This is a genomic window from Allobosea massiliensis (genome assembly GCF_042655245.1).
Classification (GTDB): domain Bacteria; phylum Pseudomonadota; class Alphaproteobacteria; order Rhizobiales; family Beijerinckiaceae; genus Allobosea; species Allobosea massiliensis.
The window spans coordinates 1-57,671 of the sequence record NZ_JBHSLU010000040.1; the positions used below are offsets into that span (position 1 = coordinate 1).

The 57,671-nt window shown below is 68.7% G+C and carries 44 protein-coding genes and 1 tRNA gene (1 of these 45 running past the window's edge); 16 read left to right on the plus strand and 29 right to left on the minus strand.

Annotated elements, in window-relative coordinates:
* The 5 genes from ACFPN9_RS13735 to pncB form a co-directional block, all read right to left on the minus strand.
* A partial coding sequence (locus ACFPN9_RS13735) for a GTP-binding protein (protein WP_156375624.1) occupies window positions 1-100 on the minus strand: 100 nt, incomplete at its 3' end.
* Window positions 101-224: 124 nt separating this feature from the next.
* Entirely contained in the window at window positions 225-1,970 is a 1,746-nt protein-coding gene (locus tag ACFPN9_RS13740) for a TRAP transporter large permease (RefSeq protein ID WP_066716946.1), read from the minus strand.
* Window positions 1,967-2,635: a TRAP transporter small permease subunit gene (locus ACFPN9_RS13745; protein WP_066716943.1), complete on the minus strand. Its 669-nt coding sequence runs from the start codon at window positions 2,633-2,635 to the stop codon at window positions 1,967-1,969. The genes ACFPN9_RS13740 and ACFPN9_RS13745 overlap by 4 nt, the downstream gene beginning before the upstream one ends.
* A 71-nt stretch (window positions 2,636-2,706) precedes the next feature.
* On the minus strand, window positions 2,707-3,843 hold the full coding sequence (locus tag ACFPN9_RS13750) for a TRAP transporter substrate-binding protein (protein WP_066716940.1): 1,137 nt from the start codon (window positions 3,841-3,843) through the stop codon (window positions 2,707-2,709).
* A 189-nt stretch (window positions 3,844-4,032) separates the two neighbouring features.
* A complete protein-coding gene (gene pncB, locus ACFPN9_RS13755; protein ID WP_066716938.1) occupies window positions 4,033-5,310 on the minus strand; it encodes a nicotinate phosphoribosyltransferase in 1,278 nt (425 codons plus the stop codon).
* 198 nt (window positions 5,311-5,508) lie between these two features.
* Between pncB and ACFPN9_RS13760 the strand changes: the two genes are divergently transcribed.
* Together ACFPN9_RS13760 and glpD are read left to right on the plus strand one after the other, a co-directional pair.
* Entirely contained in the window at window positions 5,509-6,855 is a 1,347-nt protein-coding gene (locus ACFPN9_RS13760; protein WP_156446410.1) for a nucleotide sugar dehydrogenase, read from the plus strand.
* A 7-nt stretch (window positions 6,856-6,862) separates the two neighbouring features.
* Window positions 6,863-8,386, plus strand: coding sequence for a glycerol-3-phosphate dehydrogenase (gene glpD, locus ACFPN9_RS13765; protein WP_245282285.1), 1,524 nt, complete (start codon window positions 6,863-6,865; stop codon window positions 8,384-8,386).
* A gap of 146 nt (window positions 8,387-8,532) precedes the next feature.
* On the opposite strand, the gene ACFPN9_RS13770 is transcribed toward glpD, so the two are convergent.
* The 10 genes from ACFPN9_RS13770 to ACFPN9_RS13815 form a co-directional block, all read right to left on the minus strand.
* Complete coding sequence (locus tag ACFPN9_RS13770; RefSeq protein ID WP_066716935.1) at window positions 8,533-9,849, minus strand: M23 family metallopeptidase; 1,317 nt, start codon at window positions 9,847-9,849, stop codon at window positions 8,533-8,535.
* 16 nt (window positions 9,850-9,865) lie between these two features.
* Window positions 9,866-12,604: a type VI secretion system ATPase TssH gene (gene tssH / locus ACFPN9_RS13775; protein WP_066716932.1), complete on the minus strand. Its 2,739-nt coding sequence runs from the start codon at window positions 12,602-12,604 to the stop codon at window positions 9,866-9,868.
* Window positions 12,605-12,621: 17 nt separating this feature from the next.
* The gene (gene tssG, locus ACFPN9_RS13780) at window positions 12,622-13,692 is read right to left on the minus strand and encodes a type VI secretion system baseplate subunit TssG (protein ID WP_066716930.1); all 1,071 of its coding nucleotides are present in this window, start codon (window positions 13,690-13,692) and stop codon (window positions 12,622-12,624) included.
* On the minus strand, window positions 13,689-15,650 hold the full coding sequence (tssF, locus tag ACFPN9_RS13785; protein ID WP_066716927.1) for a type VI secretion system baseplate subunit TssF: 1,962 nt from the start codon (window positions 15,648-15,650) through the stop codon (window positions 13,689-13,691). The genes tssG and tssF overlap by 4 nt, the downstream gene beginning before the upstream one ends.
* Window positions 15,651-15,653: 3 nt before the next feature.
* A complete protein-coding gene (locus tag ACFPN9_RS13790) occupies window positions 15,654-16,190 on the minus strand; it encodes a GPW/gp25 family protein (protein ID WP_348626265.1) in 537 nt (178 codons plus the stop codon).
* Window positions 16,191-16,338: 148 nt separating this feature from the next.
* Window positions 16,339-16,821 carry an Hcp family type VI secretion system effector gene (locus tag ACFPN9_RS13795; protein WP_066716919.1) on the minus strand — a complete coding sequence of 161 codons (483 nt, stop codon included), beginning with the start codon at window positions 16,819-16,821 and terminating at the stop codon, window positions 16,339-16,341.
* A gap of 154 nt (window positions 16,822-16,975) precedes the next feature.
* A complete protein-coding gene (gene tssC, locus ACFPN9_RS13800) occupies window positions 16,976-18,478 on the minus strand; it encodes a type VI secretion system contractile sheath large subunit (RefSeq protein WP_066716916.1) in 1,503 nt (500 codons plus the stop codon).
* 11 nt (window positions 18,479-18,489) lie between these two features.
* The gene (gene tssB / locus ACFPN9_RS13805; protein WP_066716913.1) at window positions 18,490-19,023 is read right to left on the minus strand and encodes a type VI secretion system contractile sheath small subunit; all 534 of its coding nucleotides are present in this window, start codon (window positions 19,021-19,023) and stop codon (window positions 18,490-18,492) included.
* 122 nt (window positions 19,024-19,145) lie between these two features.
* Window positions 19,146-20,576 (minus strand): type VI secretion system protein TssA, encoded by a 1,431-nt coding sequence (locus tag ACFPN9_RS13810; protein WP_066716909.1) that lies wholly within the window; start codon window positions 20,574-20,576, stop codon window positions 19,146-19,148.
* Window positions 20,577-20,661: 85 nt separating this feature from the next.
* Window positions 20,662-21,216 carry an OmpA family protein gene (locus tag ACFPN9_RS13815; protein ID WP_066716907.1) on the minus strand — a complete coding sequence of 185 codons (555 nt, stop codon included), beginning with the start codon at window positions 21,214-21,216 and terminating at the stop codon, window positions 20,662-20,664.
* A gap of 116 nt (window positions 21,217-21,332) precedes the next feature.
* Here ACFPN9_RS13815 and ACFPN9_RS13820 point away from each other — a divergent pair, with 116 nt between their 5' ends.
* Genes ACFPN9_RS13820 through tagH form a run of 3 tightly spaced genes read left to right on the plus strand, consistent with a single transcriptional unit; the run spans window position 21,333 to window position 25,155 of the window.
* Window positions 21,333-23,186 carry a type VI secretion system Vgr family protein gene (locus tag ACFPN9_RS13820; protein WP_082735384.1) on the plus strand — a complete coding sequence of 618 codons (1,854 nt, stop codon included), beginning with the start codon at window positions 21,333-21,335 and terminating at the stop codon, window positions 23,184-23,186.
* 6 nt (window positions 23,187-23,192) lie between these two features.
* A complete protein-coding gene (locus ACFPN9_RS13825) occupies window positions 23,193-23,744 on the plus strand; it encodes a DUF6931 family protein (protein WP_066716902.1) in 552 nt (183 codons plus the stop codon).
* A 46-nt stretch (window positions 23,745-23,790) separates the two neighbouring features.
* Entirely contained in the window at window positions 23,791-25,155 is a 1,365-nt protein-coding gene (gene tagH / locus ACFPN9_RS13830) for a type VI secretion system-associated FHA domain protein TagH (RefSeq protein ID WP_082737586.1), read from the plus strand.
* A gap of 196 nt (window positions 25,156-25,351) precedes the next feature.
* Here tagH and ACFPN9_RS13835 read toward each other — a convergent pair whose 3' ends face one another.
* Both ACFPN9_RS13835 and ACFPN9_RS13840 read right to left on the minus strand, forming a co-directional pair.
* Window positions 25,352-25,711, minus strand: a complete 360-nt coding sequence (locus ACFPN9_RS13835; protein ID WP_066716900.1) for a RidA family protein — start codon at window positions 25,709-25,711, stop codon at window positions 25,352-25,354.
* 74 nt (window positions 25,712-25,785) lie between these two features.
* A complete protein-coding gene (locus tag ACFPN9_RS13840) occupies window positions 25,786-26,286 on the minus strand; it encodes a PAAR domain-containing protein (RefSeq protein ID WP_066716898.1) in 501 nt (166 codons plus the stop codon).
* Window positions 26,287-26,478: 192 nt separating this feature from the next.
* On the opposite strand from ACFPN9_RS13840, the gene tssK reads away from it, so the two are divergent.
* From tssK to ACFPN9_RS13870, 6 genes are read left to right on the plus strand one after another with little or no spacing between them, the layout of a single operon-like run.
* The gene (gene tssK, locus ACFPN9_RS13845; protein ID WP_066716895.1) at window positions 26,479-27,816 is read left to right on the plus strand and encodes a type VI secretion system baseplate subunit TssK; all 1,338 of its coding nucleotides are present in this window, start codon (window positions 26,479-26,481) and stop codon (window positions 27,814-27,816) included.
* On the plus strand, window positions 27,813-29,234 hold the full coding sequence (gene tssL, locus ACFPN9_RS13850) for a type VI secretion system protein TssL, long form (protein ID WP_066716892.1): 1,422 nt from the start codon (window positions 27,813-27,815) through the stop codon (window positions 29,232-29,234). The genes tssK and tssL overlap by 4 nt, the downstream gene beginning before the upstream one ends.
* A 13-nt stretch (window positions 29,235-29,247) precedes the next feature.
* The gene (gene tssM / locus ACFPN9_RS13855; RefSeq protein ID WP_066716889.1) at window positions 29,248-32,862 is read left to right on the plus strand and encodes a type VI secretion system membrane subunit TssM; all 3,615 of its coding nucleotides are present in this window, start codon (window positions 29,248-29,250) and stop codon (window positions 32,860-32,862) included.
* Between the two features lie 4 nt (window positions 32,863-32,866).
* Window positions 32,867-33,574, plus strand: coding sequence for a type VI secretion system-associated protein TagF (gene tagF / locus ACFPN9_RS13860; protein WP_066716886.1), 708 nt, complete (start codon window positions 32,867-32,869; stop codon window positions 33,572-33,574).
* A complete protein-coding gene (locus ACFPN9_RS13865; protein WP_066716883.1) occupies window positions 33,571-34,383 on the plus strand; it encodes a PP2C family protein-serine/threonine phosphatase in 813 nt (270 codons plus the stop codon). The genes tagF and ACFPN9_RS13865 overlap by 4 nt, the downstream gene beginning before the upstream one ends.
* Window positions 34,380-36,377, plus strand: a complete 1,998-nt coding sequence (locus ACFPN9_RS13870; RefSeq protein WP_377817188.1) for a serine/threonine-protein kinase — start codon at window positions 34,380-34,382, stop codon at window positions 36,375-36,377. Before ACFPN9_RS13865 ends, ACFPN9_RS13870 begins: the two co-directional genes overlap by 4 nt.
* An 18-nt stretch (window positions 36,378-36,395) precedes the next feature.
* On the opposite strand, the gene ACFPN9_RS13875 is transcribed toward ACFPN9_RS13870, so the two are convergent.
* The 5 genes from ACFPN9_RS13875 to ACFPN9_RS13895 all read right to left on the minus strand — a co-directional run bounded on the left by ACFPN9_RS13875 (window position 36,396) and on the right by ACFPN9_RS13895 (window position 42,794).
* Window positions 36,396-36,677 carry a hypothetical protein gene (locus ACFPN9_RS13875; protein ID WP_066716877.1) on the minus strand — a complete coding sequence of 94 codons (282 nt, stop codon included), beginning with the start codon at window positions 36,675-36,677 and terminating at the stop codon, window positions 36,396-36,398.
* A gap of 46 nt (window positions 36,678-36,723) precedes the next feature.
* Entirely contained in the window at window positions 36,724-38,313 is a 1,590-nt protein-coding gene (locus ACFPN9_RS13880) for a transglycosylase SLT domain-containing protein (protein ID WP_066716872.1), read from the minus strand.
* A 93-nt stretch (window positions 38,314-38,406) separates the two neighbouring features.
* Window positions 38,407-39,957: a class I SAM-dependent methyltransferase gene (locus tag ACFPN9_RS13885; protein ID WP_067253486.1), complete on the minus strand. Its 1,551-nt coding sequence runs from the start codon at window positions 39,955-39,957 to the stop codon at window positions 38,407-38,409.
* A 109-nt stretch (window positions 39,958-40,066) separates the two neighbouring features.
* Entirely contained in the window at window positions 40,067-41,257 is a 1,191-nt protein-coding gene (locus ACFPN9_RS13890) for an OmpA family protein (RefSeq protein ID WP_082735216.1), read from the minus strand.
* A 34-nt stretch (window positions 41,258-41,291) separates the two neighbouring features.
* A complete protein-coding gene (locus tag ACFPN9_RS13895; protein WP_066716866.1) occupies window positions 41,292-42,794 on the minus strand; it encodes a caspase family protein in 1,503 nt (500 codons plus the stop codon).
* 175 nt (window positions 42,795-42,969) lie between these two features.
* On the opposite strand from ACFPN9_RS13895, the gene ACFPN9_RS13900 reads away from it, so the two are divergent.
* From ACFPN9_RS13900 to ACFPN9_RS13910, 3 genes are read left to right on the plus strand one after another with little or no spacing between them, the layout of a single operon-like run.
* Window positions 42,970-44,235 carry a DUF4399 domain-containing protein gene (locus tag ACFPN9_RS13900; protein ID WP_245282286.1) on the plus strand — a complete coding sequence of 422 codons (1,266 nt, stop codon included), beginning with the start codon at window positions 42,970-42,972 and terminating at the stop codon, window positions 44,233-44,235.
* Window positions 44,232-44,669, plus strand: a complete 438-nt coding sequence (locus ACFPN9_RS13905) for a DUF4399 domain-containing protein (protein WP_066716863.1) — start codon at window positions 44,232-44,234, stop codon at window positions 44,667-44,669. Before ACFPN9_RS13900 ends, ACFPN9_RS13905 begins: the two co-directional genes overlap by 4 nt.
* Before the next feature lie 34 nt (window positions 44,670-44,703).
* On the plus strand, window positions 44,704-46,509 hold the full coding sequence (locus tag ACFPN9_RS13910; protein WP_067253488.1) for an SUMF1/EgtB/PvdO family nonheme iron enzyme: 1,806 nt from the start codon (window positions 44,704-44,706) through the stop codon (window positions 46,507-46,509).
* Here the strand turns inward: ACFPN9_RS13910 and ACFPN9_RS13915 are convergent.
* The 5 genes from ACFPN9_RS13915 to ACFPN9_RS13935 form a co-directional block, all read right to left on the minus strand.
* Window positions 46,496-46,903: a hypothetical protein gene (locus tag ACFPN9_RS13915; protein ID WP_067253493.1), complete on the minus strand. Its 408-nt coding sequence runs from the start codon at window positions 46,901-46,903 to the stop codon at window positions 46,496-46,498. The two genes, ACFPN9_RS13910 and ACFPN9_RS13915, sit on opposite strands and share 14 nt — an antisense overlap.
* A gap of 93 nt (window positions 46,904-46,996) precedes the next feature.
* Window positions 46,997-47,070: transfer RNA gene (locus ACFPN9_RS13920), tRNA-Gly, on the minus strand.
* A 34-nt stretch (window positions 47,071-47,104) separates the two neighbouring features.
* Entirely contained in the window at window positions 47,105-49,516 is a 2,412-nt protein-coding gene (locus ACFPN9_RS13925) for a heavy metal translocating P-type ATPase (RefSeq protein WP_377817189.1), read from the minus strand.
* 85 nt (window positions 49,517-49,601) lie between these two features.
* Window positions 49,602-52,115: a heavy metal translocating P-type ATPase gene (locus tag ACFPN9_RS13930; protein WP_066722001.1), complete on the minus strand. Its 2,514-nt coding sequence runs from the start codon at window positions 52,113-52,115 to the stop codon at window positions 49,602-49,604.
* Between the two features lie 85 nt (window positions 52,116-52,200).
* Complete coding sequence (locus ACFPN9_RS13935; RefSeq protein ID WP_066722004.1) at window positions 52,201-53,028, minus strand: phosphogluconate dehydrogenase C-terminal domain-containing protein; 828 nt, start codon at window positions 53,026-53,028, stop codon at window positions 52,201-52,203.
* Between the two features lie 109 nt (window positions 53,029-53,137).
* Between ACFPN9_RS13935 and nanR the strand changes: the two genes are divergently transcribed.
* Window positions 53,138-53,842: a transcriptional regulator NanR gene (nanR, locus tag ACFPN9_RS13940; protein WP_082734981.1), complete on the plus strand. Its 705-nt coding sequence runs from the start codon at window positions 53,138-53,140 to the stop codon at window positions 53,840-53,842.
* A gap of 221 nt (window positions 53,843-54,063) precedes the next feature.
* On the opposite strand, the gene ACFPN9_RS13945 is transcribed toward nanR, so the two are convergent.
* Together ACFPN9_RS13945 and ACFPN9_RS13950 are read right to left on the minus strand one after the other, a co-directional pair.
* Window positions 54,064-55,521, minus strand: coding sequence for an NAD-dependent succinate-semialdehyde dehydrogenase (locus ACFPN9_RS13945; protein ID WP_067996030.1), 1,458 nt, complete (start codon window positions 55,519-55,521; stop codon window positions 54,064-54,066).
* A 90-nt stretch (window positions 55,522-55,611) separates the two neighbouring features.
* The gene (locus ACFPN9_RS13950; protein WP_067996033.1) at window positions 55,612-56,766 is read right to left on the minus strand and encodes an iron-containing alcohol dehydrogenase; all 1,155 of its coding nucleotides are present in this window, start codon (window positions 56,764-56,766) and stop codon (window positions 55,612-55,614) included.
* A gap of 145 nt (window positions 56,767-56,911) precedes the next feature.
* Here ACFPN9_RS13950 and ACFPN9_RS13955 point away from each other — a divergent pair, with 145 nt between their 5' ends.
* Window positions 56,912-57,671, plus strand: the 5' portion of a protein-coding gene (locus tag ACFPN9_RS13955; protein WP_377817190.1) for an AraC family transcriptional regulator. 290 nt of this gene lie beyond the right edge of the window; only the first 760 of its 1,050 coding nucleotides appear in the window; the start codon lies at window positions 56,912-56,914; the stop codon falls past the right edge of the window.

Below are 57,671 nucleotides of genomic sequence, written 5' to 3' on the forward strand. Positions count from 1 at the left end.
TCGTGATCGCAGCCGTCAAAGACGTCTTGCCATGGTCGACGTGACCAATCGTTCCAATGTTGCAGTGCGGCTTCGTGCGAGCGAATTTCTCTTTGGCCATGACACCCTGTTTCCTGACACCGGCCCTGCGAGGCCTTCCGAAAGCGCGGTCGCATTAGGGGGTTTTGGCCGCGATTGCAAGGCGCAGGCACCCCTGCCCGCCCCCTCGCGAGCGGCCCGATGGCTCAGCCGCCATAGAGATACTCGGGCAGCCACAGCGTCAGCCCCGGCCAGAGATACATCAGCACCATGCACAGGATCACGATCAGCATATAGGGCATCATCCCCGCGAAGATCTGGTTGATCGTCACATGCGGCGGAGCGACGCCCTTGAGGTAGAAGGCGGACATCGCGACCGGCGGCGACAGGAACGCAGCCTGCAGGTTCACGAAGACCAGCACCCCCCAGAGGATCGGGTCGATGCCGAAATGCTTCAGCATCGGCAGGAAGATCGGCACGAAGATCACGATGATCTCGGTCCATTCCAGCGGCCAGCCGAGCACGAAGATGATCGCCTGCGACAGGATCATGAACTGCAGCGGCGACAGGTCCAGCGACAGCACCCAGCGCTCGAGCAGGGCCTGCCCGCCGAGCAGCGCGAACACGGCCGAAAAGATCGCCGAGCCGACGAAGAGCCAGCAGACCATCGATGTGGTCTTGGCGGTCAGGAACACCGCCTCCTTGATCTTCTTCCAGTTCAGCGTCCGGGCATGGAAGGCGAGCAGGAAGGCACCCGCTGCACCGACGGCGGCGGATTCGGTCGCCGTCGTGATCCCGAACAGGATCACCGCCAGCACGATCACCGTCAGCAGGCCGAGCGGCAGCACGGCGTCGGTCAGCATGCGGATGACCTCGAGCCGCTCCGCGGTCATGCGGGCGTAGTAGCGCAGCATCAGCGCCGCGCAGCCGAGCGCGATGGCGCCGAACCAGAGATAGAAGGCGGTGGGCGGCCCCTTGCCCTCGCCCGTCTCCTCCTGAACGAGGTCGGGCGTGCCGAGCTGCTCGATCGCCGGCAGCGCCTCGGCCGCGCCGGCCTGCTGGTGGATGACGACATACCACCAGATCAGCGCGAGCGTCCCCGCGACGAGCGTGAGCGGCACCAGCGCATAGGCCCAGGCCTGCAGCAGCGCGCCCCAGGTGAGGGGCTGTCCGTCGCGCTGGATCCCGCGCACCCGCAACGGCGAGAGCAGCGCCAGGCTCAGCGCCGGAAACACCCGGCCGCGATGCGGCTCGGCGAGCGTCCGCGTCCAGTCGGGGACCGGAACCTGCCGCTGCTCCGGCGGCAGCGCCGGCGCCACGCGCGGGTTCAGCAGCGCCCAGCCGACGATGTAGACGAGATAGAGAAAGGCGAGGAAGAAGCCGGGGAACATCGCGGCCGCGTAGAGCTTCACCACCGATTGTCCGGCCACGGCCGCATAGACGATGATCATCACCGAGGGCGGGATCAGGATGCCGAGCGTGCCGCCGGCCGTGATCACGCCCGACGACAGCCGGACATCGTAGCCCGCCTTCAGCATCGGGTTGAGGGCGATGACGCCCATCAGTACCACGACCGCGCCGACCAGCCCGCTGGCGATGCCCCAGAAGGTGCAGACCAGCAGCGTCGCCACCGCCAGCGCCGCCGGCACGTTCCGGAAGGCGAGCTGCACGGCGTAGAACATCTTGTCGACCAGCGCGCCCCGCTCCATCACGTAGCCCATCAGCACGAAGAGCGGGATCGAGATCAGGACGTCGTTGGTCATCGCCCCATAGGTGCGCTGGACCATCAGATCGAAGATGCGGTTCGCGTACCAGGCCTGGGTCGGGTCGTAGAAGGCGATATAGCCGAAGATCATCCCCAGCCCCATCAGCGTGAAGGCGGTGGGAAAGCCAAGGATGATGACGACGACGATGAGCCCGAGCATGCTCAGGCCGAGGGCGGGGTCGCTCATGGATGCCGGTCTCCGCCCAGCCCGCGCTGCCGGGCCGTCTCGTCGATGCTGTGCGTGCGTTCGATCGCGGCCTTCCGCGTCGCCTCGTCGAGATGCTCGCTCGCCGCGAGCTGCTCCTCGACGACGTCGATCTCGGCGACATCCTTGAGCCGCGCCGGCCAGGCGCCGGTCTTGAGGCAGACGACGCAGCGCGCGATCTCCGCCACGCCCTGCAGCAGCACGAGTGCGCCCGCGACCGGGATCACCGTCTTGAAGTGATAGACCGGCGGCCCGTCGGCCGTGACGTTGGAATGCTCGCCGATGCGCCAGGAATCGGCGGCATAGTCGTAGCCCGCATAGACCAGCGCGCAGATGCCGGGCAGGAAGAACAGGAAGTAGAGCGCCAGATCGAGCCCCGCCTGGGTGCGCGGCTTCATCGAGCTGTACAGGAAATCGCCCCGGACATGGCCGTTCTGGGCCAGAGTATAGGCGCCGCAGAGCATGAACAGCGAGCCGTAGAGCATGTTGCTGGCGTCGAAGATCCAGGCGGTCGGCGCGTTCAGGATGTAGCGCTTGAACACCTCGGCGCAGACCAGCAGCATCAGGCCGATGATCAGCCAGGCCGCCAGCTTGCCGAAGAAGGTGCTGACGCGGTCGCAGGCCAGAAGGACTTTCTCGACGCTCATTCAGGCCTCGCATGCGCACGCCATGGCCGGCACCGGAGGTGCGGGCCATGGCCGTTGTCGTGACTAGAGGCTCAGAGCTTGGCGGCGACGCCGTTGGGACCCCAGTAATGGTCGAAGGCCATCCTGCGGCTGACCACCGTGTCCTGCTCCCAGCGCGTCGCGCGCTTGGCGAAGGCGAGTTGCGACTGCAGGATCTCGGCGAAGAGCGGGTTCTCGGCCGCCTTCTTCTTGGCCACCTCGTCATAGAGCTCGAGCTGGCGCTTCAGGATCGCATCCGGCGTCTTGTAGAACCGCACCTTGTCCTTGGTCTGGAGCTCGACATAGTCCTGCGAGTAGCGGTCGATTGCCTTCCAGGACATCTCCGCCGAGCCGGCCTCGACGGCGTTGGCGATGATCGCCTTCATCTTGTCCGGCAGGGCGTCGAACTTCGTCTTGTTGAACATGATCTCGAATTGCTCGGCGTTCTGGTGGTAGCTCTGCAGCATGCAGACCTTCGAAACGTCGGGGAATCCGAGCACCCGGTCGGAACTCGCATTGTTGAACTCGGCCGCGTCGAGCAGGCCGCGATCCATGGCCGAGACGATCTCGCCGCCCGGCAGCGCGTTCACCGCGAGCCCCATCGCCGTGAAGATGTCGATCGAGATGCCGACGGTGCGGTATTTCAGCCCCTTCAGATCCTCGAGCTTCGTCACCGGCTTCTTGAACCAGCCGAGCGGCTGGGTCGGCATCGGGCCATAGGGGAAGGACTGCACATTGGCGCCGATCGAGGCGTAGAGCTTCGCCAGCAGCTCCTTGCCGCCGCCATATTTGTGCCAGGCGAGCAGCATGTTGGCGTCCATGGCATAGGCCGGGCCCGAGCCCCACAGCGCCAGCGCCGTCTGCTTGCCGTAATGATAGACGAGCACGCCATGGCCGCCGTCGAGCGTGCCCTTGGACACCGCCTCCAGCAGCCCGAAGGCCGGCACCACCGCACCGGCCGGCAGCACCTCGATCTTCAGATCGCCGCCGGTCATGTCGTTGACCTTCTTGGCGAAGTCGAGCGCGTATTCGTGGAAGATGTCCTTCGACGGCCATGTGCTCTGCCAGCGCATGGCGATCGGCCCGGCTTGCTGCGCGATCGCGGGCGCAGCGACCGTCGCGGCCGTGGCAACCAGCGAGGTCTTCAGGAATTTTCGACGCGATTCTCCCTTGGTCTTTGCAGACGTCATGTCTCACTCCCCTGTTGAAGCGCCGCTTATTTATTGAGGCGTCTTGACCGCAGGAGAGCAGGAAGACTTGTATGACGCAAGGGCCGCGAAGCCTCTTGCGCTAGTCATCAGACGAACGAACTATAACGCTTTCGCGAGCGGACTGTTCTTGGGCCATACCAGAGCCGGCCGGACAGGTCTGGCGCGATGTCAGCCGCGCCCGAAGACCCGCCGGTAGCGCGCCACCGCCTCCGCCTCGCCCGAGACCTTCTCGGGATTGTCGGAGAGCTTCACAGCAGGGCGCCCGTTCGCCTTGGTGACCTTGCAGACCAGCGACATCGGATCGAGCGCGCGCGAGCCGTCGGGCAGGCAGCCGACGAGATCGTTGGTGAGATCGGTGCCCCAGCCGAAGGCCATGCGGACCTTGCCGTCGAAATGCCGGTAGACCCGCTCGATCGCATCGACGTCGAGCCCATCCGAGAAGACCAGCAGCTTCTCGCGCGGATCGCGCCCGCGCTCGCGCCACCAGGCCATGATCGCCTCGCCCGCCTCGATCGGCGGCGCGGAATCGGGCCGAAAGCCCGTCCAGTCCGCCACCCAGTCCGGCGCATGACGCAGGAAGCCGCTCGTTCCGAAGGCGTCCGGCAGAGCGATCAGCAGATTGCCGCCATAGACCTGGCGCCACTCGTCGAGCACGCGATAAGGCGCGCGCAGCAGCTCGGCGTCGCTGTCGGCCAGCGCCGCCAGCACCATCGGCAGCTCATGGGCATTGGTGCCGATCGCCTCGAGATCGGCATCCATCGCCAGAAGGACGTTCGAGGTGCCGCTGAACTTCGGCCCTAGCCCCTCCTTCAGCGCCTCGACGCACCAGCGCTGCCAGAGATGGCCATGGCGCCGGCGCGTGCCGAAATCGGAGAGTTTGAGGTTCGGCAGCCTCTGCAGCCGCTCGACCTTGTCCCACATCTTCGCCTTGGCGCGGGCATAGAGCACATCGAGCGCGAACCGCTTCTGCCCGACCATGACGCGCCGCGCCCGCAGCTCGTTGATGATGGCGAGAGCCGGCACCTCCCACATCGTCGTATGGGTCCAGGGCCCCTCGAAATGCAGCTCGTATTGCCCGTCGACCCGGCGCAGCTCGTAATCCGGCAGCTGGAAATCGGCGAGCCAGGCCAGGAACTCCGGCGAGAACATCTGGCGCTTGCCGTAGAACGAGTTGCCGGCGAGCCAGATCAGCTCCTTCTTGGTGAAGCGCACCGAGCGGGCATGGTCGAGCTGGGCGCGCAGCTCCGCCTCGTCGACGATGTCCGCGAGGCGGATGTGCTTCGAGCGGTTGATCAGCGAGAAGGTGACCTGCACCTCCGGATGGAAGGCGCGGATCATCTGCAGCATCAGCAGCTTGTAGAAATCCGTGTCGAGCAGGCTGCGGATGATCGGATCGAGCCGCCAGCCATGGTTGTAGGTCCGCGTCGCGATATCGGTGACGGTCATGGCGGTTCGGGATCCGGTGGTTCGCCGCAACGGCTTGCGGGCCTCGGGCGCTTCGCGCGCATCTGACCGCCACGGCGGCGCCGGCGCAAGCCGGGCGCTCCGGTCGCGTTGACAGACCGGGTGATCTCGGCAAGGACCGCGGGCTGGCCGGCACGCCGTTTCGAACGGGCGCCGGCTTTGCGCGAACCGGAGGCGAGAGTGCAGGAATTGGCTGATGTCGCGCAGGATTTCGTCGGGAAGGTCCGTGACCGCTCGGTGGTGATCGGCGTCATCGGGCTCGGCTATGTCGGCATCCCGCTGGCGCTGGCCGCGCTCCGCCAGGGCATTCGCGTCATCGGCTTCGACATCGACCAGGCCCGCGTCGACCAGATCAATGCCGGGCGCGAGACGATCAAGCACATCCCGATGGACCTGATCGTCGCCGGCCTCGCGGAGGGCCGCTTCGAAGCGACGACCGATTTCGACCGGCTCTCCGAGCCCGACGCCCTGCTGATCTGCGTTCCGACCCCGCTCTCGCGCCAGCGCGAGCCCGATCTCTCGTTCGTCGAGCAGACCACGCGGGCGATCGGCCGGCGCCTGCGGCGCGGCCAGCTCATCGTGCTGGAATCGACGACCTATCCGGGCACGACCGACGAGCTGATGCGGCCGATCCTCGAGGAGGCCTCGGGCCTGAGCAGCGGCACGGATGTCTTCCTCGCCTATTCGCCCGAGCGGGAGGACCCCGGCAACGCCCAGTTCGGCACCTCCGACATTCCCAAGGTCGTCGGCGGCGACGGCCCTGCGGCGCTCGCCATGGCGAACGCGCTCTATGGCGCCCTCGTCGTCAGGACCGTGCCGGTCTCCTCGACCGCCACGGCCGAGGCGGTGAAGCTGACCGAGAACATCTTCCGCGCCGTCAACATCGCCCTCGTGAACGAGCTCAAGCAGGTCTATGCGGCCATGGGCATCGACATCTGGGAGGTGATCGACGCCGCCAAGACCAAGCCCTTCGGCTTCATGCCGTTCTATCCGGGCCCGGGCCTCGGCGGGCACTGCATCCCGATCGATCCCTTCTATCTGACCTGGAAGGCGCGCGAATTCGACATCGCCACCCGCTTCATCGAACTCGCCGGGCAGATCAACACCGAGATGCCCTATCGCGTCGTCGATCGGCTGGCCGAACTCGTCGACCGCCAGCTCGGCCGCAGCTTCAGCGGCGCGCGCATCCTCGTTCTCGGCCTCGCCTACAAGAAGAACGTCGAGGACATGCGCGAGAGCCCGGCCCTCAAGCTGATCGAGCTGATCGAGGCCCGGGGCGCAGAGGCCGCCTATCACGACCCCCATATCCCGGCGATCCGCAAGAGCCGCAAGCACGGCGCGCTGGCCGCCCGTCCGAGCACGCCGCTGACGGCAGACGCGATCGCCGGCTTCGACGCGGTGCTGATCGCCACCGACCATGACGATGTCGACTACGCACTGGTCGTGGCCCATGCCAAGCTCGTCGTCGACACGCGCAACGCCTGCGCCCGCCACGGGTTGACGGGTGAGACCATCTTCAAAGCCTGAGACCGGAATGACCGAGACCGGAATGCCCGAGACCGACACCCCCTACGACCTCGCCGTCATCGGCGGCGGCATCAATGGCTGCGGCATCGCCCGCGACGCGGCGGGACGCGGCGCCTCCGTCGTCCTCTTCGAGAAGGACGACCTCGCCAGCGCGACCTCCTCGGCCTCGACCAAGCTGATCCACGGCGGTCTGCGCTATCTCGAGCATTACGAGTTCCGGCTCGTGCGCGAGGCGCTGATGGAGCGCGAGCGGCTCTGGGCGATCGCCCCGCACATCATCTGGCCGCTGCGCTTCGTGCTGCCGCATCACAGGGGCCTGCGCCCGGCTTGGCTGCTGCGGCTCGGTCTGTTCCTCTACGACCATATCGGCGGCCGCAAGAAACTGCCGGCGACGCGCACGCTAGACCTTTCGCAGGATGCTACCGGCCGGCCGCTCAAGGACAACGGCGCCACCGCCTTCGAGTATTCCGATTGCTGGGTCGAGGATTCGCGCCTCGTCGTGCTCAACGCCATGGACGCCGCCGCGAAGGGCGCCACGATCCACACCCGCGCCCGCGTCGTCTCGGCCGATCGCGAGGGCGGCTTGTGGCGCATCACCGCGGAGACGAACGGCACCCGCCACAGCGTGCTGGCGAAGGCGCTGGTCAATGCGGCCGGCCCCTGGGTCGGCGACGTGCTCGGCGGCGTCGTCCGCTCCAACACCAAGGCCGCCGTCCGCATGGTCCAGGGCAGCCATATCGTCGTGCCCCGGCTCTACGATCACGACCGTTGCTACATCTTCCAGAACGCCGACGGGCGGATCATCTTCGCGATCCCCTATGAGCGCGACTTCACGCTGATCGGCACGACCGACCGCGACTATCGCGGCAATCCCTCCGACGCCAAGGCGACGCCCGAGGAGATCGACTATCTCTGCGCCGCCGCGAGCGAGTATTTCCGCGAGCCGGTGACCCCGTCCTCCGTGGTCTGGACCTATTCCGGCGTGCGCCCGCTCTATGACGACGGCGCCAGCAAGGCGCAGGAGGCGACGCGCGACTATGTCCTGACGCTCGACGCGCCGCAGGGCCAGGCGCCGCTGCTCTCCGTCTTCGGCGGCAAGATCACGACCTATCGCCGCCTCGCCGAATCCGCGTTGGAAAAGCTCGGTCCCCACGCCGCCTGGGCCGCACGCCCGGCCTGGACCGTCACCGGCACGCTGCCGGGCGGCGATTTCCCGGTCGAGGGCTTTGAGGCGCAGGTCGACGCGCTCGCTGCCGCCCATCCCTGGCTCGCCCGCGCGACCATTGCGCGGCTGGTGCGGGCCTATGGCACCAAGGCGCGCGAGATCCTGCAGGGCGCTGGCCAGGAGGCCGATCTCGGCCGCCATTTCGGCGCCGATCTCTACGAGCGCGAGGTCCGCTACCTGATGCAGGCGGAATGGGCGAAACAGGCCGCCGACGTGCTCTGGCGCCGCAGCAAGCTGGGCCTGCGCCTCTCGACGGCCGAGCAGGAGGCGCTGGAGGCCTTCATGGCGGAGGCGGCGGCCGCCTGAGCTGTTGCAAGCACAACCAACCCGTCATCCTGGACAAGCGGTGAAGCCGAACAGGCCGGGATCCATCAGAGGACGACGTCCCGCCCGATGATGGATCCCGGTCGACCAGGATGACGGCAGAGGGTCAACGTCAGGCTTTGCAGCACTCACCTCACCCCCGGCGGCAGCGAGGGCTGCGACAGGCGGGTGCCCACTTCGATGAACTTCAGCGGGTTGGTCGCCTCGCCCGCCAGTCGCGTCTCGTAATGCAGATGCGGGCCGGTCGAGCGGCCGGTCGAGCCGAGGCGGCCGATGATCGCGCCGGGCGGAACGATCTGGTCGGGCTTCACGTCGAAGGCGCTGAGATGCGCGTAGCGCGTCGTGAGCCCATTGCCATGGTCGAGCTCGACCAGATTGCCATAGCCGCCCGCGACCTCCGCCCGCAGCACCTTGCCGGCGCCGGTGGCGCGGATCGGCGTGCCGGTCTCGCCGCGGAAATCCATGCCGGAATGCATCGCCGCAGCGCCGGTGAAGGGGTCGGTGCGCATGCCGAAATTGCTGGTCGTGCTGTCGTCGCCGTCCAGCGGGCGGCGCAACGGCACGATCTGCGCCAGCTCCCGCCAGCGTCCGAAATTCGCCTGCGCCTCGCCGAGTTGCAGCACGCGATGCTCGAAGCTGCCCGGGCGCATCGTCACCGAGAGCGGGATCAGCGGCCCGCCCATCGCCTGCCGCGCTGGAGGCAGCCGGACCTTGCCGACATCGAGCCCGAGATCGGCCAGCGCCGCCCTCACCTCCTGCACCCGCCCGGCGAGGCGCAGGCCCAGCGCCGAGACCTGCTGCCCCTGAGCCTGGTCGATGCGGTCGAGCGATTGCTGCAGCAGCGTCACCCGCTCGGAGAGAGGCATCGCCTCCTCGGCCCGCAGCGCCGCCGCCGCCAGCCGCTTCTGTGGCGCCACGACGGTGGGGTTGATGCGCTCGAGGATATTGCCCTGGAACGGGTCGGCGGCGAGCCCGCCGCCCCCGCCCGGTACCTGCGCGCCGCTGTTGGGCAGTACGGGCGCGACCGCCTGGCCGGTCAGCGTGCCCAGCAGGTTCTGTCGCGCCTCGAGCTCGATCTGCCGCGCGATCAGATCGGCGAGCTGATCGTCGCCGCCACCCTCGCGTGGCGCGGCACCGGGCGCGCGCTGCGTCGCGATCGAACTGACGAGGCGACGGGTCAGGACCCGCATGCGCTCGTCATAGCTGGCCTGCAGCACCTGCTGCTCCTGCTGCAGCGCGGCCACCACCGCCTTCTCGCGATAGAGCAGCCAGGTCGCGACGCCCGACCAGGCGGTGCCGGCAAGCGCGATCAACAGCACCATGATGCGGCCGAAGCGCCCGACGCGCGTGGGCCGCCGCCGAAGGCCCGGGCGCGGCGGCTCGACCGACCGCCCGCTGCCGCCCTCCGCGCCCGGTCGGGTCTTCAGTCGCGCTGGCTGCAACATCAGCGGCCCTCTCCGTTCACGACACGGCGTAAGCAAACGCACCGTTTTCGACCGAGACCTTCGCCTCCGTCAGGGGCTTTTTCTCGAGCTGCAGGCCGAGGATCGCGCGCGAGAGCGCCGGCAGCATCGAGTTGGTGACGATGTTGTCGATCATGCGGCCGCCGGAGTCCGGGTCGTTGCACTGCGCGACGATATGGGCGACGACCGCATCGTCATAGACGAAGGCGGCGCCGTGGTTCTCGGCGATGCGCTTGCCGATGCGGCCGAGTTGCAGCCGCACGATCCCGCCCAGCATGTCCGGCGAGAGCGGGTAATAGGGGATCGTCACCAGGCGCCCGATCAGGGCCGGCGGGAACACCTTGAGCAGCGCCGGCCGCAGCGCCACCGCGATCGACTCCGGATCGGCGCGCTGCGCCGGGTCGGAAGCCATCCGCATGATCTCGTCGGTGCCGACATTCGAGGTCAGGATGATCAGCGTGTTCTTGAAGTCGATGCGCCGGCCGGTGCCGTCCTCCATCACGCCCTTGTCGAAGACCTGGAAGAACAGCTCGTGGACATCCGGATGCGCCTTCTCGATCTCGTCGAGCAGGACGACCGAATAGGGCTTGCGCCGCACGGCCTCGGTCAGCCGCCCGCCCTCGCCATAGCCGACATAGCCGGGAGGCGCGCCCTTCAGCGTCGAGACGGTGTGCGCCTCCTGGAACTCGGACATGTTGATGGTGATGACGTTCTGCTCGCCGCCATAGAGCTGCTCGGCCAGCGCCAGCGCCGTCTCGGTCTTGCCGACGCCCGAGGGGCCGCAGAGCATGAAGACGCCGATCGGCTTGTTGGGGTTGTCGAGCTTGGCGCGGTTGGTCTCGATGCGCCGGGCGATCATCGCCAGCCCGTGATCCTGGCCGACAACACGCTTGTTCAGCGTGTCCGCCAGCTTCAGCACCGTCTCGATTTCGTCGGCGACCATGCGGCCGACGGGAATCCCGGTCCAGTCGGAGACGACCGAGGCGACCGACTGTTCGTCGACATGGGCGTAGATCATGCGCTGTGCCGGATCGATTTCGGAGAGCGCGGCGAATTTTGCCGCCAGCGCCTCGCGCGCCGCGGCCGGGTCGGCTGCGCCATCCGGAGCCGGTTCGGCGGCGGGCGGTGCCTCGGCACCGGCTTGCTCGGCCGCGACCTGCTGGGCGACCTCCGCCTTCGGATCGGCGGCCGAGGCCGGCGGCTCTGCGAGCTTCGCCCGCAGCGCCTTGATCTCCTCGACGATGGCGAGTTCGCTCGCCCAGGCGGCCTCCAGCGCGGCGAGCTTCTCCTGCCCTTCGGCGCTCTCGGTCTCGATCTCGGCCAGGCGCTTGGCGGTGTCGCCGCCGAGATCCTGGTCGGCCGTCAGCGCCGCCTTCTCCTGCGCCAGCGCGGCGAGGGCGACGCGGGCATCCTCGATCGCGGCCGGGGTCGCACTCTGGCTGATCGCGACGCGGGCGCAGGCCGTGTCGAGCAGGCTGACCGCCTTGTCGGGCAGCTGGCGGGCCGGGATGTAGCGGTGCGACAGCGTCACTGCCGCGACGATCGCGGCGTCCGAGATGCGCACCTTGTGGTGCTTTTCCATCGGGCCGATCAGCCCGCGCAGCATGGTGCAGCAGCGCGCCACGTCCGGCTCGTCGACATTGACCGGCTGGAAGCGCCGGGTCAGCGCCGGGTCCTTCTCGAAATACTGCCGGTATTCCGACCAGGTCGTCGCCGCGATCGTCCGCAACGTGCCGCGCGCCAAAGCGGGCTTGAGCAGATTGGCGGCGTCGCCCGTGCCGGCCGCCCCGCCGGCGCCGATCAGCGTATGCGCCTCGTCGATGAACAGGATCACCGGCGTCGGCGAGGACTGCACCTCGTCGATCACCGAGCGCAGCCGCTGCTCGAACTCGCCCTTCATCGAGGCGCCGGCCTGCATCAGGCCGATATCGAGCGCGCAGACGCGCACGCCCTTGAGCGGTGGCGGCACGTCGCCGGATGCCACGCGCTGGGCGAAGCCCTCGGCGATCGCGGTCTTGCCGACGCCGGCCTCGCCGGTGAGGATCGGATTGTTCTGGCGCCTGCGCATCAGCACGTCGATGACCTGGCGGATCTCGTCGTCGCGGCCGAGGATCGGGTCCATCGTCCCCGTGCGGGCCTTGGCCGTGAGGTCCTGCGAGAACCGGTCGAGCGCGGTCGTCCCCTTCGCGCCCTCAGCCTGTTCGGCGCCGGGAGTCCCGGCCGCGCGCAAGCCCGAGCCGTCCATCGGCCGCAGGTTCTCCTCCTCCGAGGCCTCCCAGATCTTGGCGTGGCCGGCGGCGAGTTCGTCGACCGGGATCTTGCCGAACTCCTTGGATATGCCCGTCAGGACGCGGCGAAGGTCGTTCGACTTGAGGATGGCGACGAGCACATGGCCGGTGCGGATCTGCGTCTCGCCGAAGAACAGCGTCGCGTAATGCCAGCCGCGATCGAGCCCGTCGACGATGCTGTTGGCGACGCCGGGCATCTCCGTCTCGTTCTTGCGGAAGCCCTCGATGACCCCGCCGATGTCGGCAGCGAGCCGGCCCATGTCCAGCCCGAAATGCTGCGCCGTCAGGCCGAGATCGGTGGCGGGCCGCAGCAGGATCTGCGCCAGCCAGTGCGCCAGCTCGACATTGCGGTTGCCGGCGCCCTTGGCCTGCCGCAGCGCCTGGATGAAGGCCTCGTAGCCGACCCGGTTGAGCTTGCCTGTGACGGCTTCGAGACTGATGTCGGCCATGATGGTCTCCTCGGGCGTCAGGATGATCGGGTGGCGGGGGTCGAACGCGCCCGGCTGCGTTGCTCGCGCAGGCGCTCGGCCGGATGGAAACGAGCGTCGCGGCGCAGCGTGCCGGGCGGGGCATCCCAGTTGGGCGCCATCCAGCTCGTCCAGCCGAGCTGGCCGAACTGGCCGAGCCGGGCGGGCTTGACCTCGCCGACCGGCAGGGCGAGTTCGACATCCCATTCCAGCCCCTCGCCGAGATGGAAGAAGACCGCATCCGCCAGCTTCTCGCAGCGGTCCCCGCTCGGCAGGAAGCGCGCGAACTCGTCGAGGCTGCGTGCGACGATGCAGATGCGGAACTTGTCCTCGACACTGTAGACGCTGGCGCCGAGCAGCGCGTCGCCGCCCAGCGTGCAGTGCCGGCTGCCGAGCCGGGTGCGGTCCGCGGGGTCGAAGACCAGGCGCATGCCGACGAACTGCTCGATCTCGACCTCGGCCTTGAACAGCCCGGCCAAGAGCCCGCGCAGCCGCGAGGCCGATTTGGCCTGCGCGCCGATCAGCCCGGCATGGGCGAGTTTCTCCGCATCGGGCACGCTGTCGCGCCTGAGATAGGGCGCCGAACCCAGCCCGATCTGGCTGCCGACATAGGCCGCGAAACGGTCCCGCTCCGGCCGGTCGTGCTGCGCGATGGGGCGCGAATCCGCCCAGGCCCGAAAGAACAGCTGCAGGAAGCGGTGGTTGAAGATGTCGAGGAAGCGCGGAAAGGCGTCGTCGCGCGCGAGCTGCCAGTGATAGCTCTCCTCCGTCGTGGCCAGCGGCAGCGCGCCCTGGGGCCCGAGCAGGCCGAGGAACTTGACGAAGAGGCGCAGGCGCCCCTGTCCGTCGCGATCGGCTTCCGCAAGGGTCGAGGCCGCGAAATCGAGAAAGGCCTGCTCGCCCAGCGCGACATATTCGTCCCGCCGCGCCGGCACGTCGCCGATGCGCGGCCGCTCCGGGAAGCTGCGTTCCAGCCGGCGTAGCACGGCAAAGAAGTCGAAGCGCCAGGGCTCCTCCTGGAGGCGCTCCGCATAGCTCGGCTCGCGCTGGAGGGGGATGTCCTCGCTCACAGGATCCGCCTCGATCCGGCGCGCGGCGGCCAGCGCATCACCTCGCCGCGCTCGACGGTGCGGATCACCGTCTGGGTGAAATGGTTCATCGCGGCGTACTCCGCGAAGAAGCGGTCGAGCACGGCACCGAGCAGGAAGACGCCGGAGCCCTCGAAGGCCTTCTCGTCGAGCACGACAGTGATTTCGAGCCCCCTCGCTGCCCCCGTTCCCGCGCGCTGCGGAAAGCGCCGCACGACAGGGCGACTGTCGACGCTCTTGATGCCGCGGATGCGCCGCTCGGTGGCGCTGTCGGCGAGATCGGCGAAGAGCGAGAGCAGTTCCCGCAGCGCCTCGCCGTTCTGGCCGGCGCCGCGCTGGACGAGGCCGAGATGGTTCAGGCTGAGCAGGTTGATCAGCCGCCAGGTGACGACGCCGGTGCTAGCCGTCTCCGAGCGCAGCCGCAATTGCGAGACGACCGGCTCACGCGGCGGCGTCGGCCCCGACAGGCAGGCGACGTCGAGCGCGACATTGTCGATCAGCCGGAAATCGGCGCCGCCCTCGCCGGTCGGCAGATGCTCCGGCAGGTGCCGGTTCGAGCAGAGCGCGCGCAGGCTCAGCTCCGCCACCGAGACACTGTCTGCGACGCCCGCGGGCTCGACCAGCGAGATGAACATGTCCGTGCCGGTATAGTCCGAGGCCCGGCCGAGCCGGCGCTCGGCGACCGAGCGGCGGCGCGGCAGACGGCGCTGCGTATAGAGCAGTCCATGCGTCGGGGAGGCCCCTTCCGGCGAGGAATAGAGCGGGTGGACGGGCTGCTTCTCGCGCCCGCCGGCATAATGGGCGTGGACCGAGAGCAGGCTGTGCGGCTCATAGTCGAGCGGGCGGCTGCGATCGGGCACGACATGGAACTCGTGCTGGTTGGTCCGCACCGGCACGCGGTCCAGCGTCTTCTCGAAGAGGTTGATCGCGGGCGCGGCATAGAGCGCGAACATCGGCTTCTGGACCGCCGCCGCCAGCCGCGTATTGACCTCGTCGAAGACGAAGATCACGTCGACCGTCTTCGCCGTCAGCTTCGGCATGATCCGCGCCAGCCCGGAGAGACGGAAGCCGAGGAATTTGCGCGGGAACCAGAACAGCTCGCGCAGCAGGTCGAAACCGCGGAAGACGCGGGTGTCGGCCGGCAGCAGCGCCTCGTCCTCGCCGAATCCGATCTGCTCCAGCGTGACTCCATCGGCCGGGGTGATGACGGGATCGCCGAATTCGTCGAGATGGCGGAAATAGATGCCGACACAGTCGCCGAAGAGCTGCTCGTAAAGCGCGACCGCATCGGCCTCCGCCCCGAGCAGATGGACGCTCAGCTCCTTGCAGCGGCAGCCGGCGAACCAGCTCGTCGGCGTCTTGAGCGCCTGCGCCGCCGACGGCTCCTGCTCGGGATCGGCGCTCGTCCGGTGCGTCAGCGTCAGCCGCAGCCCCGAGAGGACCCGGTGGTCGGTGGACAGGCCGAGCGCCTGCAGCGGGCCGGGCGCGGGGATGTATTCGGCAGCCGCGACATCGAAGGGCCAGAGCGTCACGTCCGTCCCCAGACGGTAGCGGCAGGCGACGCGCCGCTCGCGCTCGAGATAGGTGGCATCGATATAGGAGCCACGCGGGATCGTCAGGCCCTCGCGCAGGCCGGGATCGGAGAACGGGGGCCGGATGCCGGCGAGCAGCGCCGAGGGCGTCGGCGCCAGATAGTTCGGCACCAGCTGCTCGAGCAGATTGGTGGTGAACTCGGGAAACTCGTGCTTGAGCTTGAGCTGCACCCGCGCCGCCAGGAAAGCCGCCCCCTCGAGCAGCCCAGCCACCATCGGGTCCATCCGGTCGCCGACGAGCCCGCCCAGTCTTTCGGCAATCCCCGGATACTCTTCGGCGAATTCCTTCGTGTGCTCCATGAAGAGGCGGAGCTCTTGATTATAAGCGTCGAGGAACTCCTGATGCATCGCCTAGCGGCTCCTGATCGCCATCTTGCCGGTGTCGAGCTCGAGATCGGCGACGAACTCGACCGGCACGTTGAGCGGCTCGCAGTTGAGATCCGCGCGCACCAGGAACCGGACCTTCAGCTCGGCCCGGTCGAGCGAGTGGTCACGCTCGACCTGGATCGAATTGCGGATCAGCCGGGGCTCGTAGCCGACCAGCGCCGCCATCATGTCCTTGGCGATGAGGTCGACCCGATGCTCGTCGATCGAGCGGCTGGTGAGGTCGGGAAAGCCGTGATTGAGGATCGAGCGCCTGACATGCTCGTGCTGCGTCAGGTCGACCGACGAGGCGAGATTGACGGTGTTGACCAGCGCGTCGAGATCGATCGCGATCTCGCGCCGCAGCTTCGGCTCCGTGATCGCCGCGCGCGGGGCCGCGCGCCGGTTGGCGATGACGCGTTCGCCGCCGGCGTCGCGCAGATCGAGCGCCACCTTCGCGTCCTTCTCCTGATGCGCCTCGCGAAAGGCGAACATCAGCGGCGGGCGCAGCCGCTTCTTCGTCAATGTGCCGTTCGCCGGACCTCGCACGCGTCGTCGCTCCCGCTTCCCCAATCCGATCGGCCCGGCAAGCACGATGGCCGTCGCGGCGCTCCCCCGCAACGGCCATCATCGGGCCCGAAGCCGGCGCCGCGAGTGCGGCGCCGGCGACGACTTACTTCTTGTTCTGCTTCAGGTCCCAGGTCATGGTGACCGGGGCGTCGAGCGTGCCATCCTTCTTCTGCGGCTTGTACTCGTACTTGATCTTGGCGAAGTTCAGCGAGAACTGGTCGGTCGGGATCGTGGTGCCGCCGGCGGCGTCGCCGGATTGGTAGCTCGAGACCAGCAGATCCTCGAGGGTCAGGACGTAGTAGTCCTGCTGGTTCTCGCCCTGCTTGCGGACATAGAGCACCGCCTTGGTGATGTGCTTGCCCGAGGCGCAGGCCATGGCGAGATTGGCCGAGGCCTTGCCGACCGATGCGGTGAAGTGGATGTCCTGAAAATTGGCCTTGCCGGCGCCGCCGCCCTGGCCGCTCGCATGGGTACCGGCATTGGTGACGCCCCAGGAGAAGGAATCGACCTCGATCGTGTCCTTGTGCTTGGAATCCTGGCTTTCGCCCTTGATGCCGTCGATCTCGAGAAGGAAGTCGCTAGCCATGGTGGTGATCTCCTCTGTGTGAGTGAAAGAAGTTCGGTCGGAACCCGGATACTGGACGCAGTTCTCCTGTGCGCCCGGTCACGGAGGACACGGGCGCCTGGAAGCTTCGGAACGGGTGTCACCTGCTGGTCAGGCGACGGTCACGTCTGGGTTGTCACGTCTTGGGAGCTGGCAGTCGTGAGACCAGGCTCAGGCCGATATCCATGCCCTCGAGCTGAAAATGCGGCCGGAGATAGAACTTGGCCGAGTAGTAGCCGGGGTTCTCCTCGTCCTCGAAGACGTCGATGCGCGCATCGGAGAGCGGGCGCCGCGCCTTCGTCTCTTCGCTGGAATTGGTCGGATCGCCGTCGACATAGTCGGTGATCCACTCCTGCAGCCAGCGCCGCAGCGGTTCCTTTTCCTTGTAGGAACCGACCTTGTCGCGAACCATGCACTTCAGGTAGTGCGCGAAGCGCGACACAGCGAACATGTAGGGCAACCGCGCCGACAGGTTGTCGGATGCCGTCGCCGCGACCCCGTCCGGCCCCGAGAAGCTCTTGGGCTTGTACAGCGACTGCGCACCGATGAAGGCCGCCTTGTCGGTGTTCTTCCGGTGGATCAGCGGGATCAGGCCGGACTTGGCCAGCTCCGCCTCGCGCCGGTCGCTGATCGCGATCTCGGTCGGGCATTTCAGGTCGACGCCGCCATCATCGGTCGGGAAGGTGTGGGTCGGCAGGTTCAGCACCTCGCCGCCCGACTGCACCCCGCGGATGCGCGTGCACCAGCCATATTCCTTGTAGGCGCGGTTGATGTTCACGGCCATCGCGTAGGCCGCGTTCATCCAGGCGTATTTCTCGCCCTTGTGACCGTCGGTGTCCTCCTCGAAGGCGAACTCCTCGACCGGCTCCGACTTGGCGCCGTAGGGAACCCGCGACAGCACCCGCGGCAGGCACAGGCCGACATAGCGGGAGTCGGCCGCGTCGCGCAGGCCCTTCCAGGCCGCATAGTCCGGCGTGTCGAAGACCTTGCCGAGATCGCGCGGGTTCGACAGCTCGGTCCAGGAGTCCATCCCCATCAGGGTCGGATCCGCGCCGGCGAAGAAGGGCGCATGGGCCGCCGCCGCCACCTTCGAGAGATCGCGCAGGAGCTGCACGTCCGTCGGGACATGGCTGAAGTGATAGTCGCCGATCAGGCAGCCGAAGGGCTGGCCGCCGAGCTGGCCGAACTCCTGCTCATAGACCTGCTTGAACAGCGGGCTCTGGTCCCAGCGCGCGCCGGGATAGGTCTTCAGGTTCCGATACAGCTCGTTCTTCGAGACGTTCATCACCTTGATCTTGAGCTGTGCATCGGTCTCCGAGTTGAAGACCAGGTAGTTCAGCCCGCGCCAGGCGCTCTCGATCTTCTGGAACTCCGGCGCGTGCAGCACCTCGTTCATCTGCTCGGTCAGCTTGGCGTCGAGCCGCGCGATCATCTCCTCGATCGTGTCGAGCACGTCGTTCTTGATCAGCGTCGAGTCGGCCAGCGCCTGGTTGACCAGAGTGGCGATGCCGGCCTCGACCTCGGTCGCGGCGCGCTCGGTCTTGGGTTTGAAGCTCTGCTTCAGGACCGAGGCGAATTCGTCGACGTCGCGGGTCTCGGTGACCGCGCCGGGCTGCTGGGATTGTGCTTCCGCTGCCATTGCCGCCTCGCTCACTTCGTCTCTTCGGCCGGGACGGCTTCGGCGGGCTTGTCGCCGAGCCTGTCCTTCAGCGCCGCCATCAGCTGGGGATCGGCCAGCAGCGCCTTGATCTGGTCGCTGGCGGCCATCTTGCCGTCCATGAAGCGCACCAGATTGGCGAGCTGCTCACGCGCCTCGAGCAGCTTGGCCATCGCCGGGATCTGGCGGGCGATGGCGGCCGGGTTGAAATCGTCGAACTTCGAGAACTTCAGCGAAACCGAGAGCTTGTCTCCGCCGTCGCCCAGCTTGTTGGGAACCGCGAAGGACACGCCGGGCTGGATCGCCCCCATGCGCTGGTCGAAATTGTCCATGTCGAAGTCGAGGAACTTGCGCTGCGAGATCTCGGCCTTCTCGACGCCGGGGGTGTTGCCCGAAAGATCGGCCATCACCCCCATCACGAAGGGAAGCTCGATCTTCTGCTCGGCGTTGTAGGGATCCTCATAGGTGATGTGGACCCGCGGCGGCCTGTTGCGGCGAATGAACTTCTGACCTGAATCTCCGGCCATGGTAGCAGCCCCTCTGCGAATGCGTCACGCCGACGTAACGTGACACCGTAACCGTTCTTGCCTTCTACCGATATAGTCGCGCCGGACCCGAAGTCGGTTCAAGCCGAATACCGGAAAATCGCCTAGCTGTCGGCCTCCGGCATCAGGGCGACGTCGGGCAGGATGTCGCCCAGCAGCGCCATGAAATCCCGCTGCGCCAGCGCGCAGGCCTTGTCCATCAGCAGCGGCGTCGGATGCGAAGGCTCGACCCGGCGGTAGAAGGCGGCGACCGCCCTCATCCCCGCCACCGCCTCGGCCCGCGTCGCGACCTGCAGCGCGGGCCGCGCCGCCTCGTCGACCTCGGGCGCGTCGCCGTCGGACCCGCCGGAGTCGCTCTCCGCCTGCGGCTCGCCAGCCTCCTCAGCCGCCTCATCGCCGGTCTCCTCCTCGGACGACGCGTAGCCGCCGTCGTCGTAGCCATCCTCCGGCTCCTGTTCCTCCGGCGCGGTCAGTCGCTCCAGCGGCAGGCGGAAGCGCGGCCGGTCGCCGATCTCCAGAACCGCCTGGCCGAAATGCTCGGGGAACATGATCTGGATGACCTCGACCAACGACTTGCCGATCAGCTGCTGAGCCTGCCCGATCAGCAGGACCGCCGGGCTGGAAGGCTCCATGCGGCGAAAGTAACCGAGGCAGGCCGCCAGCGTATCCTTCACTTGAAGGATGTTGTCGCAACTGCCGGGCGCGACAGTGGAACCGCCTGCCGGAGCGCTCTCGCCCGGTGCGGCCTGAGGCCCCGGCATCGCCGGGTGGCCGGGCACGCGCCGCGCCAGCGCCGCATCGAGAAAGGCGACGATCTGATCGACGAGCGCCGAGAGGCGCGGAAAGCTGAGCGAATGATCAGCCCCCACCTTCTCCAGCCAGATCGCGCGGATGCCGGCGAGCGCCTCCGCGATCACGCGGATGCGGGCGAGGCTCGCGGACAGCTCGTCGATGTCGATATCCGCCAGCGCCGCCTGGATGGTCCCGGCATCGGGATGCTGCTCCCCCTCGACGAGCTTCGTCTCGCCCGTCGCGACGAGCTGGCTGCGGAAGGCGAAGGGACCGATGCGCCGGCTCACGAAGAGCGGCGCATGCTGCAGCGGCAGCACGACGGTCGGCAGCTCGTCCAGGCTCTGCAGCGCCACCTCGCGCATGATCTGGTCGCCATCCTGCGCCCGCGGATGCACCGCCTCCCACTGTTCCGCGAGGAGGGTGGCGATGGTCGTTAGGCAGGCGGAAAAACCCGGCACGTCCCGGTTGAGGATGGCGAGCTTGCCGGCCAGCACCAGCACCCTGAGGTCGCGCGAGCGCTCGAGCAGCTTGCCGAGATCGGAGAAGGCGGCCGGAAACTCGATCCCGCTACGGTCGAACGCGACCTGCCGGCCCTCGTCGTCGCGTCTGAAATACTGCGCCGGCAGCGCGACCTCGAGCCGCGCCGTGACGTTCATGAAGTCCGGGTCGTCCTCGAGATCGGGCCCACAGGGATCGGCGTCGGAGACCGGGCTCGCATACGCGGCAAAATTCAAAGACGCCATCGCCCTCACCGGTCATCCATGCACAGGCATGGCCGACGGCGGTCTCAGCGGAGACGGCCGGCCGGCCTCGTCGAAATCGGCCCCGTCAGTCGCTCTTCAGGCGCGTCTCGACCCGGCGGTTCTCGCCGGCGAAACGGTCGGCCACCACCGGCTTGGTCTCGCCATAGCCGCGGGCCTCGAGCTTGGCGGTGTCGACGCCGCGCTCCTGCAGGTAGCGCACCACCGCCTGGGCCCGCCGGGCGGAGAGATCGAGATTGTAGGAGGGCGACCCCACCGCATCGGTGTGGCCCTCGACGACGAAGCGGCTGGTGCCGAGCTGCGGCGTCTTCAGGGCCTTGGCGAACTCGTCCAGATTGGCGCGCGCATCGGGCTCCAGCACGTCGGAATTGTACTTGAAGCGCACCACCAGGTCGAAGGCCGCGACCGCCGCGGGCTTCACCGCATGCCCGGCCTTGCTGCAGTCCGCTTCCGTGCCGATGCACAGCCCGCGCGTGGCCCCGAAAGCCGGCGGCGTCGCCGGGCTGAAATGCTTGACGATGTCGTCCGCCTTGTAGGTCTGCGCCTGCGCGACAGACATCTGCGCCACGTAAAGACCGGCGGAAAGGACGGCGATGGCTGTAATCGCGGGTTGCTTGCGCATGGTCCCCCTCCCGTTTAGCTTCTCGCGGGCGGTAAAGGATTGAAGGCGCACACCATGACTCGCGCCGTCCGCTACGTCAATAACAAAATAGCATCTAGAACCGCGAGGTTTCGTTGATGACCGCCGATCTGCGACAGTTGCAAAGAACTGCTTCGTTCACGACACCTTTGGGTCAAGACGTTTTCGCCTTGACGCAGTTCGAAGCCTCGGAAGGCTTGAGCAAAATCTTTACTTTTCAGATCGACGCCAGCAGCACGACTGAAAATGCCGACCTGCAGAGCATCATGAGCCAAAAGTGCTCCGTCACGATGACGCTCAAGAACGGCAGCCCGCGGGTCTTCAACGGCACACTGGTCGACGCCCAATGGACCGGTAAGGACGAGGACCTGCACCACTACCGCTTCACGCTGCGGCCCTGGCTCTGGCTGCTGTCCCAGCGCTCCGACTGCCGGATCTTCAAGGAGCAGACCGCGATCGACATCATCAAGGCGATCTTCGCCAAGGAGGAGAGCGCGAGCTTCGAGGATCGCACCAGCGACCGGCTCGAGCCCATTCCCTATTGCGTGCAGTATCGCGAGAGCGATCTCGACTTCGTGCTGCGGCTGATGGAGCAGTACGGCATCTACTATTATTTCAAGCACAGCGACGGCGACCACAAGCTGGTGCTGTCCGATTCCCGCTCCTCGCACGATCCGGTCCAGGCTGCGGCCGAGCCGACCTTCGCCGGAGCCGGCACCGCCTATCCGCTGATGCCACCGTCGAGCCGGATGCCGCGCCACATCGAGAACCTGTCGCACTGGTCGACGATGCGGCGGCTGCGCACCGGCAAGGTCGTGCTGAGGGACTACGATTTCCAGCAATCCGGCTCCGACTTGACGGCCCAGGCCGAGGCCGGCTTCGACAAGGCGAAGGCCTACGAGGCCTATGACTACCCGCGCAGCTACATCAAGCGCGACGAGGGCGAGCACTTCGCCCGAGTTCGCGCCCAGGCGGAACAGGCGCAGGACGACCGGCGCCACGCCGCCGGCGACGCGCCGAGCCTGCATCCCGGCGCGCTGATGACGCTGTCGGCCCATGAGACGGCTTCGGAGAACATCGAATATCTCGTCATCCGCTGCCGCCACAGCTTCGTCGGCCAGTCCTACCGGTCCGGCGGGGCGGGTGATGCGCCCTATAGCGGGGCCTATGAACTCCAGAAGAGCGACCGGCGCTTCCGCGCGCCGCTGGTCACGCCGCGCCCGACCGTGTTCGGCCCGCACACCGCAAAGGTCGTGGGCGAGCGCAACCGCGGCGAGGAGGGCGATATCGACGTCGACGAGTTCGGCCGCATCCTGTTGCGCTTCCACTGGGACCGCGAGGAGCGTTCGACCTCCTGCCGGACGCGTGTCGCGCAGATGTGGTCGGGCAAGAGCTGGGGCGGGCAGGTCATCCCCCGCATTGGCCAGGAGGTCGTCGTCGAATTTCTGGAAGGCAATCCCGACCTGCCGCTCGTCACCGGCACCGTCGTCAATGACCAGCACAAGCCGCCCTACGGCCTGCCCGACAACAAAACGCAGTCCGGCCTCAAATCGGAATCGACCGACGGGGCCGGCTTTTCCGACTGCTACAACGAGATCAAGTTCGAGGACCGCAAGGGCCAGGAGGTCTTCAGCATCCAGGCGGAGAAAGACTTCAAGGCCCTGATCAAGAACACCGAGACCCGCGAGATCGCGCCCGACTACCGCGAGGGCGGCTATGCGCGCGAGACCACCCTAAAGAACGGCGACGACAAGCTCCATGTCGAGAAGGGGAAGCTCGATGTGGAGGCGATGACCGAGATCAACCTCAAAGTCGGCCAGAGCACGATCAAGATGCTGCCAACGAGCATCGAGATCTCCTCGCCCACGATCACGATCAAGAGCGTCGCCAAGACCGAGGTGCTGAGCGACGCCATGGTGGTCGTCAACGGCGCCCTCGTGAAGATCAATTGAGGGCCGATGACGCGCCTGCGCTTCAGCACCGCCCGGGAGGTCTTCGACACCTTCCCCTCCGCCGGCAAGGTCATCGCGACCAAGCCGGCGGCCGACCACCCGCTCGCCTTCCTGCGGCGGCTGGCACAGGGTCCCGCCCCGACAGAGGCGATCGGCTTCGCCGCCTATCTTTTGCCGCGCCGCGAGGCGGTCTGGTGGGCGGCGCAGACGCTGCGTGCGATGCAGCCGGGCGCGGCTGGAGCCGATGAGGGCCTCGTCGCCGCCGAAAGCTGGGTCCGTGATCCGCGCGACGAGACCAGGCGAGCCGCGCTCGCCGTCGCCGATGCCGGCGATCCCGCCCGCCCCGGCACCTGGGCCGCCTTCGCCGCCGGCTATTCGGGCGGCAGCATGGTCGAGGGCCATGCCGTGCCCTGCCCGCCCGATCTCACCGCCAAGATGGCCCGCATCGCCGTTCTGACCGCGCTTGGCCGGCTGACCGGGCGCGAGCACCAGACCGCATTGCGCAATTGCGTCGAAGCATGCATTCGATTGGCCGATGACGACGGCAAAACCTCTTGACGGCCAGAGACCTGCCTGAGTGCTGGCCGCGCCCGGATTCCCCGCCATGCCTCTGACGCTGACGATCGAGAACGAGACCGCCCTGCCCGATGGCGGGCCCCTGACCGTCTCCCTGAGTGGCGGACGGGGCCTCGACATCGGGCGCGACCAGCATCTCGACTGGTGCCTGCCGGACCCGACACGGGCGATCTCCGGCCGCCATTGCGAAGTGCGCTTCCGCGACGGCGCCTATTGGCTGCGCGACATCTCGACCAACGGCACCTATGTCAACGGAGGCAGCCAGCGCGTCCAGTCGCCCTACCGCCTGCAGCATGGCGACCGGCTGGAGATCGGGCATTACGTCATCGCGGTCGCCATCGACGAACCGGTACAGGCCGAGCCCTCGCTGCCGCGGGTCGACGCGGCGCCCGACGCCGGCTCGCTCTGGTCAGAGGCGGCCGAGGCGGCGCCGCCGATCCCGCGCCGCGACCTGCTGCCGCCGAGCCGGCACCGCCCCGTGCATGACGGCTTTATCGACTGGGCCGCCGACATCCCGGCGCCCGCTCCGGCGCCTCCGCCGCCTGCCGCAGCGCCTCCGCCATCCGCGAGCGACGACTTCGCCTGGGCGCCCTATCAGGCGCCGCCGAGCGCTCCCGAGCCGCCGCCGGTCGCGATCCCGACACCACGCCGGCCCCTGACCGCCGATCTGCCGCCAGGCGATCCCTGGAGCGACGCCCCGGCACAGCCCGCGACGCCGGTCGCGCCGCTGCCGCCGCTCGAGCCGCCCGCGGCACCGGGCCAGCCCTTCGTGCCGCCGGCAGCCGCGGCGATGCCCGCCGGCATGCCCCAGATCAGCGCGGCGGAGTTCGTCCAGCGCTTCGCCAAGGGCGCGGGCCTGTCGACGAACGACCTCGCCTGGCAGGACCCCGGCGCCTTCGCCGAGCAGCTCGGCGGGCTGATGCGGCTCGTCGCCGTGGAGCTCAAGCAGCTGCTCGCCGCCCGCGCCGAGAGCAAGCGCATCGCCCGCAGCGCCAACCAGACGATGATCCAGGCGCAGGACAATAACCCGCTGAAATTCTCGCCGACCGTGGACGATGCGCTGCAGCTGATCTTCGGCCGCCCCAAGAGCGGCTATCTCAGCGCGCAGAAGGCCTTCGACGAGAGCTTCCGGGACCTCAAGGCCCACCAGATCAAGACCTACTCGGCCATGCAGCAAGCGCTGCGCATGTTGGTCGAGGATCTCGATCCGCAGGCGATCGCCGAAAGCACGGCGCAGGATCGCGGCCTCGATTCGCTGCTCGGCTCGCGCAAGGCCAAGATGTGGGACGCCTATGTCGCCCGCTGGGACGCCAAGACCGCCCCCTACGAGGACGGCCTCGTCGACGCCTTCATGCTCTACTTCGCCGAGTGCTACGACCGCGGCGGGAAGTGAAGGCTTCGCCGGCCGGTTCTTCGTCATTCCGGGGCTTCGCGAAGCGAAGAGCCCGGAACCCAGAACCGATGTGGCGAAGGAAGGGAAGACGAACTGGCAGCGCCCTGACGGAACGTCTGTCGGTTCTGGGTTCCGGGCTCAGGCCTTAGGCCTGCCCCGGAATGACCGCGCGTTTCCGCCGGGAATCGGCGCCGATCTATACGCCCTTTTTCGCCGCCACCGCCGTGATCTCGATGTCGTGGCCGGGCGAGGCGAGCTTGGCCTCGACGGTCGCGCGCGCCGGTGCCGTGCCGGCCGGCACCCAGGCGTCCCAGACGGCATTCATCTCGGCGATCCTGGAGATGTCGGTCAGGAAGATCTGGACGCTGAGGATGCGGCTCTTGTCGCTGCCGGCGGCCTCCAGCGTCTCCTCCAGCAGCGCCAGGACTTCGGCTGTCTGCTCGCCCAGCGGGCGGCCTTCGGTCTTTTCGGCGACATGGCCGGCGAGGAAGACGATGCCGTTAAAGATCGCGGCATCGCACCAGCGCTGCGTCACTCCGATGCGTTCGATGGTCATGATGGTTGTCCTGGACTGGAGTCGGGGCGCGGCTCGGCGCGCATGGCCCCTCCTAGCCGAGGCGCGGCAGCCCGTCAGCCGCCGATGATGACCGTGCTCAGCCCCATCGTGATCTTGTTGGGCGGCCCCACCGCCTCGATGATGGTGTCGCCGACGCGGCAGGCTGAGAGATTGTTGATCAGCACCGTCTGAGAGCCGTCGACGACGACGCCGGGCCCGTGTGGCGGAGCCGGGAGAAGCGTCAGACAATTGTGGATGTCGGCACCGCCGGCCGCGCCCGTGATCATCGCGCCCATGCTGGCGGCGGCGGCTGCCTTCGTCGTCTCCTCCGCGGCCTTGGCGGCCGGCGCGCCCGGCGTGCCGGCGGCCGCCAGCGTCGCGGCCTCGGCGGTGGCGATCGTCGCATCGGACACCTGCCGGGCTGACTGGATCGCGGCCGCCGCCACGGCCGAGACGCCGCGCCAGGCCGGCAGCCCGCCGATCAGCACATTGGGGCTTCCCGGACCGGGCTGGAGCACGCCCGGCAGCGGATGCAGCACGAGATCGAGAATGCGGGCGGCGGGGCCGGTCGGCATCGGGGGTCCTCCTCGCCGGGCGGTCCCGGCCGGCTCTGGATACGACTCTGCTGGACTGGCCTCCAACGCGCAACCGCGCATCCTTCAAGTCAATGACGGCAGGCCGTTCCCGAGGCCCTAGCATTCGCTTGGTGACGCTTGTTGGCGACCTGTATAAGGTCTTCGGCATGCCTTTGAGTGAGCGAGAGCCGGATGTCGTGGTACAGCAAGGTCGTCTGGTCGGAAGGGCTGTTTCTAAGGCCTCATCACTTCCAGCAGAACGACCGGTATCTTGAGAACCTGCTGGAAAACCGCGTTCGGCACGTCACCCCTTACCCATGGGGCTTCTCGGTGCTGGAGATCGACCGCGACCTCGCCCAGCAGAGCCGGATCGGGCTGCGCCGCGCCGTCGGCGTGATGCCTGACGGCACGCCTTTCGCGCTGCCGGACAATAGCCCCCTGCCCGCCGCCATCGAGGTGCCGGAGAACGCCGCAGGCCAGATCGTCTGGCTGTCGCTGCCCCTGGCCTCGCCCAACACGCGCGAGGTCGAGGACGCGCCGACCGGCAGCGCCAGCCGCTATGTCCCGTCGACCGAGATGCTGATCGATTCGACCGCCCCGTTGCGGATCGAGGAGGAGATCGACGTCGCCCATCCGCGCCTGACGCTGGAGCTGCGCAAGACGGCGAAGGCCGGCTATGTCGGGCTGGCGCTGGGCCGCATTCTCGAGGTGCGCGACCGCGCCGTCCTCTTCGACGAGAAATTCGCCCCGCCCGTCCTCGTCTGCTCGGCCTATCCGGTGATCGAGGGCTGGCTCGACCGGGTGATCGGCTGGATCGACAACAAGCTCGAAGAACTCGCCCGCTACGCCGCCGATCCGACGGCGGGCGGCGGCCTGCAGAGCGCCGATTACTTCATGCTGCAGCTGCTGAACCGGCAGATCCCGCAGCTGCGCCATCTGCGCCAGTCTCGCTACGTCCACCCCGAGCGGCTGTTCGAGACCTTCCTGGGTCTGGCCGGCGAGCTTGCCACCTTCACCACCGCCGAGCGCCGTGCCCGCGACTACCCGGCCTATGACCATGACGATCTGGAGGCCTGCTTCACGCCGCTGGTGCGCGACATCCAGGACTTCCTGTCCGCCAATCTCGGCCGCCGGGCGATCCGTCTCGAGATCACCGAGCGCGCCCCCAACGCCTTCATGTCGACGATCCGCGACCGCAGCCTCGTGCGCAACGCGACGCTGGTTCTGGAGGTCGCGGCACGCCGCCCGCTGACCGAGATCCAGGCGCAGTTCCCGCAGCTCTTCAAGGTCGGCCCCAACACCAAGATGAACGAGATCGTCCATGCCCATCTGCCGGGCATCAGCCTCGTCCATCTGCCGACCCCGCCGCCGCAGATCCGTGCGCTGACCGACCACGTCTATTTCTATCTCGACCGGACCTCGCCGCTCTGGCCGGAATTCTCGACCGCGAGTTCGATCGGAATGCATTTCTCCGGTGACTGGCCCGACCTCGAACTGGAGCTCTGGGCCGTGCTCGAGGGCCGGCGATGAGCGATCCCGGTTCGCCGTCCGATCCGTTCGGCCGTTCCGACCGGACCATCATCAGGCCGAACCCGGCCGGACGCCGCGCTCCGTTGCCCTCACGCCCGGCGCAGGCCGCGCCCGCGCCCTATGCCCCCCCTGCCGCCGCCTCGCCCGGCGTGCCCGGCGGCAGCGATGACTGGATCTCGGCCACCCCGGCTCCGCCGCGGCCGGCACCGCCCCCCGGCCCCGTGGGCGGCCCCCTGCCCGGCCGGGACCAGCTCCTGACGCCCAACGCCAACCCGCTGCTGCGGGCCGCGGGCCCCCTCCTGCTCCTGCTCGGCCGGCTGCGCTCGCAGCTCAGCAGCGCCCCGCTGACGCAGCTGCTCGGCCAGGTCACCGAGACGATCGAGGCCTTCGAGCATGAGGTCCGCGCCGCGGGCGCCTCGGCCGATCAGACGCGCGTCGCGAAATACGTCCTCTGCGCGGCGGCCGACGACATCGTCCAGAACATCCCCGGCGAGGACCGGCATGTCTGGACGCAGTACAGCATGCTCTCGAAATTCTTCGGCGAGCGTGTCGGCGGCGTGCGCTTCTTCGAGGAACTCGACCGCGCCAAGGCCGACCCGTCGGTCAATTACGACCTGCTCGAACTGATGCATGCCTGCCTGGCGCTGGGCTTCCAGGGCATCCACCGCACCTCCGCCGGCGGCGCCGCCAATCTCCAGATGATCCAGCGCAACCTCTTCGAGACGCTGCGCCGGGTGAAGCAGCCCGACCCCGAGCTGTCGCCGCGCTGGCGCGGCCAGGCCGTCGCCTCGCAGGTGGCGCGCTTCAGAGTTCCGGTCTGGTCGGTCGCGGCGCTCGCCGGCGTCGCCGTGCTCGGGCTCTATCTCGTCTTCCGCGCCCTGCTCGGCGGCAATGCCGAGGCGGCCGCCTCGGCATTGCTCACGGTCCACCCGAAGGGCGAACTCGGCCTCGTCCGCAAGGTGTTCTCGGCTCCCCCGCCGCCGCTGCCGCCGCCCCCGGTGCCACCCAAGGTCTGCGGCGCCGTGCAGCCGCCGATCGTCTGCCAGGTCACGCCGAACGTCATCATCGTCCGCCTCGTGGACATCACCCTGTTCGAGCCCGGCCAGGCCGCCGTGCGCGCCGAGTTCAAGCCCCTGATCGAGCGCATCGCGAGCGTGCTGGAAACTGAGGGCGGCGCGGTCAAGGTCGTCGGCCACACCGACAACGTTCCGATCCGCACGGCCCGCTTCGCCTCCAACCTGCAGCTCTCCCAGGCCCGCGCCAAGGCGGTCGGCGACCTGCTGCAGACCAAGCTGAGCAAGCCGGACCGCATCAGCGTCGAGGGCAAGGGTGCCGACGCGCCGATCGCCGACAATGCCAGCCGCGAAGGGCGTGCCAAGAACCGGCGCGTCGAGATCGTGATCCAGCGGCAGAGCTGAGGGAGGGCGAAGCATGAACCTCGCCACCTGGCTCCGGATCGCCGCCATCATCGTCGGGACGCTGGCGCTCGGCCTGCTCGTCTGGTTCGGCGCGCCCTTCGTCGCGATCGGCGAGATCAGGCCCTTCGACTCCGTCTGGGTCCGGCTGCCGATCGTCGCGCTGCTCGCGCTCGGCGCACTCGCCTGGATCGCGCTCATCGTCATCCGCCGACGGCGCGCCACCGCCGCCCTGACCGAGGCGCTGGAACAGCAGCAGGAGGCGACCGGCGACGGCGCTGCCCTCTCCGCCGCGATGCGCGACGCGCTCGCGACGCTGCGCCGCGCCCGCGGCAAGGAGGGCGGCGACTATCTCTACGACCTGCCCTGGTACGTCATCATCGGCCCGCCCGGCGCCGGCAAGACGACGGCCCTGGTCAATTCCGGGCTGAAGTTCCCGCTCGCCCGGGGCGGCGCGGCGCCGGCCGCCATCGCCGGTGTCGGCGGCACGCGCTATTGCGACTGGTGGTTCGCCGAGGATGCGGTGCTGATCGACACCGCCGGCCGCTACACCACGCAGGACACCGACAGCAGGGCCGAGAAGGCGAGCTGGCTTGCCTTCCTCGACCTGCTCAAGACCAACCGGCCGCGCCAGCCGATCAACGGCGTGCTGGTCGCGATCAGCGTCGAGGATCTGCTGACGGCCTCGCCCGAGGAGATCGCCGCTCATGCCGATGCGATCCGCAACCGCCTGCTCGAACTGAACGAGCGGCTGAAGGTCGATTTCCCGGTCTATGCGATCTTCACCAAGGCCGACCTGATCGCGGGCTTCAACGAGTTCTTCGGCGCGCTCTCGGAGCCGCAGCGCCGCATGGTCTGGGGCCACACCTTCCAGACCGCCGACAAGACCCGCAACATGATCGGCGACGTCGCGCCCGAATACGACGCGCTGGTCGCGCGGCTGAACGAGCGCCTCCCCGACAGGCTGCAGGACGAGGCCAACCCGACCGCCCGCGCCCAGATCTTCGGCTTCCCGAGCCAGATGGCGACGCTGAAGCGTTCGATCACCGACTTCCTCGGCCGCGTCTTCGAGCCGACGCGCTATCACGCCAATGCCACGCTGCGCGGCTTCTATTTCACCTCCGGCACGCAGGAGGGCACGCCGATCGACCAGCTGATCGGCGCGCTCTCGCGCAATTTCGGCAGCAGCCACGCCAGCGCCGGCGCCTATTCCGGCCGCGGCAAGAGCTATTTCCTGACCGACCTGATCCAGAAGGTCATCATCGGCGAGGCCGGCTGGGTCTCGACCGATCTCGGCGCGGCCCGCCGCGCGACCCTGCTCCGCGCGGCCGGTTTCGCCACGGTCGCGCTGGTGTCGCTCGCCGCGCTCGGCCTCTGGTGGACGAGCTTTTCGCGCAACAGCGACCTCATCACCGCCACCAATTACGGCCTGTCCGACTATCGCGCCAGCGCCGCGCCGGTGCTGCAGGAGACGACGATCTCCGAGCGCAATTTCAGCCGCGTCCTGCCGCTGCTGCACAAGCTGCGCCACCTGCCGACGGGCTATGCGACCCGCGAGGAGCCCACGCCGGTGGCCGCCACCTTCGGCCTGAGCCAGCGCGACCGGCTGCAGAATGCGGCCGAGCTGACCTATCAGCAGGCGCTGGAGCGGATGCTGCGCTCGCGCATCATCTTCCGGCTGGAGGAGCAGCTCGAGGCCAACCAGGCCAATCCCGGCTTCGTCTACGAGGCGCTCAAGGTCTACATGATGGTCGGCGGCCAGGCGAAGCTGGACCGCGACCTCGTCATCGCCTGGATGCGGCTCGACTGGGCCGAAAACCTCTTCCCCGGCGCCGCCAACGCCAAGGGCCGCGAGGCGCTGGAGGAGCATCTGGTCGCGATGCTCGATCTCGACGACGGCGAGGCCGAGCCGCTGGTCAAGCTCAACCAGTCGCTGATCGAGAACAGCCAGCGCACGCTGCGTCGCCTCAGCATCGCGGAACGCGCCTACGAACTGCTACGGACGCAGGCCCGCTCCCAGAGCCAGAAGGACTGGGTCGCCGCACGGCGCGGCGGATCGGATGTGCGGCTGGCCTTCGAGGGCGTCGGCGGCGAGGATCTCGACGCGATCCGCGTGCCCTATTTCTACACCTATGACGGCTTCCAGCACGCCTTCGTCGACCGCCTCGGCGACATCGGCGACCGCATCGAGAAGGAGCGCTGGGTGCTGGGCGAGAATGTCGACCAGCAGGCGATCGTCTCGCAATACGCCACCCTCTTCCAGGACCTGCTCAAGCTCTACAGCCGCGATTTCGTCGCCTCCTGGCAGCGCACGCTCGCCCGGCTGAAGCTGCGCCCGCTCAACGCCGACAAGCCGCAATATGTCGCGCTCAGTGCGATGGCGGCGCCGACCTCGCCCTTCAAGCAGATCCTCGAATCCGTCCGCGACGAGACGCAGCTGACCAAGGAGCGCGCCTCGGCGAAGAAGGCGGCCGCCCAGGCCGCGACCGCAGCGCTGGAGAAGCGGGCCAGCGACGCCCTGAGCCGGCTCGGCACCAACCTCCCGCTCAGCGCACCGGGCGTCGAGCGCGTGCTGGGAGCCGGCGGGAACGAGGCGCTCGGCGCCGATATCGAGGCGCAGTTCAAGCCGTTCCATGTCCTGGTCGAGGGCGATCTCGGCCGGCGGCCGGTCGACCAGCTCCTGCAGGTCCTGTCCGAGATCAACCAGAACCTCGCCATCGCCGCGACGAACCCGGCCCAGGCGGCGGCGGCCAATGCCGCGCTGGTGCCGCTGATCGCGACGCTGCGCGCCAATTCCTCGCGCTATCCGGCGCCCTTCGGCGCGATGGTCGTCTCGGCCGTCAACGACTTCGAGGGCGATGCCACCGGCGCGACCGTCGCCCTGCTGCGCCAGGCGCTGGCCGATCAGGTCAGCCGCGTCTGCACGGAGATCCTGACCAACCGCTACCCCTTCGTGAAAGGCAGCACGCGCGACGTGCCGCTGGCCGATTTCGCCCGCCTCTTCGCGCCCGGCGGCATCATGGACAAGTTCTACAAGGAGCGGCTCGAACCCTATGTCGACAGCTCCAAGGCGCAATGGAGCTGGCGCGCCGACAGCCGCGTCGCCCGCTCGCTCTCGGCGACGACCTTGCGCGAGTTCCAGCGCGCCAGCGAGATCCGGGAAGCCTTCTTCCCGACCGGCGGCAACCTGCCCTCGTTCCAGATGATCGTGGTGCCGACCGCCCTCTCCGCCGACGCCGCCAATGCGAAGCTCGAGATCAACGGCTTCACCGTGACCAGCCAGCAGGGCGTCAACACGCCCGCTCCCGTCATGTGGCCGGGCGCCGGTGTCGGCCGCACCGCGATCACGCTGACGCTGGGCGGGGCGAGCGGCGGCGGCGTCTTCGGCGGCGGCTTCTTCTCCTCGGGGCCGAGCGCGCCCTCCGGCGAGGTCAAGCTGTTCGAGCGCGACGGCGTCTGGTCCTTCTTCCGCCTGCTCGACACCGGCTCGGTGCTGCGCCAGGGCGACAATGTCGGGCTGACGTTGGCGGCGGGCGGGCGCCAGGTCGGCTACCAGTTCGGCGTCGGCTCGCTCAAGAATCCGCTGATCCTGCCTGCTCTGCGGGAGATCCGCTGCCCGTCGGGGATCTGAGGCGATGAGCTGTGGCCTGTTCGGGAAGCTGCCGGCCAAGCGCGACTTCATCGCGGTCAATGCGCCGGCCACCTTCCTGAAGGTCTATGAGAGTTGGCTCCAGGGCGGACTGACCGCGAGCCGCCTCTCCCTCGCCGGCGGCTGGCAGGAGGCCTTTCTCAACGCCCCGATCTGGCGTTTCTGGCTCGGCCAGGGTCTCTGCGGACAGGCCGTCGCGGGGGCCTTCATGCCCTCCGTCGACGGCGTCGGCCGCTATTTCCCGCTGACCGTCTTCGCGCTGGCTGAGCCCGGCGGCGCGATCCCGCATCCCGAGCTCGATCCGCAGGACGCCTGGTATGCGGGAATCGAGGATTTCCTGCTCGAGGCGCTCGATCCGGGGGCGAGCTTCGAGGCGGTCTCGGAGCGCCTGGCGCGGCTGGCCGTCCCCAACGACGCGCTGCTCGCGCCGCCGCCCGAGGAGATGCTGCGCCTCCCGGACGGCACCATCGTCACCGCTCTGGACAGCGCCGGTTTCCCGGCCCGGCTGGCCGCGCTGCGCGTCGAGGATCACGCCCGCGCCTATGCCCATGCGACCTGCTTCTGGACCGTCGGCGGCGAGAATTTCGAACCGCTCGCGCTGGTCGGGCACGGCTTGCCCGACCCCCATCTCTTCGCCGGCCTGCTGACGGGCCGTTTCGACACGTTCCTCGAACCGGGGCGGGCCGCGTCATGAGCGATCTCGGACAGAACGATCTCGGCCGCACGGCGCTTCCCTTCGAGACCGGCGCGGTCAGCCATGTCGGGCGGGTCCGCAGCGCCAACGAGGACAATCTCGTCGTGCGGCCGGAATTCGGCATCTGGGCCGTCGCCGACGGCATGGGCGGCCACGAGAACGGCGCGCTCGCCAGCGCCACCGTCGCCGCCGCGATCGAGAACATCGGCCCGACCGGATCGGCGCCGGATCTGCTGGCGCGGCTGGAGGCCGCTGTCCTGCAGGCCAATGCGGAGATTCGCCGGCGCATCGCCGAGGGCAATGGCGCGCCCATGGGCTCGACGCTGGCGGTTCTGCTGGTCCATGACCGCCATTTCGCCTGCGTCTGGTGCGGCGACAGCCGGATCTATCTCGTCCGCGCCGGCCAGATCCTGCAATTGTCGCGCGATCACACCGAGGTTCAGGACCTGGTCGAGCGGGGCGTGCTGACTCCGGCCGAAGCGAAGGTCTCGCCGCGGCGCCACGTCATCACCCGCGCGATCGGCGTCCACGAGCAGCCGGAGCTCGACCTCGACAGCGGCGAGATCGAGGATGGCGACGTCTTCTTGCTCTGCTCGGACGGGCTGACCGAGCATGTCGCGGAGGACGAAATCCTGGCGACGGTCGAGGAGAGGGGCGCCCAGCAGGCCTGCAATGCGCTGCTGCAGCTCACGCTCCAGCGCGGCGCGCGCGACAATGTCACGGTGATCGTCATGCGCTATACCCGCAGGGAGAACCGGACGACGCGGTGGATGCCCAATATGCGGATGCAGGAAACCGACACGCCATGAGCGACTCCGAGCGCACCGTCTTCGCTCCCCGGGCCGGCGCCGTCTCCGTCGGGACCACGCTGAACGGCATCTACGAGGTCGAGCGGCTGATCGCGGTCGGCGGCATGGGCGAGGTCTACAAGGGCCGCGCGATCCAGACCGGCGATGCGGTGGCGATCAAGATGATCCGCCCCGAACTGGCGCGTGACGAGGCGGCGCTCGCCCTTTTCCGGCGCGAGGCGGCTGCCCTGCACAACCTCTATAACGAGGCCATCGTCCGCTATTACGTCTTCACCATCGATCCGGGCACGCAGTCGCCCTATCTGGCGATGGAGTTCGTCGACGGCCAGCCGCTGTCGGAGCGCATCAAGGAAGTGCCGCTGAGTGTCGACGAGGTCGACCTCCTGCGCCGGCGCATCGCGCCCGGCCTCCATGCCGCCCATCTGCTCGGCATCGTCCATCGCGACGTCTCGCCGGACAACATCATCCTGCCCGGCGGCAGCATCGCCCGCGCCAAGATCATCGATTTCGGCATCGCGCGCTCCAGCCTTCTCGGCGAAGGCACGGTCATCGGCTCGGGCTTCGCCGGGAAATACAACTACGTCTCGCCGGAGCAGCTCGGGCTCTTCGGCGGCGACGTCACCGGCCGCTCCGACATGTACAGCTTCGCGCTCGTCCTGGCCGAGGCGCTCGCCGGCAAGCCGCTCGATATGGGCGGCAGCCAGGTCCAGATCCTCGACAAGCGCCGCAGGCTCCCGGACCTTTCGGCCATCGATGCCCGCATCCGCCCGCTTCTCGCGCGGATGCTGGCGCCCGATCCGGCCGACCGCTTCGCCGACATGTCCGAGGTCGCGGCCTGGCAGGCCCAGACCACCCCCGCCAAGGCGGCGGGCGGCGGCGGCGGTTCCTCTACCCGGCTCGTGGCCGGCATCGCCGCCCTCGCCCTGCTCGCGGGCGGCGGCTTCTATGGCTGGACGCTGCTGAACGACAAGCCGAAGCCGGGCGGCGCCCCGCCACCGGCGCTGACCGAGAACCGCAGCGAGGCCGCGGCATCCGCCCAGCCTCCCGCGCCACCTGCCACGCCGCCGGCAAACCAGCCGAAAGTGCCCGAGCTGGTCGAACCGCCGGCCGTTCCGTCTCCGGCCGTAGCCACGCCGTCGGCGCCCTCACCTGCCCTGGCCACGCCTGCGAATCCGCCACCGGCCCTGAACGAGCCAGCGAGCGGCGCCGCGGCCCAGCGGCCCCCTCAGGCGCCCGCGCAGCCGCCAACGCCGCAGCCCAATCCCCAGGTGGCGATCCAGACGCCGACACCGCCTCCGGTGAGCCCGCCCGATCCGAGGCTGCCGCAGCCGACGCCGGAGCCTGTGCGGCCTCCGGCCGTGACGGCCGCGCCGCGCGCGCCGCTGGAGCGCATCCAGAACTACATCGCGACCTATCAAGGCGGGCCTTGCGTCTTCCTCTGGCCGACGGAGCTGACCGCCACCCGCGCCGTGCTGGAGGGCTTCGGCAACGAGACCGCGCCCTTCGTCGCCTTCGACAACGCCTTCAAGGCGGCGCAGGGCTTCGAGGCGCAGATCCATCTGCGGCCGATCACGGCGGCGCAATGCCCGATGGCGGATTTCCTGCGTGCGCTGGGCGACAACATCGACCGGACCCCGCGACTCCAGATCAACGCCTTCAACATGAAGAGCGGCGATGTGCTGAGCGGCACCATCGACAATGACGGCGGCCGCAACGTCGCCGTGGTGCTGATCGGGGACGACGGCCTCGTCTACAATCTCGGCAGCTATCTGCGCCGCGACGGACGCCGCGCCACCTTCAACCTGAAGCTCGAATCGGCCGGGGGCGGCCCGCGGCCCCAGACGGTGCTGACCTTCGTCAGCGCCGCGCCGCTGCCGGCGCTCTCGGGCCCCAACCCGACGCCCTCGACGGATTTCTTCGCCAGCCTGAAGCAGGACGTGGCGCGCCAGGGCGAACCACTCGGTCTCGGCGTGCGCTATTTCCGGATCGACTGAGCGCGCGGCTCCGTCCGCTCAGTCCGCCTCGCGGTAGAGCACGCCCCACTCGTCCTGCCAGAGGCCCTGCGGATCCTCGACGACGATCGGCGCGCGGATCTCGTTGGCGAGCCGGACGGCGGCGCGGAAGGCCTCCACAGGCGGCATCGGGTCGCTGACGAAGTCGTTGACGAGATGGCCGCCCGCCAGATCCGCCGGACAGGAGATCCGCCCGCGCGTCTCGCCATCGCCCGCGCTCAGGCTGAGCGTGATCGCGTCGTCCTGCGGCTCGTCGACCTGCTCGAAACGGTTCGTCGCCATGTCCTGTCTCCCAATCCGGTTCGGGCGGGACGGGCGTCCCGTCCGTCTACTTCTTCGCCCGCTCCGCCGCCGCAGGGGCGCCCGGCCGCACGGCCTTGTAGCGGTCGAGCCTGACCTTGATCATCTCGTTGAACTTGCGGTGCACCTCCGAGACCGACAGCGTCTTGGTCTCGCCGCCGGCATCGGCATAGAAGATCGGGCGGTTGGCCTGGGCCGGCCGCGGCAGCAGATCCGCCGCCTTGACGTCGGGCTTCTCCTCCATCGTCTCGATGAAGGTCTGGGCGGCATCCGGCCCGAGGAAGTGGATCAGATAGATCTCGCCGCCGGTGAGATGGCGCCCCATCGCCTTCTCCAGCCGCAACGTGTCGCGCTTCAGCATCTCGCCCGCCAGCAGCGCCGAGAGATAGGGCTCGCGCCTGAGATCGAGGATGCGCTGGCGCTCGGCCGCATCCGCGACGAAGAACTGGCGGCCATTGCGGCCGATCAGCTTCGCCTCCGCCGCCAGCCCATGCTTCGCACCGAACTCGCTGACGACGCCGAGCCAGGTCTGCTCGATGAACTGGTAGAGTCCGGTCGCCGAGGATGTCTTCGCCTGGACCGAGGTCGAGAAGGAGGATTCCTTGTCCGCCACCGCCATCAGCAGAGTCGGATCGGCCCCCACCACCTTGCCGGCGCGCACGATCGTCTCGACCAGATGCCGCCGGATCCGGATCGGCCCGAAGGTCAGCAACTGCTCGGGGTCGCCGCCGCTCGTGATCGGCGCCTGCGGAATGCGCGAGGGCGTCCCGCCCGGAGGCCTGCCCGGCAGCGTCGGCGGCACCAGCAGGATATTGGCCGGCGGCAGCGCCAGCGGCACGACCGGGATCTCCGGCGCCGCCGCCTGCTCGCGGATCTCCGCGAGGCTGGGATCGGCCCTCAGCGCGAATTCGGTCGCCTCGCGCGCCGCCTCCAGATCGCTCTCGACCGAGGAGATGACGAGCGAGGGCCGGGCCGCCGTCTGCAGCGGCGGTGCGCTCAGGATCGCCACCATCTCCGGATCGGGCGGCGCCTCCGCCTGGCGCAGCTTCGCCAGCGCGATGGCGAGGACGGCCGCCGCGAGGCAGGCGATGCCGGCCGCGAGCGCGATCAGCGGCATCGGGCTACGGCGCGGACGCGGTGCCGGCGGCGCCGCAGCGGCGGGCGTGGGGATCGCACCGGCCGCGCCCGCCATCTCCGCCGGCGGCGCCGCCTCTCCGGCCACGCGGCGGCGCAGCGGCTCGAGCCAATCCGGCGCCTTCCCGGCCAGGGCGGAAAGATCGCCCACCAGCCGTTTCGCGGTCAGGGCCGGCACGCCGGCCTCGCGTTCGAGCACGCCGACGGCGCCCTTGGCGCCCTCCTCCGTCATCAGCCGCAGCGCGAAGAACCAGAGCTGCAGCGGGGTGCGGCGGTTGTCCAGCACCGTGCCGGCCCCAGGCTGGACCATGTAATGGCAATGCTCGCAGGCGAAGGCGCGCAGCTTCGGACGCGGCGCGAAGCGGCTGGGCCGCCCGCAGGCCGGACAGGTCATCGCGCCGGCGCCATGGCGGGCGCGCATCAGCGCCTCGAGGCAGGCCTCCTCCGGATAGGCCGCCTGGAACTGCCTGAAGCGCTCACCCATCGGCCCTCACCCGGCCGGCCTCCCGGATCGTTCGCCCTTGCCGCTGCGGCAGAGTAGAGCCGCCCCGCTTTGCCGACAATGGCACCGCGCCCGTCACGCCTGCAGCAGGCCCAGCCGGGCGACATCCCTCAGATGAACGGAAATCTCCTCCGCCGTCGCCCGCCGCGGCAGGTCGCCGACCTCGGCGCCGGACCCGTGCGCCTCGTCGAGGAAGGCGTTGAGGTCCGCCAGCAGACGCGCCTCGGCGCGCGTGCCGTCGAGCAGACAGACGAACTTACGCACGATGACGCCGTCGAGTGCGACCATGCGATGGCGCAGATCGGTGACCTCGCGTGCCGTCGTCGCCTGCCAGCGCGCCACCGGGCTGGCCAGCGGCCGCTCGGAGATGGCGGTCGTCAGCGGCGGAGGCTCCAGCCGGACATCGAGAAGCCCGGCCCGGAAGATCGCGAGCAGTGCATCCTCGAGTTTTCCGATCTGCTGCGCCTGTTCCGGACCGGCCGCGCCGCCGACATCCGCGACGGCCAGCGCGACCAGCTCGTCGAAGGCGATGCTGGCCGGCCAGGCCTCGCCGAGCCGGCGCAGGGCCGCCTTGCCCAGCGGCAGATCGACCGAGAGTCGCACGCCCTCGTCGAACATGAACTGGTCGACGCCCGGCCGGGCGTCCTCGCCCGGTTCGGCGAGGCGTGTGTTGGCGGCGAGGTGGTAGGGCTGCAATGCACCGCGCCCGATGCCACGCTTCAGCGCGACCTCCTGCCGACACAGCAGCGTTTCGCGAAAGGCCCGGCCGATCAGCAGGTCGAGCGTCTGCTCGCGCCGCACCGCCTCATCGACCGAGATGCTTGCGATCATCGCCTGGGCCGGCCCCTTTGCGGCACCGAACTGGTTCGGGAAGGACGCCTCCGCCAGGAACTGCAGCCCCTGGCGCTGCGCCGCGTCGAGCACCTCATGCAGCGCGAAGGCGCGCGCGCCGGGATTGAGATCGTCGTGATAGAGCACGTTGTCGGGCGTGTCCGCGAGCTGCCGCAGCCGCTGCCGCAACGACGCGCCATGGAAGGTCTCGGCGTCGCTCGCCTCGGCGAAGGCCGCGAGCGCGGCCCGCGCCACCCGCACGCGCTCCTCCGGCTCGTGCACGTCGCGCGTGGCGTAGAGCATGACGTCGCGCGCCAGATCGCGAAGCCGGCAGCCCGGCAGGGCATTGTAGCTCACATAGGCGATGCCGTGCGGCGTCAGCAGCCGTCCGAAGATGGCCAGGATCGCCTCGCGCACGATGTCCGGCACCCAGGAATAGACGCCATGGACGAGGATGTAGTCGAAGGTGCCGAGCTCGTCGCCGACAGCGAGGATATCGCGGTGGTGGAAAGCGATGTTGCGCAGCCCCAGTTCCTGCTGAGCGATGGTCGCCTTCGCGATCGCGCTGCCGCTGAGGTCCAGCCCGACGAAGTCGCTCTGCGGATACTGCGCCGCCATCGGCAGCAGATTGCCGCCGCGACCGCAGCCGAGTTCCAGCACGCGCATGCGCTGCGGCGACGCCGCCTCCAGCCCATGGAAATGCGCGATCGTCGCCAGCCGCGCCGGATGCGTCTGCGCGAAGGCGTGGCCGGGATAGGCGACGGCGTCATAGGGGTTGATCGCCGCGTCGTTCATGCTCGCCATCCGCCTCCGAAGACCGCCCTCGCCCCGCATCGGAGCAGCGACACGCCGACGGCGCTTCCTCCATTCGAAGGAGGCATCGCAGAGCGGCGCGAACGCGGTCTCAGCAGCCGATGACCTTGAACTCGACGCGCCGGTCGAGCGCGTCGCTGGCGTCGTCCCGGCCGGTCCCGACGAGATTGTCGCGATAGCCGCGCCCGGTCGCGATCATCCGGTCGCGCTTGTCGGGCATCCCCGTCAGCAGCAGGTCCATGATGAACTGCGCCCGGGCGACCGAGAGCCGCTCGTTGAGATGCGGCGTGCCTGTGCGGGAGGTGTGACCGACGATCTCGAGACAGGCGTTCTTCTGCCGCACCCGCGTGGCGATCTGGCTCAGCCACATCGGATAAGGCTCGATCGTCTTCGGATCGTCGATGAACTGGGTCGATCCGGGCCGGAACAGCAGCCGGACGGACAGCTGCTCGGTGCCGAGCCCGTAATCGACCAGGTCTCCGAAGGCCTCGACCGCGTCGTCGCGCCGGCCCAGCTTGCTGTTGGCGAGATAGGTGCCGACGCGAACGCGGTGCTGGTCGCCGCCGGGGAGCTTGCGCGCCGTCCGGTAGAAGGCCAGCGCCTCGCGGAAGCGCTGCGCCTCGTATTCGGTGATCCCGTCCTGGATGAGCGCGTTGGCGCCGAGCCGGTCGACATAGGCCGGATCGAGCCGCCCCCCGACCTGCGTCGCCTGGCAGGTCTTCACATAGGCATCCGTCGCCTGGTCCTTCGCCCAGACCGGCGTGTCACGGAAATAGGGCGTCGGCGTCACGTCGACATTGTCGGGCATCGCCCGCGCCACGCCCTTGGAGACGACGGTGCGCGACTTCAGATCGGCAAGGCTCAGACAGATCCGGAACACATCCGGCGGGGCCTCGTTGCCGGCCTGGCTGATGGCGGTGAACGTCCCGACCAGCACGACCGGATCGCGCGCCAGAACCTCCGTGGTGAAAGGCTGGACGACGAAGCGCGGATAGGACGCCTGGACGATCTCCGTCAGCCGCTGCTGCATGGCCCGCGTCGCGGCGGATTGCGCGCCGGAAGCGGCGTCGATCAGCGGATCGATCACCAGCTCGATCCGCTCGCCCTGGATCACCGCCTTGGAGAAGAGATCCGTCGCGGCGCGCTGCAGCGCCTCGGGGAACGGGACCGGCGCCGGCGGCGGCGTCTGGGCCGCGGCGAGACCGGTACCGCCCGCGAGGCAGACCGCCGCCAGGAGCGAGCGCAGCCATCCGGCCGGCGCAGCGCGTCGATCACTCGTCATGATGTCACCCCCGCCGATGGCCGGGATCGCTGGATCAGCGGCACAGCTGCAACTGCTCCTTGGCCTGCGGGGTCAACTCGCCGAGCTGCGCCCGCAACAGGATCTCGCTGCAGGTCGCCGCGCTGGGGCGCGTCGCTTGCGTCCGTGCGGGTTGGGCCCGCGCGCCGGTTCCGGGTGCCGCAACCGCACGTTCGGCCGGAGCGGGCTGCGCGGGCGCCGCCCCGAATGTCGAGACGACCGGCTCGGCCGGCGCCGACATCGTCAGCGTGCCCATGCGCGCCGCCATCGCCTGCTCCAGCACCCGCCGCTCGTCGGCGAGCCGCCGCTTCTCGGTTTCGAGCGAGGCCAGTTCGCGTTCGCGCCGCGTCACCTCCTCCGAGAGGCGCTGCCGCTCGGCGCGCTCCTGCGGCGCGGGGACCGGGCTCGGCCGGATCGTGCCGGCGACCGGCGTCGCGGGGCGGGTTCCGGGCGCCGAGGCGAGGTCCGGGCCACTCTCCGTCTGGCGCCGGGCGAGATCCGTCGCCGCCTGCTGGCGGACGCGCTCGGCCCGTTCGACACGCTCCAGCAGGGCACGCTCGCGCTCGGCGAATTCGCGCGCCAGCGATTCGCGCTCCTTAGCCTCTCCGGCGCGACGCTCGATCAGGTCGAGCCGCGTGCGCGCATCGATGGTGAAAAAGCTCGTCGGATAGCGCTGGATGAAGTCGTGATAGACGGCCGGGTCCTCGCTCGTGCGGATTCGCCCCCACACGTCGCTGTCGGTCTCGGAGCGGTTGAGGTAGAAGTCGCCGAGCAGCGAGAGCGACAGTTCCGGCGTCTGACGGCCATTGGTGGCGTCGTAGACGCTCTTCTGCACGCGGCGGAACAGCGTCGCCACCTCGAGCCCCGGCTGCTCGATCTCGCGCACCAGCGCCGCCGTGAAGGGGCTGTTGCGCCCGGTGCCGTCGGCCGCGACGTCGTTGGCCTGGGTGGCGTAGGCGATCACCATGCCCTGCGCCCGCGCGACCGGCGCCAGACCCGTGCCGACGGCGAAGCTGCGCGTGCCCTGCCGCCGGGCGAGCTGGGTCACGAAGGGATTGTTGCGGCAGGCGTCGAGCACCATGATCTTGACGCCCTTGGAGAAGTTCAGCGCCGTCAGCACGTCGTTCAGCCGCGTCGTTTCGTACTGGACGCCGATCTCGTCCTCCACCCGCGCCTCGACCGGCACCAGGAAGTTCTCGCCGTTGAACTGCAGGCCGTGGCCCGCATAGTAGAACATTGCGGCGTCGGCATCCTGCGCCAGCCGCGCGAACCGCGTCACCGCCTGGTCCATGCCGCGCTTGTCGAGATCGATGCCATCGACGACCTCGAAGCCGATGCGGCGCAGCGCCGCCGCCATGTCGCGCGCATCGTTGACGGTGTTCGAGAGAACCGGCGCGTTGGCATAGCTGGAATTGCCGATGACCAGCGCGACGCGGCGTTCCGTCGCCGCCGCAGCCGGCAGCGCCAGCAGCAACAGGGCGAAGCTCATAAACAGAGGCAGTCTGGCGATCAGGTTCATGCGGCCCTTCCCGGCGACAAGGTAACGGAGATGCCGCTGAAAATCCAGACGGCTCAGGCCCGCAGCCCTGTCCGCAACCGGCCCCAAACCGTTGATCAAACGGCTATTTGGCTTGCCGGAGCCCACCGGCGCTGGTAGCTTTCGCGTGCTTCGGGGGCGAAGGAGATCAGGGCTGGTGCAGAGAGTTCGGCTCGGCATCCTGTCGGCGCTGCTGATGCTGGCGGCCGCCTCCGCCGCATTCGTCCCGTCCGTCTGGGCGCAGGAGGCGGCCCGGCCGCGCAGCAAGGCACCGGCCGATGCCCGGCTGGCTTTCGTCGGAATCGCCGATGGCGCGAAGCTGCCGGGCAAGTTTCTGGTCCGTTTCGCCCTGTCGGGCATGGAAGTCGTCCCCGCCGGCCAGAACCAGCCCAATGCCGGCCATCACCACATCCTGATCGACACCGATCTGCCGCCGCTCGACCAGCCGATTCCCAGCGATTTCAACCATCTCCATCTCGGCAGCGGCCAGACCGAGATCGAGATCACGCTGCCCCCGGGGCGGCACACGCTGCAGCTTCTCTTTGCCGATCACGATCACGTGCCTCACGATCCGCCGGTGATGTCGCCGCGCATCACGGTGGAGGTGACGGAGGAGGCTGACGAGAAGCCGCGCGTTGCTTCGCCACCTGGCGCGAGGGTGTTCTTCGTCGATCTCGTCGACGGCGCCACCATCCCGACGCGCTCGATCATCCGCTTCGGCGCCGAGGGCGTGGCGCTGTCACCGGCCGGAACGCGCCATCCCAATGGCGGCCACCATCATCTGCTGATCGATACGGAGCTGCCGCCGCTCGACCGCGAGATTCCGAGCGACTTCAACCATGTCCATTTCGGCCGCGGCCAGACCGAGGCAGAGGTCACGCTGCCGCCGGGCGAGCATACACTGCAGCTTCTGATGGGCGACCACGACCACGTCCCCCATGACCCGCCGCTGATGTCGCCCCGCATCCGGGTGCGGGTCGTCGAGGGCGACCAGGTGGCCACAGCCACGCCGACGACCCGTCCGGACGGCAAGCCGGTTCTGACCCCCGCGCCCCCCGATGCCGCCGTCTACTTCATCTACCCGCGCGACGGGGACGTGATCTTCCCCAACACGACGGTCCGCTTCGGGCTGCGCAATATGGGCGTGGCCCCGGCCGGCGTCGCCAAGCCGAACACCGGCCATCACCACCTCATCGTCAACGCGCCGACGCCGCCGCTCGACGAGGCGATCCCCGCCGATCTCAACCACATCCATCTCGGCGGCGGCCAGACCGAGCGGCGCATCACCCTGCCCCGCGGCGAGCACACGCTGCAGCTGATCTTCACCGACGAGAATCATGTGCCGCATGATCCGCCCATCCTGTCGGAGCGCATCCGAGTGACGGTCGCGCCCGGCGGCAGACGCCCGGAGAAGCGGCGATGACCCCGTCACGTTTCGCCGCTCTCCTTGCCGCCTCGGTCCTGCTGGCTGCGTCCCCGGCCCTCGCCCAATCGGGCTCCGGCCGGCAGCCCGCGCCGAAGGGAGCCGAGGTCTATTTCCACTATCCGCTGGACGGGCTGCGCGTGCCGGAACGCTTCACGGTTCGCATGGGCCTGAAGGAGATGGGCCTCGCCCCCGCCGGCACCGAGTGGCCCAACACGGGCCATCACCATCTCCTGATCAACACCGAGCCCGGCCCGCCCGACCAGCCCATTCCCGCCGACTACAACAACATCCATCTCGGCAACGGCCAGAGCGAGGTGGTGGTGACGCTGCCGAAAGGCCGTCATACCCTGCAGCTTCTGCTCGGAGACCATAACCACGTGCCGCATGATCCGCCGGTGATGTCGCGCAAGATCACGATCTATGTCCGCTGAGGCGCCGGTGCGATCGGACGAGCTTCGCAGGACCATGAGGACCGGCCTCTCCTGGTGGCGCCCCCTCGCCCTGGCGGTCGGCGCGATGCTGCTGTCGGCTGGCGTCGGGCTCGCCCAGACCGGCGATGCCGGGCAGCGGCGCGTCGGCCTCGTCATCGGCAACGGCGCCTATGGTTCGGCCCCCGTGGCAGGCGCGACCGCCGATGCCAGCGCCGTGGCCGACACGCTGCGCGCGGGCGGATTCGACGTCGTCACGGCCAAAGATGCCAATGCCGCCGCGCTGCAGGATGCGATCGCCGCCTTCGGCGCGAGGCTGGGCCGGGGCGCTCAGGCCGTGGTGTTCTATGCCGGCCATGCCGTACAGCAGCGCGGCCGCAACTTCCTCGTCCCCGTCGATCCGCGCCTGCGCTCGGCCGCCGACATCGCCCGCGCGGCGGTCGATCTCGACCTCCTGCTCGATGCGCTGATCGTGGCCCGGCCCTCCAGCGCCCTCGTCGTCCTCGACGCCAGCCGCGACAATCCCTGGCAGGCGGAGATCGGCGGCGCCGGCAAAGGCCTGCTCGCCATCGACCGGATGGAGGCGATCAGCGTGATGTTCACCACGGCGCCCGGCCGCACCGTCGCCGACCGCGGCAACCCGGCCGTGGACGAATGGATCAAGGCGATCCGCACGCCAGGGCTCGACATGCAGGCCGCCCTGGCCCGCACCCGCGACGCCGTGGCGCGGCAGACCCGCCGCGCCCAGCAGATCTGGACCTCCTCCGAGCCGCCGCCCGGCCTGATCGTCACGCCGGTCGCCCGCCCGGCGCAGGTCGCCCAAAACAACCGCGCCGTCATCCCGCTGCCGCCGCCGGAGTCGCCCGCTGCCCGGCAGGACGCCTATGAGCTCGCCTTCTGGGAGTCGATCCGCTCCAGCGAGAACCCGGCTGAATACCGCGCCTATCTGAACGCTTATCCCGACGGGCGCTTCGCCGCCCTCGCCCGCACCCGCGAGCAGCAATTCTTGGCACGGCAGAACGCCTCTGCCGCGCCGCCCGCCGCCCCCCTGCCCCAGCCGGCGCCGCCTGTCGCCTCCCTGCGCGAGCCGCCGCGCGCCCCGGCCCCGCCGCCTCCGGCCGCGACCTCGGCCCGCACCGTGCGCGACTGCGACGATTGTCCGGAACTGATCGCGATCCGCCCCGGCAGCTTCGAGATGGGCGCCAACGAGCTCTACGAGTTCGAGAAGCCGGTCCACACCGTGACGATCCGCGACGGCTTCCACATCGGCGTGCGCGAGGTCACCTTCGACGAATGGGACGCCTGCGTCGATCAGGGCGGCTGCAGCCACCGCCCGAACGACCGGGGGCTGGGCCGCGGCAAACGCCCGGTGACGGACATCCACTGGAACGACGCCAACGCCTATCTCGCCTGGCTCTCGGCCCGCACCGGCAAGCGCTACCGCCTGCCCAGCGAGGCGGAGTGGGAGTATGCCGCGCGCGGCGGCACGACCACGACCTATCCCTGGGGGGCGACACTGGTGAAGGAGCGCGCCAACTGCGTCGGCTGCAACGAGCCGACGCGCCGGCAGGCGGTCGAGACCGGGCAGTTTCCGCCCAACGGCTTCGGGCTCTTCGACATGGCCGGCAACGCCGCCGAATGGGTCGCCGATTGCTGGAGCGACAGCTACCGCGCCACCCCGCGCGACGGCAGCGCCTTCACAGCGCCGGGCTGCCGCGAGCGCGTGCTGCGCGGCGGCTCCTTCAACAACGATCCGCGCTATCTGCGCTCGGCCGCCCGCTTCAAATACGAGGCCGATGTGCGCTTCTTCACCAACGGCTTCCGGGTCGTCAGGGAGCCCTAGAGCCGGCCTCCCGGAACCACAGGCGCAGCGGGATTTGCTGATCGCCGCCGCAGGCGACGAAGCTGTGGCGCTCCGGCGAGAGCGTGCCGGAGAAGCGGCAGGAGGCGCCCGCCAGCGTCATCTCGGCGCTGTAGCGCTCGCCGCGCAGGGTCAGGCGGATCTGGCCGCTCTTCTCCGGTGTTTCGCCCGGCCCGCAGACGGCATTGTGCTTCATCAGCAGGGGGCCGGACAGGGCAGCCGTGCCCGAACGCCCCGCCCGCTCTTCGGAGAGGGTCGCGCTCACGTCCCATTCGCCGAGATAGCCGAACTTGCCGACGAGCTCGCGCGCCGAGGCCTCGACCCCGAAACCGATCAGGCACAGCACGGCCAGACAACCCCGGATCAAGCGCGTCACGCTCCTCTGCTCGGGATCGAAGCTAGCATGGCGACGCGATGCGGCAAGGCTGCGAGAGGCAGCGGTTGCGTCAGGCGGACGATGGGAGAAAGCTGGAGCGGGTGAAGGGAATCGAACCCTCGTATTCAGCTTGGAAGGCTGCTGCTCTACCATTGAGCTACACCCGCGCTGCCTCCGAAATTCCCCAGCGGCGGCCGGAAGTCAACCCGTTCCGAGCACGGGCCGCGCCGTTTCCGGCGTCGCAGTGCGCGCCGTCGCGGCCTCGCTGCGGAAATAGCCGAGCAGCCGCAGCGCGTTGAGCGTGACCAGCACGGTCCCGCCGGTGTCGGCGAGGATCGCGACCCACAGGCCCGTCGTGCCGATGACGGTGGTGACGAGGAACACCGCCTTCAGGCCGAGCGCCAGCGCGATGTTCTGGCGGATATTGGCCATCGTCGCCCGCGCCAGCCCGATCAGCGCCGGCACATCGCCGACGCGGTCATGCAGCAGCGCCGCGTCCGCCGCCTCGATGGCGACGCGCGTGCCCGAGCCCATGGCGATGCCGACCTGCGCGCTGGCGAGCGCCGGCGCGTCGTTGATGCCGTCGCCGACCATGGCGACGCGGCCGCCACGGGCGAGTTCGGCCACCGCCTTCGCCTTGTCGGCGGGCAGCATCCCGGCCGTGACCGCGACGCCCAGCGCCTCGCCGACCGCCGCTGCTGCGCGCGGGTTGTCACCGGTCAGCATCAGCGGGCGGATACCCATCGCATTGAGCCGGCCGATCGCGGCCGCTGCATCCGGCCGCGGCTCGTCGCGTAGCGCAAGCAGCCCTACGGCGCGCGCCGCACTGACCACGACGACGACGGTCTTGCCCTCGCCTTCGAGCCGGTCGATCGCCGCCAGGGCCGCCTCCGGCAGGGGCGCCCAGGCGGCGGCGTGGCGCGGCGCGCCGACGAAGACGGCCGCCTCCCCGATCGTGCCCGCCATGCCCTTGCCCGGTACGGCCGCGACATCCTCCGCCATGACGGTGGCGACCGCCTCGGCTTCAGCCCGCGCGACGATGGCGGCCGCGAGCGGATGGCTCGAGCGCCGCTCGACCGCCGCCGCCAGCGCCAGGACCCGAGGCTCGGCCGCTTCCAGCGCCACGACATCGGTGACGACGGGGCGGCCGATCGTCAGCGTGCCCGTCTTGTCGAAGGCGACGGTGTCGACGCCCGCCAGCGCTTCGATCACGGCCCCGCCCTTGATCAGGAGCCCGCGCCGCGCCGCTGTGGCCAGGCTGGATGCGATGGCGGCGGGAACCGAGATCACCAGCGCGCAGGGACAGCCGATCAGCAGCAAAGCGAGCCCGCGATAGATCCACTCGCCCCAGGTGCCGCCTGCGAGCAGCGGCGGCAGCACGGCGACCAGCAGCGACAGCCCGACGATGAAGGGCATGTAGATCCGCGAGAAGCGGTCGATGAAGCGCTCCGTCGGCGCCTTGGCGTCCTGCGCCTCGGCGACCAGCGCGACGATGCGCGCGATCATCGTGTCCTGCGCCGCCCGGCCGACACGGACCGTCAGCGCGGCCTCGTGATTGACGGTGCCGGCGAAGACCTCCGAACCGGGCTCCTTGGCCTTTGGCATCGATTCACCGGTGATCGGCGCCTCGTCGACGCTGGAGGTGCCCGTCAGCACCGTGCCATCGGCCGGGATGCGGTCGCCAGGGCGCACCAGCACGCTCTGGCCGATGCGCAGGGTTTCGGCCGCCACCTCGCGGACGGTACCGCCCTCCTCGAGCCAGGCGGTCTGCGGCACCAGTGCGGCGAGCGAGCGGATGCCCGAGCGCGCCTTCTCGGCGGCGACGCCCTCCAGCACCTCGCCGACACAGAACAGGAAGACGACGATCGCCGCCTCCTCCGCCGCGCCGATGACGAGCGCGCCGGCCACCGCGATCGTCATCAGCATCTCGATGGTGAAGGGCGCGCCGGCCAGGGCCGAGACGATCGCCCGGCGCGCCACGGGAGCCGCCGCGATCAGGCTGGCCGTGATGAAGAGCGGGTCGTGCCAGCCCGGTGCGAGCACGCTGACGAGATAGGCCAGCGCGACGAGCGCGCCCGAGGCTATGGCGAGCCGGCCCTTGGCCTGGCGCCACCAGGCGGAAGGCGCCTCGCGCCTGAGCGACACAGCTTGCGTCGCCGCGAGCCGGCTCGGCTTGTAGCCCAGCGTCGCGATCCGGCTCTCGATCGCCTCGGGCGGCGTCAGCCGCTCGTCGAGGCGCAGCGCCAGCGTTTCCTTGGTCACGGAGATACGGATGCCGGAGACGCCCGGCAGCCGCTCCAGCGCGGCGCGGATCGTCTGGGCGCAGTTGCCGCAATCCATGCCCTGCACCTGCCAGAGCAGCGCGCCCGGCTCATGCTCCGGCAAGGCTTCGGCCGCTGGCTCCGCATGCGAATGGCCATGGGCATGGTCGTGATCGTGCTCGTGGTCGTGATCATGGCCGCAGCCCGGGCCGTGGCTGTGCGGGGCGCTCGCGGCAGCGGCAGCAGGCGGGGCGTGATCATGTCCGCCGCAGCAGGCGGACCCGCAGGAGGCCGGCGCCGCAGCGACGACGTCAGGGAGCTTCGGGGCGAGAGCGGAATCGGGTTGGGACATGGGGCACCGGGCGTCGTGAATCGCGAACCGGCCAGACCCTACTTCCTGTAGCCACTAGAGGTTCAAGCGCCTTTTTCAGCCGCGCTCAGGCGGCGGCAGCAGCCCGGCCATGCGCCGCGAGCGGCGGTCGGAAACCGCGCAGCCGCAGCGCATTGGCGACGACGCTGACGCTGGAGAGCGCCATGGCGAGCCCCGCCACCATCGGCGACATCAGGATGCCGAAGGCCGGGTAGAGCACCCCGGCCGCGACCGGGATCAGCACCGCATTATAGCCGAAGGCCCAGAACAGGTTTTCTGTGATGTTGCGCAGCGTCGCCCGCGACAGCGCCACCGCATTCGCCACATTGCGGAGATCGCCCGACATCAGAACAACATCGGCGCTCTCGATCGCGATGTCCGTGCCGGTGCCGATGGCCAGCCCGACATCGGCCTTGGCCAGCGCCGGCGCATCGTTGATGCCATCGCCGACGAAGGCGACGCGAGCGCCCCCCGCCTGCAGCCGCTCGATCACCGCGACCTTGCCGGCCGGCAGCACCTCGGCCACAACCTCGTCGACGGGCAGGCCCCGCGCGATCGCCTCGGCCGTGCGCCGGTTGTCGCCGGTGATCATCACGATCCGCAACCCCTGCGCCCGCAGCGCTTGAAGCGCCTCGCGGCTGGTCTCCTTGACCGGATCGGAGACGGCGAGGATGGCGGCGAGCCGCCCGTCGATCGCCGCATAGAGCGGCGACTTGCCCTCGCCTCCGAGCCGCGCCGCCGTCGCGGCGAAGGGGGACAGGTCGATGCCGGCCCGGACCAGCAGCCGGTCGGCCCCGACCAGCAGCGCCCGCCCCTCGACGGTGGCCGTGACGCCAAAGCCGGGCTCGGCGGCGAAGGCGGCGGGCTCGGACAGGATTTGGCCGCCCTCGCGGGCCGCCGCGACGATGGCCTGCGCGATCGGGTGCTCCGAGCGCGTCTCGACCGCCGCCACCAGCCGCAGGACCTCATCACGCGCGAAGCCCTCGGTGACCTCGACATCGGTCAGCTCGGGCTTGCCCCGCGTGATCGTGCCGGTCTTGTCGAGCGCGACGACCGTGACATCGCGCAGGGCCTGCAGCGCTTCGCCGCGCCGGAACAGCACGCCCATCTGCGCCGCCTTGCCGGTGCCGACCATGATCGAGGTCGGCGTCGCCAGCCCCATCGCGCAGGGGCAGGCGATGATCAGCACCGCGACCGCATTGACGATCGCCAGCGACAGGGCCGGGCTCGGCCCGAAGATCAGCCAGACCCCGAAGGTCAGCAGCGCCGCGGCCATGACGGCCGGCACGAACCACATCGTCACCTTGTCGACGAGCGCCTGGATCGGCAGCTTCGAGGCCTGAGCCGCCTCCATCGTCGGCACGATTCCCGCCAGAAACGTGTCCGCGCCGATGCGCGTCGCGCGGAAACGGAAGGCGCCGGTCCCGTTGACCGTGCCGCCGATCACCATGGAGCCGACATCCTTCTCCACGGGAATCGGCTCCCCCGTCAGCATGGATTCGTCGACGAAGGAGGTGCCCTCGACCACCTCGCCATCGACCGGCAGCCGCTCGCCGGGACGCATCAGCACGATGTCGCCGGGCCGCACCTGCGCGACCGGCAATTCCTGTTCGCGGCCGTCGCGCAGCACCAGAGCCGTCTTGACCTGCAGCTTCAGAAGCCGGCGGATCGCATCCCCGGTCTGGCCCTTCGCCCGCGCCTCGGCATAGCGCCCGAACAGGATCAGCGTGACGATGACCGCGCCGGCCTCGAAATAGGTGTGGTCGAGCCCGGCCGGCAGCAGCGCGGGCGCGAAGGTCGAGACCACCGAATAGAGATAGGCCGTCGTCGTGCCCAGCATGACGAGCGAGTTCATGTCGGGCGCGCCGCGCAGCAGCGCCGGCCCACCCTTGCGGTAAAATTGCAGCCCCGGTCCAAATTGCACCAGGCTCGCCAGAATGAAGGACAGGATGCGCAGATTAGCCGCGCCGAAGCTCTCGGCCAGCGCGTGATGCAGCGTATCGGAGAGATGCGAGCCCATCTCGATCACGACGATCGGCAGCGTCGCCAGCGCGGCCAGGGTCAGGTCGCGGCGCAAGCCCGACAGTTCGGCCTCGCGCCGGGCGCTGTCGCGATCGGCCTGGACGCCGGCCTCCCGCACGGGCTCGGCCGGATAGCCGGCTTTAGCCAGCGCCGCAGTGATGGCCGCCACCGTGCCCTCGCCGCCGACATGGCGCGCATGGGCGCGGCCCATGGCGAGGTTAACGCTGCCCTCCAGCACGCCCGGCACGGCGAGCAGCGCCCGCTCGACCCGCCCGACGCAAGAGGCGCAGCTCATCCCCTCGACGGAAAAATCGGTCTCGTCCTCCTGCGGCGTGTAGCCGGCCGCCCGGATCGCGGCCAGGACGGGCGCCGCGTCGGCATTCGCGCCGAGTCCGACGCTTGCCCGCTGCGTCGCCAGATTGACCGAAGCCGCGCGGACGCCCGGCACGGCCAGGATCGCCTTCTCGACGCGGCCGACGCAAGCAGCGCAGCTCATCCCCTCGACCGGGATCGCGAGCGTCGTCGCGCCGTCCGGCTTGGGAAGATCGGTCAGGGTCATCGGCTCAGGCTCCGGCTATCGCATCAAAGCCGGAGATGGGGCTTCCCATCATGGGAAGGTCAAGGGGCGGGCGGAGGATAATCCGTCAAGTAATGCGGCGCACGCTCGCCGCGATCTCCTCGGGCTCGAAAAGCCGCTTCCAATCCGGCTTCAGGATCGTGTCCTTGCCGAAGACGATCGCCTTGTTGCAGGCATCCGAGAACACGCCCTGCACTTGCTCGAAGGTCACGGCGGCCAGGATGTTCATATGCCCGAGCAGGAAGTCGCGCGCCGCCTCGCGCGGGACGCCGCGGGCGATCGCCTCCTCCATCGCCTCGCGCATGGCGTCGAGCAGCGTGGCGCAGACGGTCTCGGACAGCCCAGGCTCCAGGATCGCCATCTGTTCGACCGTGACGCGGTGCGAGCGCATCACCGGCGCCCAGATCGCCCGCGCGACCTCCTCGCCAAGCGCGTAATGCTCTTCAGGCCCCTGCATCAACGCGTTGACGATGTGCTGCTTCGCCGCGATGCCGCCGAAATGGTCGGCCTTGGCGGCCGGGTCGGTCTCGTCGTTGAAGATAGGCGGGTGGCAGGGATGGGTGACGAAGTAGGTGATGTCGGCCCGCTCCGGCAGATGCCCGGCATGGGGGGCGGCAGCGTCGAGAATGACCACGATCGTGCCCGGCGCGAGCAGTGGCAGCAGCGAGCGCGCCACCGTGCCGACATGGGTGTCCGGCACCGCCAGCACCACGACGGCCGCGCCTGCGACCGCGGCCTCCGCCGAGACGCAGTCCAGCCCGAAGGCGGCGCGCACCCGCTCCTGCCCGGCTGGGCTGACCTCGACCGGCCGCATGGTGAACCGCGAGGCGGCGAGATTACGGCCCAGCCGCATGCCCATCTTGCCGCCGGCACCGAACAGAGCCACCACCGTCATCGTCGACCTCCCCAACTGGTATGATGAGTTCGTCCCACACCGACGGTTGGCGGTCAATCTGGTCTGATGACATGATGATGATGTCCTCTTCCCCAGCAATGCAGGCCCCGTGACGACCGAGCCGATCCCCCGCCGCAAGCTGCATCAGGAGGTCCTCGACCGCCTGATCGCCCGCATCCGCGCTGGTGAGTTTCCGCCGGGCGCGCAGTTGCCCTCCGAGCGCGAACTGATGGACGCCTATGGCGTCGGCCGCCCCTCGATCCGCGAGGCGCTGCAGCAGCTGGAGCGTTCCGGCATCATCGGCATCAGCCATGGCGAGCGCGCCCGCGTCCTGCTGCCCACCGCAGAGGGGGTCGTCGCGCAGCTGACCGAACCCGCCCGCTTCCTGTTGAGTGTCGATCCCGACGCGCTGGAGCATCTCAAGGAGGCGCGCATCCTGCTCGAAGCCGGCGTCGCACGGCTGGCCGCCCAGCGCGCCGATGCCGCCGGCCTCGCCCTGCTACGCCAGCGGCTGGACGAGCACCGGGCGGCAGGGCTCGACGATTTCCTCAGCCGCGACATCGCCTTTCATCGCCAGATCGCGGTGATGAGCGGCAACCCGGTCTTTCCCGCCGCGGTCGAGGCGATGCTGACCTTGCTCGGCGCGTCCCATGTCACGCTGGTGCGGGCACCGGGCGCCGAGCGCCTGACTCTGGAGGAGCACGCGCGAATCTGCGAGGCCATCGCCGATCACGACCCCGACGCGGCCGGCCGGGCCATGTCCGACCATCTCGCCCGCGCCGATGCCCGCTACCACGGCATCATGGAGGGTTGAAACGGGCTTGCGCCGGCTGGATCGGATCGACTCGATGAAATTGAGCGGGGCCGGGGCAGCCGGCGCGCCGCGCCGAGCAGTCTCGGCCGGGAGAAAGATGGTGGGCCGGACCAGACAAATCTGCGAACACATACACGATTGAAATCGTTATGTGATCAGTGGGTCCAGCACCACTCTTCAGATGTGCGGCCTCTCTATAGGCGCAAACTGCCCTCGCCGCCTCAAGCGATGCCGCCGATGCAGACGTATTTCGTTTCGAGAAACTCCTCGATGCCGTATTTCGAACCTTCTCGGCCGAGCCCCGAGAGCTTGACGCCGCCGAACGGCGCCTCCGCTGTCGATATCAGGCCCGTATTGACCCCGACCATTCCATACTCGAGCGCTTCTGCGACGCGAAACACCTTAGCCACATCTTGTGCGTAGAAATACGAAGCGAGGCCGAATTCGGTTGCGTTTGCCTGCTCAATTACATCCGCCTCTCCTTTGAAACGGAAAAGCGGCGCCACTGGCCCAAAAGTCTCCTCCTGCGCTATCAGCATGTCCCGCGTAACATCGGCCAGGACCGTGGGTTCAAAGAAAGTTCCGCCCAAGGAATGTCGCGCGCCACCCTGACGAAGCTTTCCGCCCTTCAAAACGGCGTCTCGAATGTGCTCTTCGACCTTTTCGAGCGCCGCATGATCAATCAGCGGTCCAAGCACCACACCTTCGTCGAATCCATTTCCGGTCTTGAGTTTCCCGACCGCCGTCGACAGCTTCTCCGCGAAAGCGTCGTAGACACCGTCCTCGACATAGATGCGATTTGCGCACACGCATGTCTGTCCGTTGTTGCGGAATTTCGCGATCAGCGCCCCTTCCACGGCCGCATCCAGATCGGCGTCGTCGAAGACGATGAAGGGAGCGTTCCCGCCGAGTTCGAGACCGAGCTTCTTGATGGTTGGCGCGCTCTGCCGGTAGAGTTCCGCACCGATCTCGGTCGACCCCGTGAATGTGAGCTTCCGAACAATCGCATTCGCCGTCATCTCCGATCCGATCGCTCGCGCAGCGCCCGTCACAACGCTGAAGACGCCTTTCGGAACCCCCGCCTGCTCCGCCAGCAACGCCAGGGCCACGGCCGAGAAGGGCGTTTGGGAGGCGGGTTTGAGCACGATCGCACAGCCTGCGGCCAGGGCCGGCGCGACCTTGCGGGTGATCATCGCGTTCGGAAAATTCCACGGAGTAATGGCTGCCACCACACCGACCGGCTGCTTCAGCACCATAATGCGCTTGTCGGGTTGATGGCCCGGGATGACGTCGCCGTAGACGCGCCGCGCCTCCTCCGAGAACCATTCGATGAAGCTTGCGCCATAGACGATCTCGCCGATCGCCTCCCGGAGCGGCTTTCCCTGCTCGGCTGTCAGGATGCGTCCCAGATCCTCCTTGTTGGCGATCACGAGGTCGAACCAGCGGCGCAGGATCTGCGAGCGCTCCTTGGCGGTGAGCGCAGCCCAGCCGGGCTGTGCGACCCGCGCCGCCTCGATCGCCGCGCGGGTCTCCTCGGCGCCGAGCCTGGGAACACGCCCGACGAGTTCGCCGGTCGCGGGATCGCAGACCTCGATCGCATCGGCATTCGGCTCGACCCAGATGCCTGCAACCAGAGCCGCCTGCCTCAGCAGATTCCTGTCGTCCAATTGGGGGATCATGATTTCGTCCTTCGCTCTGGGCCAATGCTTCCGGGCGGGCCTTGCGCCTTCTGGAATAACCACACGCCCTCGTAGAATGGTCCGCGCCGCTCAGTGAGCGCGTTCGTAGATTGCGATGATGGCCGCCTCGTCCAGCGGCACCGGATTGTTCTTGAGAAGGCGCGTCTGCAGGATGGCATCGCGCGCGAGGAGCGGGATGGCGTCGGCCGGCACGCCGACATCCCGCAAGCGTTGCGGTGCGCCTGACTCCCGTGTCAGCGTCAGCAATCGTGCAATGACGGATCGGGCGTCGTCATCAGCCCGACCGACGCGAACGACCCCCAGGGCATCCGCCAGTTCGGCGTAGAGAGGTGCCGCCTTCGTCGCGTTGAACTCGAGTACCGGGCCGAGCATCAATGCATTCGACAGACCGTGGGGTATGTGGAACTGTCCTCCGAGAGGATAGGCAAGCGCATGAACCGCCGCGACCGGCGCGTTGGCGAAGGCTTGCCCGGCGAACATCGCCCCCAGCAGCATCGCTTCGCGGGCCTTTACGTCATTGCCATCGGTACAGACGGCGAGAAGGTTCGCGGAGAGCAACCGAAGCGCCTCGCGCGCCAGCATGTCCGAGATCGGGTTCTTAAGATGGATCGAGGTGTAGGCCTCGATGGCATGGACCATCGCATCGATGCCGGTGGCCGCGGTATGGAGTTTCGGTAGTCCGAGCGTCAGCGCCGCATCGAGCAGGACCCGATCGGCATAGAGCTGATCGGCGACGATGCCCATCTTGGTCTTCTCGCCTGTGGTCAGGATCGAGATCGCCGTGACTTCCGATCCGGTCCCCGCCGTCGTCGGGATCTGGATCAACGGCAAGCGATCGCCTATCAGATTTCCGATGCCATATGCGCTCGCGATCTCCTGATCGGTCCTGGCTAGGGCGGCGACCACTTTCGCCACATCCATCGAGGACCCGCCCCCTATGCCGATGACGATGCCGACGCCTTCCGCGACGGCAAGATCACGGCATGTGCGCACTATCTCCTCCGCCGGGTCCGCCTCGACGGCATCGAACACCACCACCGGGTAGCCGTTCCGATCCAGGGAGGACTTGAACCCGTCTATCAATCCCGATTGGTGGAGGAAGCGGTCGGTTACCGCGAGAACCTTCGTGGCCGGAAGCCAGCTCGAGATCGTCTCGCCAAGCCGATCGGCCCCGCCGAATTCCACATGGATGTTCGATACGGTTCTGAAGTTGAAGGAGTTCATGACATTCTCCTGGTCACGCAAAATGTCGCACGCCACGGATTTCTTTCGACTGGGAGTGGCGGGATCGACGTTCATCTTCTATTGAAAGCAGACGGCTTCGCCGAATAGAAATATATCGACGCATTCTTTCTATATGGCGACCCTAGTGGAGGCGCTCGATTTGGCCACGTGCAGCTCACATTACTTCCGTGAAACATTACGAGGTGCCGAGAGACTTGGATTCAACGCCCACGATTTCCTGAAGCATATCGATTTGGCTCCGGACGAGGTGAACGATCCCGCGTGGCGCGGCTCGTCGGAAAAACTGGCCGAACTGGTGCAACTCGTCTGGCTGCTTCTGGGCGACGAGTTCATGGGCTTCACGCAACAGCGGTGCAAGCCAGGCGTCTTCGCGATGATGTGCAACGTCGTCATCCATGAACAGACGATCGCCGCGGTCATGCGAAAGGGCGTGTTGTTCTACGATCTCTTCACCGATGAAATCGACATGACATTCACCGAGGATGGAGGTTCCTACTTCTTCGAAGTAACATTCAAGCACCCGGAGCACGATCCGAACCACTACTTTCTCGAATTCTGGCTCTCCATCTGGTACCGGGCAATCTGCTGGTTTTCCGGTCGGACGATCGCGATGAAGCGCGCCGAATTCAGCTACCCTAAACCGATCGGTCGAGCGGAAGAGCTTCGTTATATCTTTCCGACCGTACAACGTTTCTCCCAATCGAAGACGCGTCTGGTCTTCGATGAGGACCTTGCGGCGGTTTCGAACATCCGCAGCCGGACCGAGCTGAAAGCGATGCTGAACAGCGCTCCGCTGGTCTTCATGATGGTTCCGGCCAGTATCGGCAGCATCTCCCGGCGCCTGCGCAACGACATTCTCGCCACGAGCAGCGAAAGGGTCGCGT

Coding starts and splice junctions, on each gene's coding strand:
- ACFPN9_RS13815 (WP_066716907.1), bottom strand. CDS start 21,216: ATGCGCAAGCAACCCGCGATTACAGCCATCGCCGTCCTTTCCGCCGGT.
- ACFPN9_RS13835 (WP_066716900.1), bottom strand. CDS start 25,711: ATGACCATCGAACGCATCGGAGTGACGCAGCGCTGGTGCGATGCCGCG.
- ACFPN9_RS13770 (WP_066716935.1), bottom strand. CDS start 9,849: ATGTTGCAGCCAGCGCGACTGAAGACCCGACCGGGCGCGGAGGGCGGC.
- ACFPN9_RS13810 (WP_066716909.1), bottom strand. CDS start 20,576: ATGGCGTCTTTGAATTTTGCCGCGTATGCGAGCCCGGTCTCCGACGCC.
- tssL (WP_066716892.1), top strand. CDS start 27,813: ATGAGCGATCCCGGTTCGCCGTCCGATCCGTTCGGCCGTTCCGACCGG.
- ACFPN9_RS13825 (WP_066716902.1), top strand. CDS start 23,193: ATGACGCGCCTGCGCTTCAGCACCGCCCGGGAGGTCTTCGACACCTTC.
- ACFPN9_RS13740 (WP_066716946.1), bottom strand. CDS start 1,970: ATGAGCGACCCCGCCCTCGGCCTGAGCATGCTCGGGCTCATCGTCGTC.
- ACFPN9_RS13875 (WP_066716877.1), bottom strand. CDS start 36,677: ATGGCGACGAACCGTTTCGAGCAGGTCGACGAGCCGCAGGACGACGCG.
- tssM (WP_066716889.1), top strand. CDS start 29,248: ATGAACCTCGCCACCTGGCTCCGGATCGCCGCCATCATCGTCGGGACG.
- tssC (WP_066716916.1), bottom strand. CDS start 18,478: ATGGCAGCGGAAGCACAATCCCAGCAGCCCGGCGCGGTCACCGAGACC.
- tssF (WP_066716927.1), bottom strand. CDS start 15,650: ATGCATCAGGAGTTCCTCGACGCTTATAATCAAGAGCTCCGCCTCTTC.
- ACFPN9_RS13885 (WP_067253486.1), bottom strand. CDS start 39,957: ATGAACGACGCGGCGATCAACCCCTATGACGCCGTCGCCTATCCCGGC.
- ACFPN9_RS13795 (WP_066716919.1), bottom strand. CDS start 16,821: ATGGCTAGCGACTTCCTTCTCGAGATCGACGGCATCAAGGGCGAAAGC.
- ACFPN9_RS13840 (WP_066716898.1), bottom strand. CDS start 26,286: ATGCCGACCGGCCCCGCCGCCCGCATTCTCGATCTCGTGCTGCATCCG.
- ACFPN9_RS13820 (WP_082735384.1), top strand. CDS start 21,333: ATGACCGCCGATCTGCGACAGTTGCAAAGAACTGCTTCGTTCACGACA.
- ACFPN9_RS13880 (WP_066716872.1), bottom strand. CDS start 38,313: ATGGGTGAGCGCTTCAGGCAGTTCCAGGCGGCCTATCCGGAGGAGGCC.
- ACFPN9_RS13750 (WP_066716940.1), bottom strand. CDS start 3,843: ATGACGTCTGCAAAGACCAAGGGAGAATCGCGTCGAAAATTCCTGAAG.
- ACFPN9_RS13930 (WP_066722001.1), bottom strand. CDS start 52,115: ATGACCCTGACCGATCTTCCCAAGCCGGACGGCGCGACGACGCTCGCG.
- ACFPN9_RS13870 (WP_377817188.1), top strand. CDS start 34,380: ATGAGCGACTCCGAGCGCACCGTCTTCGCTCCCCGGGCCGGCGCCGTC.
- glpD (WP_245282285.1), top strand. CDS start 6,863: ATGACCGAGACCGGAATGCCCGAGACCGACACCCCCTACGACCTCGCC.
- ACFPN9_RS13950 (WP_067996033.1), bottom strand. CDS start 56,766: ATGAACTCCTTCAACTTCAGAACCGTATCGAACATCCATGTGGAATTC.
- ACFPN9_RS13925 (WP_377817189.1), bottom strand. CDS start 49,516: ATGTCCCAACCCGATTCCGCTCTCGCCCCGAAGCTCCCTGACGTCGTC.
- ACFPN9_RS13905 (WP_066716863.1), top strand. CDS start 44,232: ATGACCCCGTCACGTTTCGCCGCTCTCCTTGCCGCCTCGGTCCTGCTG.
- ACFPN9_RS13890 (WP_082735216.1), bottom strand. CDS start 41,257: ATGACGAGTGATCGACGCGCTGCGCCGGCCGGATGGCTGCGCTCGCTC.
- ACFPN9_RS13745 (WP_066716943.1), bottom strand. CDS start 2,635: ATGAGCGTCGAGAAAGTCCTTCTGGCCTGCGACCGCGTCAGCACCTTC.
- tssK (WP_066716895.1), top strand. CDS start 26,479: ATGTCGTGGTACAGCAAGGTCGTCTGGTCGGAAGGGCTGTTTCTAAGG.
- ACFPN9_RS13910 (WP_067253488.1), top strand. CDS start 44,704: ATGAGGACCGGCCTCTCCTGGTGGCGCCCCCTCGCCCTGGCGGTCGGC.
- tagH (WP_082737586.1), top strand. CDS start 23,791: ATGCCTCTGACGCTGACGATCGAGAACGAGACCGCCCTGCCCGATGGC.
- tagF (WP_066716886.1), top strand. CDS start 32,867: ATGAGCTGTGGCCTGTTCGGGAAGCTGCCGGCCAAGCGCGACTTCATC.
- ACFPN9_RS13865 (WP_066716883.1), top strand. CDS start 33,571: ATGAGCGATCTCGGACAGAACGATCTCGGCCGCACGGCGCTTCCCTTC.
- ACFPN9_RS13945 (WP_067996030.1), bottom strand. CDS start 55,521: ATGATCCCCCAATTGGACGACAGGAATCTGCTGAGGCAGGCGGCTCTG.
- tssH (WP_066716932.1), bottom strand. CDS start 12,604: ATGGCCGACATCAGTCTCGAAGCCGTCACAGGCAAGCTCAACCGGGTC.
- pncB (WP_066716938.1), bottom strand. CDS start 5,310: ATGACCGTCACCGATATCGCGACGCGGACCTACAACCATGGCTGGCGG.
- ACFPN9_RS13895 (WP_066716866.1), bottom strand. CDS start 42,794: ATGAACCTGATCGCCAGACTGCCTCTGTTTATGAGCTTCGCCCTGTTG.
- tssB (WP_066716913.1), bottom strand. CDS start 19,023: ATGGCCGGAGATTCAGGTCAGAAGTTCATTCGCCGCAACAGGCCGCCG.
- ACFPN9_RS13935 (WP_066722004.1), bottom strand. CDS start 53,028: ATGACGGTGGTGGCTCTGTTCGGTGCCGGCGGCAAGATGGGCATGCGG.